The sequence below is a fragment of the Burkholderia sp. Bp8992 genome, from assembly GCF_003853705.1.
Classification (GTDB): Bacteria; Pseudomonadota; Gammaproteobacteria; order Burkholderiales; family Burkholderiaceae; genus Burkholderia.
This window is the reverse complement of record NZ_QTQI01000024.1, coordinates 1-57,671: the sequence shown is the minus strand read 5'-3', so window position 1 is coordinate 57,671 and position 57,671 is coordinate 1. Positions and strand designations below refer to the sequence as shown.

The following is a 57,671-nucleotide window of genomic DNA, read 5'->3' as shown; positions in this document are numbered from 1 at the left end:
CGACGCGAACAGGCTGCGTGGCGCGCCCGGCGTGACCCACAGGCTGTTGTACGAGCTGACGTAGGTGGTGCGATTGAACAGGTTGTTCAGCACGACCGACGCACGCAAGTGCTTGTTGACCTGAAGGTAGCCGTTGAGCTGCACGGTCGCGTAGGCAGGCAGCTCGAAGCCGTCCTGCGTGTTGGCCGTGTTGCCGGCTCGGCGCCCGACATAGATCACGCCGGCACCGGCGCCGGCCTTGTCCGCGAACGGCAGCGTGGTCTCGTACATCAGCAGCGCGCTGCCGCTCAGCCGCGGAACGTCGACGAGGCGTGAGCCGGACGCCAGCACGGAATCGCGCGTGACCTCGGCGTCGACGTACGCGAAGTTGGCGATGCCGCGCAGGCCGTGGCCAAGGTCGCCGCTCCATTCGAATTCGACGCCGCGGCTGCGTACTTCGCCGGCCGCGCGCGAGAAGCCCGCATTCGCCGGATCGGCGGTCAGTACGTTGCGCTTGGTCACGTAGAACGCCGAGACGGTCGTGAGCCAGCGCGCGCCGGCCCATTTCGCGCCGGCTTCGTAGCCGTGGCCCTTCTCGGGATCGAACGCGTTGCCGTTGATGTCGGCGCCGTTGTTCGGCCGGAACGAATACGCGGTGTTCGCATACAGCGACCACGCGGGGCTCATTTCGTACACGACACCGATACGCGGGCTCACCGCGGTCTGCAACTGGCTGGTCGTCACGCCCTTCAGGCGGTTGTCGATCGACTGGTGGAAGCGATCCCAGCGCAGCCCGGCCAGGATTTTCCAGTGCGGCCCGAATGCGAGCGTGTCCTGCGCGTAGACGCCCTGACCGTCGTCGCGTTCGAGCAGGTTGGTCGCGGTGCGCGGCGTCGGCGCGGGCTGGCCGTAGACCGGATCGAAGATGTCGATCGCATAAGGCGCCGCGGCGGTCGGCGTGGAGCGCGTGACGAACTGGTCGTAGTTGAAGCGATACGCATCGACGCCCATCACGAGCGTATGGCCGATGCCGCCCGTGCGAAACGTGCCGGTCGTCTCGAGGCGGCCTTGCAGGTCGTTCGAGTGAAACGCGACTTGCCGGTAGCGGCGCCACAGCGTGCGGCCGTCCGGCTGCAACGCGAACGCCTCGGACGAGCGCCCCGACAGGTCGGTGTTGCGCTGCGCGACGCCGGCGTTGATCGACCAGGCCGAATCGATGCGATGCTCGAGCGTGAACTGGTGGCCCGTGTTGCGCACGTCGTAGTCGCCGTCGCGCGGCTCGCCGAGAAAGCGCGATGCGGGGATCACGCCAAGCTGGCCGTTGACCGCCAGCACGCCGCGATCGAGCGGCGCGCTCTGACGCGCGCTCTCGAACTCGTAGTGGAGCGTCGTGTCCGCGCCGATGTCCCACGTGAACGACGGCGAGAACAGGTAGCGTTTGCTCGACACCGTGTCGCGAAAGCTGCCGTTGTTCTCGTTCATCGCGACGAAGCGGTACGCCAGCGATTTTGTGACGGGGCCGGTCGAATCGAGGGTCTGGCGCAATGCGCCGTAGCTGCCGGCCGACACGCCGATCGTGTTCGCGCGTGCGAATTGCGGCTGCTTCGTCGTATAGCTGATGATCCCGCCTGGGTCGCCGCGGCCGTACAGCGCGGACGCCGGCCCCTTGAGCACTTCCATGCGCTCGAGGTTGACGGTGTCGCGCGGCACGCTCATGCCGCGGTTCCACGAAAAGCCGTTGACCAGGTAGTCGGTGCCGGACGTGTTGCCGTCGCCGGCGAAGCCGCGTACCGCGTAGTTGTCCCACAGCCCGCCGAAGTTGTTCTGGCGCGAGACGCCCGCGACCCAGTCGTAAAGATCGTCGCCGCGCGTCGCGGCCACGGTCTGGATCAGCTTCGTATCGACGCTGCTGACCGCGAACGGAATCTCCATCACGTCGGCCTCGCTGCGCGTCGCGCTCGTCGATTCGCGCGTGCGGAACGGCGCCGTCGCGCGTTGCGCGGACACCTCGATGGTGGGCAGCGCCGTTTCCTGCGCGTCGGCGGCGCCCATGCCGGCCGTGCCGACGACGATGGCCATCGGTGCGGCCGCCCAGTTCCTCCTGCTCATACCCCTCCTTTTTTGTGTGATTCGCGTTCGGGCACGGCGGGCGGCCTGGCGCCGGCATCTGTGTTCCAAACAGTACATTTGCGCGGCAATTTAATGCAAATGAGAGGCATTTGCAATCGTAATTTTGAGATTCGGAGGGCGAAGCGAAACGGTGAGACGCAAGGCCACGATCGATCTGGTGTGTAAATTTTGCGAAATTCCGAATTGTGGGAAATTAATTGTGACGTGGGGGAGATCGGATAGCGTATTCGCCTCGGTATGGCGGAAAAAGTGCGCGAAATATCGGGTGATTGCCGACCTCGGTAGATCTCGAAAATGAAATGGGTTGTTTGACAAATCCCGTAATTCGGGATTAAAGTAAAAATACTTCAGCCAAATCCGTCGAGCATCCGCATGAACATCCCACAGTTGGACAGCGTGACCGAAGCAAGCAGCGGGGCGAGCGTCGTGCTCACCACGGCGCGAGACGCCGGCGTCGACGTCTGTTTCGCCAATCCCGGCACGACCGAGATGCCGTTCGTCGGTGCGCTCGACACCGTGGCGGGCATGCGCTCGATCCTCGGGCTGTTCGAGGGCGTGTGCACGGGCGCCGCCGATGGCTATGGCCGCATGGCCGGCAAGCCCGCGATGACGCTGCTGCACCTCGGGCCCGGCCACGCCAACGGCATCGCCAATCTGCACAATGCGCGCCGCGCCCGCACGCCGATCCTGAACATCGTCGGCGATCACACGCGCGAGCATCTGAAGTACGACGCACCGCTGACGTCCGACATCGAATCGCTCGCCCGCCCGGTGTCGGTGTGGTATCGCAGCGTGGCGCGTGACACGGACCTTGCAACCGATACGGCCGACGCGATTTCTGCTGCGATGGGCACGCAGCGCGGCGTCGCGACGCTCGTGCTGCCGGTCGATCTCCAGTCGGTCAAGGTGCGCGATGCGGTGTCGCCCGCCGTCGTTCGTCCTGCCGCGATGACGTTCGACCGCGCGCAGGTCGAGCGGGTCGCGGATCTGCTGCTCAGCGGCCATCGCGCGGTGCTGCTGATGGGCGGCCGTGCACTGTCGGCGCGCGGGCAGCGCTCGGCGGCGCGCATCGCGGCGGCCACCGATACGACCTGCTTCAGCGAAACCTTTCCGGCGCGCGCCGAGCGTGGCGGCGGCCTGCCGGACATCGACCGCCTGCCTTATTTCCCCGAGCCGGCGCTCGCGGCGCTGGCCGGCCGGCGCGTGGTGCTGGCCGGCGCGCTCGCGCCCGTCACGTACTTCGGCTACGAAGGCATTCCGGGCGAACTCGCGCGGCCTGAAGACATCATGACGCTCGCCGCACCGGGCGACGCGGCCGACGATGCGCTCGAAGCGCTGGCGGATCGCATCGGCGCGCCGGAGCACGCCGACGGCGTGCCAGTCGAGTGCTGGTCGATCGAGGACGGGCCGCTCGCGCCGCAGGCCGTCGGCCGCGTGCTCGCGAATGCGCTGCCCGACGACGCGATCGTGTCGATCGAAGGCGGCACGTGCGGCTACCCGTTCGTGACCGCCTCGGCGCGCGCGCGTCGCCACACCATTCTCACGAACACGGGCGGTGCGATCGGCCAGGGTTTGCCGGTCGCGCTCGGCGCCGCCGTCGCGTGCCCGGAACGCCGCGTGTTCGCGCTGCAGTCCGACGGCAGTGCGCAGTACACGATCCAGGCGTTGTGGACGATGGCGCGCGAGCGCTTGCCGATCGTGATGCTGATCGCATCGAACCGGCGCTACGGGATCCTGCAGACCGAGCTCGCGCGCAGCGGCCTGCCGGCCGACACGCCGCACGCCAGCCGCCTGACGCTGCTGGACGACCCGCCGATCGACTGGCTCGCGCTGTCGCGCGGCTATGGCGTGCCGGCCGAACGCGCGAGCACGACGCAGGCGCTGGCGCAGGCGCTCGAAGGCGCGCTCGCGCGCACCGACGGGCCGACGCTCATCGAAATGCAGTTGTCCTGATCGCGCAACGCGCTCCTTTCTTCAATCCCGACTCTCACCTTTCATCGACATGGATCTGCAACTGCACGGAAAAGCCGCGCTCATCACCGGCGGCAGCATGGGCATCGGCAAGGCGGTCGCGCTCGAACTGGCGCGCGAAGGCGTCAACGTCACGATCGCCGCGCGACGCATGGAACACCTCGAAGTCGCGGCCGCCGAGATTCGCGCGGCGCTCGCGCCGCTGGGCAGCGCGGCCGGCGCAATCCTGCCCGTCACGCTGGACACGACCGACATGGCGTCCGTCGAAGCGGCGATGGCCGCGAGCGTCGAGCGCTTCGGCCGGCTCGACATCCTGCTGAACGGCGCCGCGCACCCGGGCGGGCTCGTACGGGCCGAGCTGGAAAACGCCGACCCGCAGGGGCTGCTGCAGGACATCGATATCAAGGTGGTCGGCTACCTGCGTTGCGCGAAGGCGGCCGCGCCCTACATGCGGCGCAACGGCTTCGGCCGGATCGTCAATATCGGCGGCCTGACCGGCCGCGGCAGCAAGCAACTGTCCGGCATGCGCAACGTGGCGATCGTGCATCTGACCAAGACGCTGTCCGACCAGCTCGGCCCGTTCGGCATCACGGTCAACACGATTCACCCGGGCGTCGTCGAGACGCCGCACATCCACGAGCTCTACGAGAAGGAAGCGCAGAAGCAGGGGCTCACGGCCGCGGAGGTCGAGGCCAACTACGTGAAGGTCACGCCGATCCGCCGCGTGCTGCAGCCGGAAGAGATGGGGTGGATCGTCGCGTTTCTCGCGTCGCCGAAATCCGGCTCGATCACCGGCGAATCGATCGGCTGCGACGGCGGGCTCACGCGCGGCATTTTTCTCTGACACAAGGAGCACTTCATGACCGCAACCGTACTGGTCGCCACGGCCGGGCAAGGCATCCTGCGCTCGAACGACGACGGCAAGACCTGGCATCGCCTCGGGCTCGCCGAACCGATCGAGTTCGACGGCATCGTGCGCGCGCTCGCGGTGGACCCCGCGACGCCGTCGCGCGTCTATGCCGGCGCCGATTCGGGGCTGTGCATCAGCGAGGATGGCGGCGCGCACTGGTTCCGGCCCGAGAACCTGCTGAACGGGCAGACGGTCTGGTCCATCGCGATCGATCCCGCGAACCCGGCGGTGCTCTATGCGGGCACCGGCGCACCGTCGCGCGCCGCGCTTTACAAGTCGAGCGACGCGGGCGTGACCTGGGCGAGAACGGCGCCCGAGTTTCCGGAGTTCTGCTCGGGCGTCAATCGTCCGCGGCTGCTGACGATCTGCGTGGACCCGGAAGACGGTCGCAACGTCTGGTACGGCGTGGAGGAGGGCGGCGCGTGGCGCAGCCGGGATGCCGGTGCGAGCTGGACGCGCGTGGACGGCCCGGGCAGCGCGATCCGCAACAGCGACATTCACGCGATCGCCGTGCTGCCCGCCACGCCGGGCCGGCCGAAGACCACGGTGCTGCTGACGGTCAACGCGGTGTACGTGAGCGAGGACGACGGCCTGACGTGGGACGGCAAGCTGTCGCGCGACCGCTTCGACGGGCTTTACTACACACGGACGGTCGTGCAACTGCCGGAGCCGGAGGGCGACCTGCTGATGGCGATCGGCGACGGCACGCCGGGCACCCGCAGCCGCATCTACCGCTCGGTCGATCGCGGCTACGCGTGGCGCGAGACGGACCTGCACACGCCGCCGAACTCCACGTTCTGGGCGTTCGGCGTCCATGCGGCCGAGCCGGCGCTCGTCTATGCGGGCACCAAGTACGGACACCTGTTCCGATCGCGCGACGGCGGCCGGAACTGGACCAAGGAATGGCGCGATTTCAGCGAGATCACGGCCGTGGCGTGGACCCCGTTCGAAGCGCCGCTCGTGGCCCACGCGCAGTCGACCCACTGAGCGGAGCGAGCGATGACACCGTCCGATATCCAGCAATACGCCGAACGTGCGAACGCGAGCGGCCTGCCGCTGCCGATTCCGTGCGTGCAGCGCACCCACCTGTCGCTGTTCGTGCGCGATCCCGTTCACTCGAGCACCTGGTACGCCGAGGTGCTCGGCATGACGGAAACCGCGCGCGGCGAGCAGTGGGTGTTCATGTCGTTCGGCCAGAAGCACCACGACATCGCGCTGATTCGCGCGGCGTCGGATGCGGAGCTCGGCACGATCGGCCTGCAGCACTACGGCCTCGAAATCGCCGGCGGCCTGACCGAACTGCGCCGCCTGTACGGGATGCTGCTCCGCCGCCACGTGCCGATCGTCAAGATCACCGATCACAAGGTCGGGATCGGCGTGTATTTCACGGACCCCGACGGCAACCGGCTCGAATTCTTCTGCGAAACCGTCACGGACGACGAAGAGGGCAAGCGCGTGCTGCATCGCTACAACGCGCCAAGCGATCCTGTCGAGCTCGAGCCGTTGTTCGACTGAGCCGCTGCCTTTCAGTACGCATCATAGACATTTTATAAAGGAATGCTGATGAACAAGACTGCCAATTTCGAAGGTTTTCATATCCGCAAGTGGTACACGCAGATCGAGGATTCGCTCGCGAACGAATCCGGCCAGCTCGCGGATGGCGAGCCGCTGCGCAAGATCGTGATCGCCGCGGCCGTTCACAACCCGTATGCGGGGCGATTCAGCGAAAACCTCGACGATCTCGTGCGCCCGTCGCCCGCACTCGGCAAGGAGTTTGCGCGACGCATCGAGACGCTCGCCGACGGCCGCGCGATCGAAAGCTACGGCAAGGCCTGCCTGGTCGGCTCGGCCGGCGAATACGAACACGGCAACGCGTTCCTCACGTCGATCTTCGCGGAGCCGATCCGGGCGGCGTTGGGCGGCGGGAAATCGTGGGTGCCGTCGAGCGGCAAGCGCGGCCCGATCAATACGGTGATCGACGTGCCGCTCGCGCACAAGGATGCGCTTTACGTGCGCTCGCACTACGACACGGTGACGTGCCTGTTTCCCGATGCGCCCAACGACGACGAAGTGCTGGTGATCTTCGCGTTCGCGACGCGCGGCCGGCTGCACGCGCGGCTCGGCGGCCTGAAGGCGAGCGAGATCGTCGGTCGCGACGGTCTGGTCTGAGTGCGCATGCCAGCCGGGGAGCACATGATGAACACGGCATCCGCCAGGGATGGATGGGTCGACAACGATGGGCTGCGGCTGCACTTCGTAAGCTGGGGGCGCGACGACGCGCCGACCGTGGTGATGCTGCACGGTCTGCGCAGTTATGCGCAGACCTGGGCGCCCGTCGCCGCTATGCTGGTCGACCGCTACCGGGTCGTCGCGCTCGATCAGCGCGGGCGCGGGCTGAGCGACTGGGATCCTCGCCGGGACTACTACGCGGCCACCTACGTGCGCGATCTCGACGCGCTGGTGCAGGCGCTCGACCTGCGACGATTCGTGCTGGTCGGGCACTCGATGGGCGGCGCCAATGCGTTCGTCTACGCGGCGGCACAGCGGGAACGGCTCGCGGGTCTCGTGATCGAGGACATGGGCCCCGGTGCGTCGGCCGGCTCGCCGGGTTCGGAGCGCATCAAGCGCGAGCTGCAGGACACGCCGGACGCGTTCGCATCGTGGGACGACGCGCGCGCGTTCTGGCGGCGCCAGCGGCCGAACATCGCGGAATCCGCGCTCGATTCGCGTATCGCTCACTCGCTGAAAGAGGATGCGCACGGGCGGATCGTGTGGCGGCACGACGCGGAAGGGATCGCGGCGGCCCGGCTGGCCGCGACGCCGGAGCAACTCGTCCATCTGTGGCCGCTGGTCCTGAACCTGCACGTGCCCACGCTGCTGTTGCGCGGCGGTGACTCGGATTTCCTGTCCGCGGACGTGGCGGCCGAAATGGCGGCCGCCAATGCGGAAATCGAACGGATCGACATTCCCGGCGCGACGCATTACGTGCACGACGATCAGCCGGCTGCGTTCAACCACGCATTGCGCACGTGGCTCGATCGTCTCGACGATCCGGCGTGGCGCACGGGAGGCTGACGCATGAAAGCGAACAATCCGGAGCGGACCTCGGTCGCGATCGTCGGCGCGGGCCCGAACGGCGTGGCGATGGCGAACCTGCTGGGCCTCTATGGCGTCGCGACGGTGATCATCGAGAAGGCGCCGCAGATCGTCGAATTTCCGCGCGCGGTCGGCATCGACGATGAAGCATTGCGGATGTTTCAGACCGCAGGCCTCGCCGACGAACTGAGCCGTGACATCATCCAGAACGTGCCGCTGCGCATGTTCAAGGCGAACGGCGAATGCTTTGCCGACATCCGCCCGTCGAGACGCGAATTCGGCTGGTGGCGGCGCAACATCTTCATGCAGCAACTGGCCGAGCGGACGCTGCGCGACGGGCTGGCCCGTTATCCGCACGTGTCGCTGCGGACCAGCGAGGAAGTGGTCGGCGTGGAACAGGACGACGCGCGCGTCACGTTGCAGGTGCGCCGCACCGACGGGCAGCAGTATGCGCTGGAGGCCGACTACGTGGTGGCGGCCGACGGCGGGCGCAGCCCGATGCGCGAGCTGCTGGGCGTCAAGCTGGCCGGCACGACGCATCCGATCAAATGGGTCGTGGTCGACGTGAAGAACGCGGGGCTCGACCAGCCGTGCACGGCGCTGAACTGCGACCCGCGCCGCCCGAACGTCTGCATCTATCTGCCGTTCAATTTCCGGCGCTGGGAGTTTCTCGTGTTCCCGCATGAGGACGAAGAGGCGATCGCGCAACCGGACTCGATCCGCGCGCTGATCGCGCCGTACGTCGACGACGTCGATCGCATCGAGATCGTGCGCGCGCGAACCTATACGCACCATTCGCGCCTCGCCGAACGTTTCCTGGTCGGTCGCGTGGCGCTCGTCGGCGATGCCGCCCACCTGACGCCGCCGTGGGTCGGCCAGGGCCTGAATGCGGGCTTGCGCGACGTGGGCAATCTCGCGTGGAAACTGGCGGGCGTCGTCAACGGCACATTGCATCCCGGCGTGATCGGCAGCTACGAATCGGAGCGGCGCGACCATGCGAAGGCGATGATCGACCTGGCGGACGCGTTCGGCGCGATGCTGATGCCGACCAACCGGCTCGTCGCGTTCCTGCGCGACTGCTTTCTCGGGCTCGCGCGGTATGCGCCGGGCCTGAAGGACTACATCCTGCAGATGCGTTTCAAGCCGATGCCGAGCTATACGCGGGGCATCGTGCTGCCGGGGGCTCCGGGCGATTCAGTCGGCAGGATGATCACGCAGCCCGACGTCGAAACGGCCGACGGCGTGCGCCGCAAGCTCGACGACGTGCTGGGCCCGTGGTTCTCGATCGTCGGCTGGCAATGCGATCCGCAGGCGTGCCTGAGCGACGACGATCGTGCGTACTGGGCGGCGCTGGGCGCGACGTTCGTCCAGGTCAGTCGTTCGCGCAGCGGCATCGGCCGCGCGCGGCGGGTGACCAGCACCCACGGCAGCACGTGCGTCGAGGATGTCGACAACGCGCTGGCGGACTGGTTCGACCGGCACGCCGGCCCGCTCGTGGTGGTGCGCCCGGATCGCTACGTCGCGGCGCAGACGGATGCCGTGGGCATGGCCCGCGTGAGCGCAGCCTTTCAGGCGTTCGCGCCGCGACAACCGGAGGAAGCACATGTTTGTTGAGCAACGCACCTACACGCTGGTGCCGGGCGGCGTCGCCGAATATCTGCGGCTGTACGCGGAATGCGGGCGCGCCGCGCAGGAGCAGGCGCTCGGCACGATGGTCGGTTGTTTTGCGACGGAAATCGGGCCGCTGAACCAGCTCGTCTATCTGTGGGCGTTCGATTCGCTGGACGATCGCGCCCGGCGTCGTGCGGTGCTGATGGCCGATCCCGAGTTCAGGACGTTTCGCGGCAAGGTCCGGCATCTGCTTGTCCGGCAGGACAACCAGATCCTCCGGCAGGAAATCGGCGGCCTGCTGCGTGCGCCGAGCCAGGCCGCGTGATGCGATCGTCGCACCGTCCGGCTCATCGTGCAGTTTCTACCGAGGTATCCGTCTTGATCCCGTTTACGCCCCTGACTTCCCGCATGGCGTCTGATGCGCAACGCGATTACGCGTCGCTCCACCTGTATATCGACGGCCGGTTCCTGCAGGCCGACGGCCGGCGCACGCAGCCCGTTCTCGATCCGGGAACCGGCGACGTGCTCGGCGACTTGCCCCATGCGACACCGGACGATCTCGACGCGGCGGTGCGCGCCGCGCATCGCGCGTTCGCGACGTGGCGCCGCGAGTCGCCGCTCGCCCGTTCGGACATCCTGCGCCGCGCGGCTGCGCTAGTGCGCGAGCGTGCCGAGACCATCGGCCGTCGCATCACGATGGACCAGGGCAAGCCGCTTCGCGAGGCGATCGCCGAGGTCGCGTCGTCCGCCGAGCAGCTCGAATGGCATGCGGAGGAGGGGCGCCGCACCTACGGCCGCGTCATTCCAGCGCGTTCCCCGGACGTCGCGCAGACGGTGCTGCGGGAACCGATCGGCGTGTGCGCGGCGTTCTCGCCGTGGAATTTCCCGTTCAGCCAGGCGATGCACAAGATTGCGGCCGCGCTGGCGTCGGGCTGCACGCTGGTGCTGAAAGGGCCCGAGGAATCGCCGAGCGCGATCGTCGCGCTCGCGCGCATCTTTCACGATGCCGGATTGCCCGCGGGCTGCCTGAACGTCGTCTGGGGCGTGCCGGGCGACGTGTCCACGCAGCTGATCGAGTCGCCGCTCGTGCGCAAGATCTCGTTCACGGGTTCGGTGCCGGTCGGCAAGCAACTGGCCGCGCTGGCCGCGTCGCACATGAAGCGCATGACCATGGAGCTGGGCGGACATGCGCCGGTGCTGGTCTGCGCGGACGCCGAAATCGAACGCGCGGCGACGATGCTGGCAGCGTACAAGTTTCGCAATGCCGGGCAGGTGTGCGTATCGCCGACGCGTTTCTTCGTGCAACGTCCGGTGTTCGACCGGTTCGTCGCCGCGTATCTCGAAGCGGTCGGCAAGATCCGCGTCGGCTACGGGCTGGAAGAGGGGACCACGATGGGGCCGCTCGCGCACGCGCGGCGCGTGTCCGAAATCGACGCGTTCGTCGCCGACGCGAAAGCGAAAGGGGCGGAGATTGCCGCAGGCGGGGCGCGCGTGCCGGCGGCGGGGCCGGGGCACTACTTCGCGCCGACGGTCGTGCTGGGCCCGGCGCGCGAGTCGCGCCTGATGAACGAGGAGCCGTTCGGCCCGATCGTCGGGATCGTGCCGTTCGAAGAACTCGATGATGCGCTGGCCGAGGCCAATCGCTTGCCGTTCGGCCTCGCGTCGTACGCGTTCACCGCTTCGGCGCGCAATGCACACCGGATCGGCCGGGCGCTCGAAGCCGGCATGGTCAACATCAATCACTTCGGGATGGGGCCGGCGGAGATCCCGTTCGGCGGCGTGAAGGACAGCGGCTTCGGCAGTGAGGGCGGAACGGAGACGTTCGACGGCTATCTGGTCACCAAGTTCATCACGCAGATGAACTGACCGTGGGCACGTGGACCGTCGGGCGCGGCGTTGGATGTGACGACGGTCGAATGCTCAGGTGGCGCCGCCGATCTGCGCGGTGGCGTCGATCAGCAGCTTGCCGAGGACGTGTTCGTCGAACAGCGCGAAGTGTTCGGCGCGGAAGATCAGCGACAGGCTGCTGTTGACCTCGCCGCTGCTGGCGGTGCGAATCGGTGCGGCGATGCCGACGAACCCGGCGTCGAGCTCGCCCCGCGAGATCCAGTAGCCCGCGTCGACAATCTGCTGGCAGGCGCGCCAGAACTGTGTCCAGTCGGCCGCGAACTCGCCCAGCTCGGCGTTGTGCCGTTCGTGCAGGCGCTTCAGCCGCGCGCGCGACATCGCAGCCACGATCACTTTCGACGAAGCGCCCTGGAACAGCGGCATGATGCGGCCGCGGCCGAAGCCCAGCTGCAGGTTCTCGGCGCCGGTTTCGTGCATCACGTTGATGATCTGCTCGTCGAACAGCGTCGAGACGAGCGCATCGCCGCCGGTGACCTGAACCAGTTTCTGGATGACGGGCTTCGCGGCGATGAGCGTCGGGTCCGACTGCCGCATGTTGTAGTCGAGATGGATGATGCGCGGGCCCAGCGTATAGCGGCCGTTGGTGCCGACGAGCAGGCCGACGGAAGCCAGTTCCTTCACGTAGCGATAGCACGTGGTGCGCGAAAAGCCCATGTGCTCGGCGATTTCCTCGGCGGTCATCGACGTCGCGGACGAAGAGAAGACGTCGAGGATGGACAGCATTTTGGTGAGGCTCGACATGACGTGATCCGGGATTCAGGCGGCTTGCGGCAATGGAACGGGAAGATCGGCAGCGGTTCGGGCAGCCCGGCTGCGAGACGACTGCGGCAGCGGCGGCGGCTGGGCCGTAGTCTAACTTAAGTCGCGTACGCGGCGGCCGGAACCGCGTCGACAAATGAGCAGGATGCAGGCCGGTGGCGGCATCGTGATGCATGCCGCCCTCCATCGATATGGATTCCTATGTTCGTGAAATGAATCATGGCGGCTCGATGCCGCCGGCGCGCCGGTCGGTTCACAGGCGTATTGACCGGGAAAATTTGCTGAGGAGAAGAAGATGAAAGTGTGGTTCCGGATGGTGGCATTGTGCGGCTGCGGTGCCGTTGCACCGACATTCGCGCAATCGAGCGTGACGCTCTACGGTTCGCTGGACACGGGTGTGACCTATACGAGCGACGTGGCGTCTGCCCCGCATGGCGGGCGCCAGCTCGCGTTGCAGGCCGGCGTGTCGCGCAACGACGTGTGGGGCTTGACGGGCAGGGAGGATCTCGGCGGCGCCAACTATGCGGTGTTCCGGCTCGAAAGCCAGTTCCAGACCTCCGACGGCACGCTGACCGTGCCGGGCTCCGCGTTCAGTTCGCAAGCGTACGTCGGGCTCGGCGGCGACTGGGGGACCGTGACGCTCGGGCGACAGTTCGATTTCGTCGGCGATCTCCTGCCGGCTTTCGCGATCGGCGCGAACACGCCGGCCGGCCTGCTCGCGTGGGGGTTGCCGGCGAATGCGTCGGCAGGCGGTGCGCTCGACAACCGCGTGTGGGGCGTCCAGGTGAACAATGCGGTGAAGTACGTGAGCCCGACATTCGGCGGCGTGGCGTTCGGCGGCATGTGGGGATTCGGCAACGTGCCCGGCACGCTTGCGCACAGCAGCGTGCAAAGCGCGATGCTGTCCTACACGCAAGGCGCGTTCAGCGCCGCGCTCGCCTATTTCGGCCAGCACGACGTGACGTCCGGCGGCAATCTGCGCAACTTCTCGGGCGGGGCCGGCTACAACTTCGGCCAGTTCCGCGTTTTCGGCATGGTGTCGGACGTGCGGATCAGTGCCGCCGCACCGCTGCGGGCAACGACCTACGACGGCGGCTTGACCTATGCGCTCACGCCGTCGTTGCAACTGGGCGGCGGGTTCCAGTACCAGCAGCGCGGCGGCGATATCGGCTCGGCCAATCAGGTCACGTTGAGCGCCGATTATTCACTGTCGAAACGTACCGGCCTTTATGCCGTATTCGCACGCGGGCACGACGGTGCCTACGGCGCCCAGGTCGAGGCGGCCCTCGGCGGGGCGGCGTCCGGCTCGACGCAGACCGCGGTTCGGCTCGGCGTGCGGCATCAGTTCTGACGGTGCGGGAAAACACGGGCTGCCGCGCATGCCGCACGCGAGCCCGTGTTTTTCCGCCGGGTTCAGAAGCGATGCATCATCCCGACGCGCAACGCCAGTTGATTGCGACCCGACGACTGCCCGGCCGTACCGAGCACGTGCGCGTAGTCGAAGTCGGTGCCGGTATTGCCGGTCGCATGCTGATACGCGCCCTGGATGTACGTCGAGGTTCGCTTGCTGAGATCGTAATCGAGCATCATCGACACCTGGTGCCAGCTCGGCGATGCATCGTCCGCCGCCGTCGCGACGTGTGCGCGCGTATACGTATAGGCGGCGCCGAACCAGAAGTCAGGCCGGAAGTAATACTGGCCGTTGACCTCGAAGTTGTCGAATTTCCACGCGTTCTGCGAGCCTGCCGCCGGCTGGTTCGTGAAGTAGAGATTCGATTCGGGGCTGTACACGTCGACGTGCGAATACGCGGCGGACAGCGTCAGCTTGTCGCTGAACTTGTAGGATGCGCCGGCATCGATGTTCTGCTGCGAGCGGCCGCTGAAGACCGTATCGTCGCTCGACAGCGCGCCGCTCGCGGTCGCGCCGCCGTTGTTGGCCTTCAGGTACGCGACGGCGGCGGAGAATGCGCCCATCTGGTACTGCACCGCGGCGCTGTACACGCGGTTCCGCGCAAAGCCGCCCGCCTGGTTCGCGAGCCCGTAGAGCACTTCGCCCTTGAAGCCGCCGTATGCGGGCGACACATACTTGACGCTGTTCTGGATGCGGTAATCCCAGTCGGCATTGTCGTTGTCGTACGGGTGCGCGCCGAAGTCGCCGAGCCAGTTTCCGGTGGCCGTGAAAGGGCTCCACATGTCGAGCGTGGGGTCGTACTGACGGCCGAACGTGAGCGTGCCGAACCGGTCGGAATCGAGCCCGACGTACGCCTGCCGGCCGAACATCCTGGACGTCACGCCGAGCGCACCCGTGCTCGCGTTGAAGCCGTTCTCGAGCTGGAACAGCGCTCTCAGCCCGCCGCCGAGGTCTTCCGTGCCTTTCAGCCCCCAGTTACTGCCGACGGTGTCGCCGCTGACCATCTGGTAGGCCCTGCTGCCGCCCGCGTTGCTCGTGAAATTGACGCCTTCGTCGATCAACCCGTAAAGCGTCACGGTACTCTGCGCGTGGGCCGTCAGGCTGAATCCCATGGCGCCGGCGGCCGATACGGCCGCGATCATCTTCTTCATCGTCGATCTCCAGGTGAGGGCCGGTAGGGCCGTGCGGTGCCGTTTTCGAGGGGCGTGCGGGCGCGCCGGACGCTCGAAACGGTCCGTCAGTAATTAGTAAAACGAAATATTTGAAATGAAAGAAACCGGGCCGCTGTGGTCGAGCGACCCGAATGCGGAGCGTCGCCGGGATCGCGGCCCTGTATTGCCGTGGCGTTACAGCATGCGCCGCAATACGTCGTTTTCTCGGTTCGAGTCGAAGAACCGGTGTTTCAGAGCGGCGAGGATATGCAGGACGACGAGCACAAGCAGCGTGTAGGCCAGCGTCTTGTGCAGCCACTGGAATGCCTCGAACCAGTGGTCGTTCTTCGGCAGCAACTCGGGCACGCGGAAAAAGAAGAACGGCACGCCGTCGCTCTGCGTATACGTGCTGGACATCGAATAACCCATCAGCGGCACGATGATCGCCAGCGCGTACAGCAGGTAGTGCCCGATCTTGGCGAGCTTCCGGTCCAGCTTCGGCAGGCTCGACGGCAGTGGCGGCAACGGCTTCATCGAGCGAATTGCCAGTTGCGTCAGGACCACCAGCAGCGTGAGCACGCCGAACTCCTTGTGGGTCGGGTAGTACCAGTCGAACTTGGCCGGCAGGTTGTCGTCGAGCCGGACCATGGTCCATCCGGTCCAGAGCTGCGCGCCGATCAGGATCGCCCTGACCCAGTGAAGCAGCCGAAGTGCGAGCGGATATTTCTCCACCGAGAATGCAATGGCCTGGTTTTCCATTTGACTTGTCTTCCTTTAAAACGAAACTGCGACAGGCGGGATGCCGATCGTCGACTTCGACGTCCCGCGGCGATCTTCGTCGAACCGAGGCCGGATCGCGGCGCACGAACCTTCGACGAAAAGTCCGTGCGCCCGGCTGTTCCGCGCGGTCAGGTGATCGATCGCGAATCCGCGCAGCACTCCTGCAGCGCCTCGCGCAGCGTCACCGCGATGAAGTCTGCCTCGTCCTGCTGCAGCGTCAACGGCGGCGACATCACGACCTTGTTGGCGATCGCCCGGACCAGCACGCCGCGCTTGCGCGCCGCATCCGCCACGCGCGCCGCGAACCCCTTGCCCGGATCGAGCGGCGTGCGGCTGGCCTTGTCGGTCACGAGATCGAGCGCCAGCATCAGCCCCTTGCCGCGGACATCGCCGACGGTCTCGAAGTCGGCTTTCAGCGGCAGCAGGTGCTCGAGCAGGCGCTGGCCCACCCGTGCCGCATTGCCCGGCAGATCCTCGGCCTCGACGATGTCGAGCACGGCGAGCGACGCGGCGCAGGCGAGCGGATGCCCGCTGTACGTATAGCCGTGCATGACCATGTGCGAGAAGCCCGCGCCATGTTCGATCGCGTCGGCGATCCGCCCGTTGTACAGCGTCGCGCCGAGCGGCACGTAGCCGGCGGAAATGCCCTTGGCGACGCACAGGATATCGGCGGCGACGCCCCAGCCGCGGCTGCCGAGCAAGCTGCCGGTGCGGCCGAAGCCGGTGACTACCTCGTCCGCGATCAGCAGGATGCCGTTGCGGTCGCATACGGCCCGCACGCGGGCCCAGTAATCGGCCGGCGGGACGATCAGGCCGCCGGCGCCCTGCACCGGTTCGGCGACGAACGCGGCAATGGTCTGCGGGCCGTGGAACGCAATCGTTTCCTCGAGCTGCCGGATGCAGTGCTCGACGAGTTGGTGCGGATCGTCGCAGTTCCACGGATTGCGATAGAGCCACGGCGTGTCGAGCAGCACGCAGCCGGGCAGCAGCGGGCCGTGATTGTAATGGTAGACACCGTTGCCGCCGATCGACGTGCCGCCCATGTGCACGCCGTGGTAGCCGTTGCGCAGCGACAGGAATTTCGTGCGCGACGGCTCGCCCGCGGCGACCCAGTACTGGCGCGCCATCTTGAGCGCGGTCTCGACCGCGTCGGAACCGCCGCTGCCGAACATCACCCGCTGCATGTCTTCCTGCGCGAACATCGCGCACAGGCGGTCGGCCAGGTCGTACACGCGCGGATGGGCGACGCCGTCGAAGGTCTGGTAGTAGGACAGCTCGTCCATCTGCCGGGCGATCGCGCTTTTCACTTCCGGCCGGTTGTGGCCGACGTTGACGTTCCACAGGCCGCCGACCCCGTCGAGCATGCGGTGGCCCTCGACGTCGTATACGTAGTTGCCGTCGCCGCGCTCGATGATCACGGTGGGGGTCGTATGGCCGGCGGCCGCCGAGCTCATCGGGTGCCAGAATCGCTTTTGTCGCTGTTGGTAGTCCATGGTAGTTCTCTCACGAAGTGCTTGAACACAGTGCGGCGCGACGTGCGCCGCGGGATTACAGGGCTGCGGTGATGATCTTTTCCTCGAGGTACGAATCGAGCGCGGCCTTCGACAGGTCGCGCCCGATCCCGCTTTGCTTGGTGCCGCCCCACGGCAGGCGCGCGTCGATCGGGCTCCATGCATTGATGGCGACGGCGCCGACGTCGAGCCGCTCGGCGACGCGGTGCGCGGTGCCGACGTCCTGCGTCCAGATCGACGCGGAGAGACCGAACGGCGTGTCGTTGGCGATGCGGACCGCCTCGTCCTCGGTCTCGAACGGCATGACCATGCCGACCGGGCCGAACACCTCGTCACGGGCGATCCGCATGCCCGGGTGGACGCCGCCCAGAATCGTCGGGCGCATGAAGCAGCCGCGCGGCGGCACCTGCTCGTCGCCGGCGAGCAGCACCGCGCCTTCGGCGAGCGCGCCGTCGACGAGCGCGCGGACGCGCGCGAGGTGGCGCGGGTTGATGAGCGCGCCCATCTGCACGCCGGGCTCCGATGGCGGGCCGACGCGCATCGCCCGGGCCGCGTCGGCAAGCCGCTCTTCGAGTGCGGGGGCGATCGAGCGGTGCGCGAGCACGCGCGAGCCGGCCGCGCACGTCTGCCCCTGGTTCGCGAACATGCCGGCCATCAGCGAAGGAATCGCACGGTCGAGATCGGCATCCGCGAACACGATCTGCGCGGCCTTTCCGCCGAGTTCGAGCGTGACGCGCTTGAAGGTCTTCGCTGCGACGCCTGCGATCGCGCGGCCGACTTCGGTGCTGCCCGTGAAGCTGATCTTGTTCACGAGCGGGTGCGCGACCAGCGCGGCGCCGACTTCCGCGCCCACGCCGTGGACGATGTTGACGACCCCCGCCGGTATGCCGGCTTCGCAGACGAGTTCGCCGAGCCGGGCGACGGCCAGCGGCGTGTCCTCCGACGGCTTGATGACCACCGGGCAGCCGGCCGCCAGCGCCGGCGCGAGCTTCCACACCGCGATCATCAACGGCGCGTTCCACGGGATGATCTGACCGGCGACGCCCACCGGCGCACGCCGCGTGTAGCTGAGGGTCGGGCGGCCCATGAAGCCGTCGGTCGGAATCGTGCGGCCCTCGAGCTTGTCGGCCCAGCCGGCGAAGTAGCGCAGCGTGTCGATGCACATCGGCAGGTCCATCATCCGCATCTCGGCAAGCGGGCGCCCTTGTTCGACGGCCAGGCATTCCGCCAGCCCGTCACGGTCGCGCTCGACCAGGTCCGCCAGCCGAAGCAGCCAGCGGGCCCGGGCCGGTCCGCCTGCACGGGCCCACGCGTCGCCGTGCAGCGCGGCGTGCGCGGCACGCACCGCGCGATCGACGTCTTCGGCGGTCGATGCGGGCACGGCGGCCACGTAGTCGCCGGTCGCCGGCGCCAGTTTTTCGAAGGTACGGCCGGCCGCTGCGTCGCAATGCCTGCCGTCGATCAGATTCTGAATTTTCATCATGGTGTTCCGTGTTTCCCAGGGGCGAATCGTCGGGCCGAACGGGTGAGGGCGATGGCAACTACCGCTGCCACCGTCAGGCTTCGACGTCGCATTCACTGTATGTCGATGAAAACGCGCGCCTTGTCCGCTATCGGCAATCGTTGCGGCGCGATCGGAATAGGGAATACCCGTGCCGGCGCGATGCATGGCGCGTCGCGCCGGCAGCGGGAAATGCGCGGGGCGTGAACAACGAGACGACGGTGCGGCGCGGCACCGTCCGGGCAGCGACTACTGGGCGGCGCGCCCGAGTTCGCGATACAGGTCGGGGTCGCTGCGCTTCAAGCGCAGCGCGGCGCGGATGCCGAGCGCGCCGACGGCGACGAGGAAATACGGAAACATCGCGACGAAGGTCGAATCCGATCCGCTCAGCACGGACAGGTTGCGCACGACCAGCACGAGGCACGCGCCGAGCGCGATCACGCTGATGAGCGGCGCGATCAGCCGATGCACGACGCCGGCGTCGCGGTGATCGCGCCCGAAGAACGCGATCACTGACGCCGCCACCAGGATCTGCACCGCGATGATGCCGATCGTGGCCAGTGCGCTCATCCACGAGAACACGACCGCGAACGGATCGAGGCGGAACGCGGCCGACCCGACGATGGCCGCGAGCGCGATCAGCGTCTGCACCTTGCCGGCGACGTCCGGGCAACGATGCACGGGGCACGTATGGCCGAGCTTGCGCCACAGCACGCGTTCACGGCCCATCGCATAGAAATAGCGCGTGATCGTGTTGTGGAACGACAGGATGGCCGCGAACAGGCTCGTGACGAGCAGCACGTTCATCGCGTCCGTCGCGATGCCGCCGAGCAGACGGCCGCTGACGGCAAACCACAGATTGGCCGGATCGTGGGCCGCCTGCGCGGCGATCTGGCCTTCGCCCCAGGCCTCGACGATCGCCCACGACGACAGCGCGTAGAACGCCATGATGAGAATTACGGCCAGGTAGGTCGCGCGCGGAATCGTGCGCTTCGGATCGCGCGCCTCCTCGGAGAAGATCGCCGTCGCCTCGAAGCCCATGTACGAGCCGAGCACGAACACGAGCGCGGTGCCGAGCCCGGGCGCGAACACCAGCGCGGGGCTGAACGGTTTCGCGCTGAAGCCGCCGGCGCTCGCGCCGTGCACGACGATCGCGAGATCGAGCAGCATCACGATCGCGATTTCGCCGATCATCAGCATGCCGAGCAGCCGGCCGCTGAACTCGATGCGCCGCGCGCCGCAGAAGTGGACCGCGACGACGCACGCGAGCGCGAACGCCCACCACGGCACGTCGACGCCGTAGTGCCGCTGGATGCTGTCGTTCAGGAAGAAGCCGAACATGCAGTAGATCGCGATCTGCACCGCGTTGTACGCGACGATTGCGACGAACGCGCCGCCCACGCCGGCGGGGCGTCCGAGCCCGTTCGCGATGTACGCGTAGAACGCGCCCGCATTGGAGATGTGCCGGCTCATCGCCGCATAGCCGATGCTGAAGATCAGGTACATGACGCCCGCCAGCACGAATACGCCGGGCACGCCGGGGCCGTTGCCGAGCGAGAATGCCGCGGGCGTCGCGCCGACCATCGCGGTGAGCGGCGCGGCCGCGGCGACGACGAAGAAGACGATGTGGGAGAGTCCGACGGCGTTCCTGCTGAGCCCCGCTTCGGACCGGGGTGACGATTCGTTCATGAGTGGTCCCGCTGGCCGGCTCGTCCGTCAGGAGTCGACACCGGCATGCCTGATCGATATCCCCGTGCCGCGGCCGATCCTGACGAGCCGGCAATCGATGCCGACCTTCGTCGACGACACGGGTATGCGCTTGGACGGCCGCTCGATGCGGTGCAGCGCGCATGCGAGCAGGGCCGACGACAAAATTTACGGTGCCGAAAAAACGGGCGTTGTCCGTAATCGGCAATCCGCATGCGCGGGGGCGGCAGGGGATTACCCGGATGCGACGCCGCCATGCGTCCGGGGGGGCTCAGCTCAGGCGCGGGGTGTGCGACGGCAACTCGTGGAAATGCTGGTGGTAGTACGCGGAGAAGCGTCCGAAGTGGCAAAAGCCGAATTGCGCTGCCGCGTCGCCGATCCGCATCGTGTCGGGCGTCGTCATCAGGAAGCGGCGCACGGCGTTCAGCCGGATCGAGCGCAGGTAGGCGGTCGGCGTGGTGCCGACCACGTTCTGGAAGCTGTATTGCAGCGTGCGGCGGCTGATTCGGAGGTGGTGACAGAGATCGATGACCGTCGGCACGTCGTCGCATTCCAGCGCGATTTCCTGGCTGCGGCGCACGATGTAGCTCTGCGTCGAGGCCGACGGCAGCGCGCCGGCATCCGGGTCGTCGGACTGCACGAGATCGAGCAGGATGCCGACGACACTGTGCGCGAGCACGCGTTCGTCGAACGCATCGCGCGCGGTGAGCGAGCCGCTGTCGAGCGCCTGGCAAAGCACGCGCTCGAGGCCGTCCAGTGCATTGCCGTAGCGTGCGGGCGAGATCGGGAGCACCGGCTGCTTCAGGATGCGTGCGGGCAGGTTCGCGAGTTCGTCCAGTTCGCGATCGGCCGTGAGCGTGCGGTCGATCGTGAAGGCGAGCACCTCGGTGTCGCACGGCAGATGGGCGACGAACTCCTCGCCGCCGCGCAGGGTCAGCAGGCTCGGGCGCTCGACGGCGCGCCCCTGGACCACGGGCGCGACCGCGCTGGCGATCGGCAGCGCGAAGCAGAGCCGGTCGCGCGGCGCGAGGCCGTGCTGCATCACGCGCTGGTTGATGCGTTCGCGAAAGACGTGGAAACGCTGGCCGGCGACCTGGCGCAGTGTGGTCGTCGCGGTGCCCGGACTGATCTGGTCGTAGTGCTGCGACCAGTTCACGATCGCCTGGGAATGGAGGAACACATCCGAGAAGCACAGTGTTTCAGCGTGCAGGTTCATGGCGTTGCTAATGCATTCCGTCTCAAATTCGATGCCGGCTGAGGCCGGTTCATGCTGTCCGCTGGATGGCTTCCGAAGGCGCCATGCAACGCGGCCAGGGCTGCCGACGATCATATGCAGAAAAAAAACACCGGGTGACGCGTTCGAAAACCCCGTTGGCGCGCGTCGAGCGAGCACGCCGCGAAAGGCGACGGTGCGTAACCGAACCGAAAGAAATCCGGGGGTACCGGGCGATATCGACACACGACCGTCGTTGGCGATCTGTTTTTATAAATCTCATTATAAGGGATTATATTTATTTTTGAGGTGGGGTATACATAGGGTGTCGCGAGATACCTTGCGATGAGGGCATAGTCGTCCGAGCGATCAAGGAATTTCATAATTATCTTACAATTCTGACGAATTTAGATCGACGGAATGGCCTGGTCGGCGCCCGGCGGCTTCTCTCGTGTTAACTGCCAATAAATCCCGAAATACGGGATTTGTATAATTGCCTCGCAACGCCTCGCTTGCTCGTGACGCATGTCCACATACCGGGAGCGGTCCATGTCCGAGTCACCCCCTGCCTTGTTGTATCGTCGGATCGCGCTGCGCGTGATTCCGTTTCTGTTCCTCTGCTACGTCGTCAATTTCATCGACCGCGTCAACATCGGGTTCGCCAAGCTGCAGTTCCTGCAGGACCTCGGCTTGAGCGAAGCCGTATTCGGCTCCGCGACGGCCATCTTCTTCATCAGTTACGCCGCATTCGAGGTGCCGAGCAATCTCGTGCTGGCGCGCATCGGCGCGCGCCGCACGCTGATGCGAATCATGGTGCTGTGGGGCCTTTGCACGGTGGCGCAGATGTTCGTGACCGGCAGCGTGTCACTGTACGTGGTGCGCTTTCTGCTCGGCGCCGCCGAGGCCGGCTTCTTTCCGGGCCTGATCCTGTACCTGTCGTACTGGTTTCCGGATACGGTGCGCGCCCGGGTCAACAGCGTGCTGCTGCTCGCCGTTCCCGTCGCCGGGATGATCGGCGGACCATTGTCCGGCTGGATCATGGCGCACCTGCAGGACGCGATGGGGTTACGCGGATGGCAGTGGCTGTTTCTGATCGAGGGATTGCCGGCCATCGCGCTCGGGCTGGTCGCGCCGCTGATGCTGAGCGACCGGCCGGAACAGGCGGCATGGCTGTCGCCTGCGGACCGGCAGGCGCTCTTGCGCGATCTGGACGCGGAGCGGGCCTCGGCCGTGGTCGGCCATGGCCGGGTCGGCGTGCTCGACATCGTTCGCAACGGTCGCGTGCTCGGGTTTGCGGCGATCTATTTCTGCGTCTACGTCGGGATGGGTACGGTGACGTTCTGGTCGCCCACGGTGCTGAAATCGGCCGGGGTGGCGAGCGTCACCGGAATCGGTTGGTTGTCCGGACTGATTTCCGTATTCACGATGATCGGCAACGTGGCGATCGCATGGAGTTCCGACCAATACGGCGAGCGCCGGTGGCATACCGTGGTCTGCATGCTCGTCACCGCGTGCAGTCTGCTGCTCCTGCGCTTCTCGGTCGGCCATGTGTGGATCACCGTGACCTTGCTGGCGATCGCGCAGCTGTGCGCGTTCACCGTGCCGATCGTTTTCTGGACGATTCCGGCTGCCCAACTGACGGGCCGGGCGGCAGCGGCGGGCATCGCGGTGATCAGCATGCTGGGTTCGCTCGGCGGCGCGTTCAGTTCGTGGCTGGTCGGCGTCCTGTTCGCGCGTACCGGCGCGCCGTATGCCGGGCTCGCGGTGGTTGCGGGGCTGCTGGTGGTCGGCTCGGTGCTGGTGACGCGCCTGGTGCCGCGCACGCTGCCGCCGCGCCGTAGGGCCAGCGAACGGGCAGCGTTGCAAGGCGCTGAATAGCGCGTTGCCGGGACCCGTGCGCGGTCAATCCGGATCGGGATCGGCTTTCAGCCCGCCCTCGATCCAGCGCGCTTCGGACGCGCGAAGATGCGCGCGGATGGCCGTCTGGGCCGCGATCGGGTCGCCGGCCTGCAGCGCGAGCAGCACGTCCTCGTGCTCGCGCACGGCGGCGGTCCAGGTCTGAGGATTTTCCGCGTGGCCGCGCATCGCGGTCGCGATCGGATCGTGGCGGCTGTCGAACAGCTCGCCGACGAAGCGCGTGAGCACCGAATTGCCGGCGGCTTCCGCGATCAGCATGTGGAACTGCCGGTCGGCTTCGACGGGGGACTTGCCGGCCTCCGCTAGCCGCTTCATGCGCTGCACCGTGCGGCGCAGGCGGTCGAGCATCGCGGCCGTCATCCGCGCGGCGGCCAGCGCGGCCACGCTGCCTTCGACGGCCGCGCGGGCCTGCATCAATTCCGACGGACTGTCGCCGAGCGTGACCATCGTGCCGACGTCGTCGGCCGCCGTGTCGCGCACATAGACACCGGAGCCCATCCGGATTTCGATCTGCCCGCCGATTTCGAGCGCGATCAGCGCCTCGCGCAGCGACGGGCGCGATACGCCGAGCGTCAGCGCCAGCTCGCGCTCGGGCGGCAGGCGCTCGCCGATCGCGAATTCGCCCTGACGAATCAACGCGACGATCTGGGCCGCGACCGATTGGTAAAGCCGCTTGGGTTCTGTCGATTTCATCCGATTGATAGGGATCAATGCGCTTTGGGCGCAAGCGCGTGTCGCGGAGTCTATCACGCCCATCACATCGCCCCTTGCGGCGGCGGGTTCGTCCGGATGTCCGGGTTTTCACTATTGGTAAGATCGGATGCGAATAGTTAAATTGGCTTGACCAAAATTGGTTTGATTGCTGTAATTCATCCAAATTGGACTGACCAAGCGAAGCCGAGGTCGATCCGCCCCAAAGGAGACGCAATGGCAATGCCTCGCAATCTGCCTGGTGAGACCGCGCAGGACGAAGCGGACCGGGAGATCCTGCGCCTGGAAGGGATTCGCAAGCGTTTCCCGGGCGTCCTCGCGCTCGACGGGATTCGCCTCGACCTGCGCCGCGGCGAGGTGCATGCGGTGTGCGGCGAAAACGGCGCGGGAAAGTCCACGCTGATGAAGATCATCAGCGGCCAGTACCTGCCCGACGAGGGCGCCGTCCACTATCGCGGCGCGCCGGTGCAGTTTCGTTCGGCTTCCGAAGCGCAGGCGGCGGGCATCGCGATCATTCACCAGGAACTCAATCTCGTCCCGCACCTGAGCGTGGCGGAGAACCTGTTCCTCGCGCGCGAGCCGCGGCGCGGGCCGTTCGTCGATACGAAACGCATGAACGCGGATGCGGCGCGCTGCATCGCGCGAATCGGCCTGAATGTCGCGCCGACGACGAAGGTCGGCGTGCTGTCCATCGCGCAGCAGCAGATGGTCGAGATCGCGAAGGCGCTGTCGCACGACGCGCGCGTGCTGATCATGGACGAGCCCACGTCGTCGCTGACGGAAGCCGAAACGGTGCAGCTGTTTCGCATCATCGAGGAACTGCGCGCCGACGGCGCGGCGATCCTGTACATCTCGCACCGGCTCGACGAAATGGCGCAGATCGTCGATCGCGTGACGGTGCTGCGCGACGGGCGCCACATCTCGACGGACGATTTCGCCGACGTGAGCATCGACGACATCGTCGCGCGCATGGTCGGTCGGACGCTCGACGACGCGTACCCGTCGCGGCAATCGGTGCCGACGGACGACGTGCTGCTCGACGTGCGGGAACTGCGCCGCGACGGCGTGTTCGGGCCGGTGTCGTTCGCGCTGCGCCGCGGCGAGATCCTCGGTTTCGCAGGATTGATGGGCGCCGGCCGCACCGAGATCGCACGCGCGATCTTCGGCGCGGATCGCCCCGACGGCGGCACGATCGCGCTGCACGGCCGCCCCGTGACGATCCGCTCGCCGCGCGAGGCGATCCGGCACGGCATCGCGTATCTGTCGGAAGACCGCAAGAAGGAGGGGCTCGCGCTGCCGATGCCCGTCGCGGCGAACCTCACGCTCGCGAACGTGCGCGGCATCGCATCGCGCTTCGGATTCCTGCGCTTCGACGACGAACTCGACGTGGCGCGCCGCTACGTGCAGGACCTCGCGATCCGCACGCCGTCCGTGCACCAGCGCGTGCGCAACCTGTCCGGCGGCAACCAGCAGAAGGTCGTCATCGGCAAATGGCTCTATCGCGGCTCGAAGATCCTGTTCTTCGACGAGCCGACGCGCGGCATCGACGTCGGCGCGAAATTCGCGATCTACGGGCTGATGGACCGGCTCGCTGCCGACGGCGTCGGCGTGGTGCTGATCAGTTCGGAGCTGCCGGAACTGCTCGGCATGACCGACCGGATCGCCGTTTTTCACGAAGGTCGCTTGACCGCATTTCTCGACACCCAACACACCAGTCAGGAGGAGATCATGCATTACGCGTCGGGGCGTTCCCATGCTTGAAATGACATCCGATCGCAGCCAGGCCGACGAGCGGGCGGCGCGACAGCGCCGGCGCGACCTGATCCAGAAGTTCGCGGCGCTGGGCAGTCTCGTCGTGCTCGTGTTCGCGTTCTCGATATCGAGCGCGGCGTTCTTCTCGGTCGACAACCTGATGACCGTCGGCCTGCAGGTCACGTCGATCGCCTATCTGGGCGTGGCCGCGACCTGCGTGATCATCACCGGCGGCATCGACCTGTCGGTCGGCTCGGTGCTCGCGCTGGCCGGCGTGTGCGCCGCGCTGCTGGTCAAGGCGGGCGTGCCGGTGCCTGCCGCGATGGCGGCCGGCATCCTGGTCGGCGCGCTGTGCGGGCTCGTCAACGGTATCTGCGTGACGCAGATGGGCCTGCCGCCGTTCATCGCGACGCTGGGCATGATGCTCGTCGCGCGCGGCATCGCGCTGCAGATCACGGGCGCCCGGCCGGTATCGGATCTCGGCGACGCGTTCGGCGCGCTCGGCAACGGCGCGCTGCTTCGGATCTCGCGCATCGGCGCGGACGGGTTCCCCGACACGACCTTTCCCGGCATCCCGTATCCGGTCGTGATCATGGTCGTGCTGTTCGTCGTGGTGTCCGTGCTGCTGTCGAGAACGTCGCTCGGCCGCCATATCTACGCGGTCGGGTCGAACGCGGAAGCCGCCCGGCTGTCGGGCGTGAACGTCCAGGGCGTGAAGCTGTTCACCTACGTGCTGTCCGGCGCGCTCGCGGGCGTGACCGGCTGCGTGCTGATGTCGCGGCTCGTCACCGGGCAGCCGAACGAAGGCGTCATGTACGAACTCGACGCGATCGCCAGCTCGGTCATCGGCGGCACGTCGCTGATGGGCGGCGTCGGGACGATTTCGGGCACGGCGATCGGCGCATTCGTGATCGGCGTGCTGCGCAACGGCCTGAACATGAACGGCGTGTCGAGCTTCATCCAGCAGATCATCATCGGCGTCGTGATCCTGGGCACGGTCTGGATCGACCAGTTGCGCAATCGCCGGCCCTGACCGGCATGAAGCAGTCCCTACCAACGAGAAGCGGAGCGAGACATGAACAAATCCATCCTGCTGGCGGCCTCGGCGTGCCTGTTCGCGGCCTGCAGCAGCGGCGCGTATGCGGCGGGCGGCGAGATCGCCGTGATCGTCAAGACGGTCAATTCGAACTACTGGCAGAACGTGCAGAAAGGCGCGAAGGCCGCGCTCGACGGCGCCAAGGGCTACACGATGACGTTCCAGGGGCCGGCGGCCGAGTCGGACATCAGCGGCCAGGTCAACATGGTCGACAACGCAGTCACGCGTCATGTGGCGGGCATCGTGCTCGCGCCGTCCGATCCCGATGCGCTGGTTCCCGCGATCAAGAAGGCGTGGGAAGCGCACATTCCCGTCGTGCTGATCGACTCGGCCATCTCGGATGCCGGCAAGCCGTATTACCAGTCGTTCCTGTCGACCGACAACGAGAAGGCGGGTGAGTTGTGCGCAAAGGCGCTGATCGACCGCGTCGGGCAGTCCGGCAAGATCGCGATCATGTCGTACGTGCCGGGCGCGGGGTCCGAGGTCAGCCGCGTCGGCGGGTTCCGCAAGTACATCGCGAGTCATTCGAAGCTGCAGGTCGTCGGCCCGTACTACTCGCAATCGCAAATGGCGACCGCGCTGAACCAGACGACCGACGTGCTGTCGGCGAACCCGGACCTGAAGGCGATCTTCGGTGCGAACGAGCCGACCGCGGTGGGGATGGGGCGCGCGCTGAAGCAGTCGGGCAAGGCGGGCAAGGTGGTGGCGATCGGTTTCGACGGCAACGAGGACCTGCAGGGTTTCGTGCGCGACGGCACCGTGCAGGCGATCGCCGTCCAGGGCTCGTGGCAGATGGGGAACCAGGGCGTGCGTACGGCGCTTAACGTCATCGAGCGCAAGCCCGCACCGAAGCTGATCGATACCGGCGTCGTGATGGTCGACAAGCAGAACCTCGATTCGGAGGCGGCGAAGAACGTCCTGTACTGAGCGGCCGCGCCTGCCGCCCGCGCGCGGGCGGCGACCGGCGGCCGTGCCTTTTTTCAGCATCCAGCCACGACTCATGAACGCAAACGATACGCGCACATTGCCGCGCAGCGGGCTGACGGTGTCCGCGCTCGGTCTCGGCTGCTCTCAGCTCGGCGGCCTTTATCGCCCGATGGCGGCCGCCGATGCCGCGTCGCTCGTCGACGCCGCGTGGGCCGCCGGCCTGCGCTATTTCGACACCGCGCCCTATTACGGCTACACGTTGTCCGAGCGGCGCGTGGGGGCGGGGCTCGCCTCGCGCGAGCGCCGCGCCTTCACGCTCAGCACGAAGGTCGGGCGGCTGATGCGTGCAGACGCGAGCGTGCGTCCGGGCGACGACGGCTGGGCCGAGCCGCTGCCGTTCCGGCCGTTCTACGATTACAGCTACGACGGCATCATGCGTTCGCACGACGATAGCCAGCAACGGCTCGGGCTCGCGCGGATCGACATGCTGTACGTGCACGACATCGGCGCGATGACGCATGGCGATCGTCACGCCCATTACTGGGAACAGTTGACGCGCGGCGGCGGGTTTCGCGCGCTGGATGCGCTGCGCGCGGGCGGCGAGATCGGTGCGTTCGGTCTCGGTGTGAACGAATGGGAGGTCGCCGCCGATGCGCTGAATGAAGCGGCGCTCGATGCGGTGCTGCTGGCCGGCCGCTATACGCTGCTCGAACAGGCGGCGCTCGAACCGCTGCTCGACGCGTGTACCCGTGAAGGGACGGCTGTCGTGATCGGCGGCGTGTTCAACTCCGGCCTGCTCGCCGGCAACGGCAAGTTCAACTATGCCGACGCAAGCGCCGACGTGATCGACAAGGCGGCACGGCTCGGCGCGCTGTGCAACCGCTTCGACGTGCCGCTGCCGGCCGCTGCGTTGCAGTTCCCGTTCGGCCATCCGGCCGTCGTGTCGTGCGTGATCGGCGCGCGCAGCGTGGCCCAGTTGCAGCAGAACATCGCATGGTTCGAGCGGCCCGCGCCGGCAGGGCTATGGGATGCGCTGCGCGACGAAGGTCTGATCGATGCGCACGCGCCGGTTCCGGGAGCGCGCGCATGACGCCGCGCATCGACGCCCATCAGCACTACTGGCGAATCGCCGCGCGGGCCGGCTGCTGGCCGCCGGCCGAACTCGATGCGATTCACCGGGATTTCGGCCCCGCCGATCTGGCGCCGTTGCTCGACGCCGCGCGCATCGATACCACCGTCATCGTGCAGTCGCTGCCGAGCGAAGCCGACACGCGCTTTCTGCTCGATCTCGCGGCTGAAACGCCGACCGTCGGCGCGGTGGTCGGCTGGGTCGACCTGAAGGCCGACGACGCGCCGGCGCGAATCGCGGCGTTTGCGTCTGCGCCGAAGGCGCGCGGTTTGCGACCGATGCTGCAGGACCTGCCCGACGATGCGTGGATCGACGACGCGCGGCTGGATCGTGCGGTCGCTGCGATGCTCGAGCACGGGCTGCGTTTCGATGCACTGGTGATGCCGCGCCATCTCGATGCGCTGCTTGCGTTCGCGCGACGCCATCCGGATCTGCCGATCGTGATCGACCACGGTGCGAAGCCGTTCATCGAGCGCAGCGAGTGGCAGCCGTGGCTGTCGTCGATGAGCCGGCTCGCGAGCCTGCCGAACCTTCATTGCAAACTGTCCGGCCTCTGGACGGAGGCCGGGCCGACGGCGGGCCCGGATGCCGTGCGAGCGCGCACGCGGCCCTATGTCCACGCGCTGGCCGAGCTGTTCGGGCCGGCGCGCCTGATGTGGGGCAGCGACTGGCCGGTGCTGCGGCTGGCGTCGGCATGCGGCGGCTACGGCGAATGGCTGGCCGCGTGCGAGGACGATTGCGCGCAGTTGCTCGGCTCCGCGGCGCTGGCCGACCTTTTTGGCGGCAACGCGCGCCGCTTCTACCGGATCGACACCGCACGCCACGACGAATGAACCAGAACGAAAGGAACCCGACATGCTCAGCGTGATTTGCGAATCCCCCGGCGTGCTGCGCGTGCAGCATCGCGACCCGCCCGTGCGCGGCAGCGGCGAAGTGCTGTTGCGCGTGCAGCGCGTCGGCATCTGCGGCACTGACCTGCACATCTTCACCGGCAACCAGCCGTACCTCGAATATCCGCGCGTGATGGGCCACGAGCTTTCCGCGGTCGTCGTCGAGGCGGAACCCGAGTCGGGGCTCGGCGCCGGCGACGCGGTGTACGTGATGCCGTACCTGTCGTGCGGACACTGTGTCGCATGCCGTCACGGCAACACGAACTGCTGCGTGAACATCAAGGTGCTCGGCGTGCATCGCGACGGCGCGCTGGCCGAATACCTCAGCGTGCCCGCACGGTTCGTGCACAAGGCCGACGGCATTTCGCTCGACCAGGCCGCGATGCTGGAATTTCTCGCGATCGGCGCGCATGCGGTGCGGCGCGCGGACATCCGCGCCGGGCAGCGGGCGCTGGTCGTCGGCGCCGGGCCGATCGGGATGGCCGCGATGATCTTCGCGAAGCTGCGCGGCGCCGACGTCACGTGTCTCGACACGCGCGCGGATCGCCTGGCGTTCTGCCGGCAGCATCTGGCGGTCGATGCGACAGTGGAGGTGGGCGCGGACGACGCGGCGCGTCTCGCGGCGTTGACGAACGGCGAGTACTTCGATGCGGTGTTCGACGCGACGGGCAACCTCGATGCGATGAATCGCGGCTTCGAGTTCGTCGCGCACGGCGGCAAGTACACGTTGATCTCGATCGTGCGCGGGCACGTCGCGTTTTCGGATCCCGAATTCCACAAGCGGGAAACCACGCTGCTCGCGAGCCGCAATGCCACGGCCGAGGATTTCGCGACGGTGCTCGACGCAATGCGCGCGGGGCGCATTCCGGACCGCGCGCTGAATACGCACCGGATGCGGCTCGACGAGGTGCCGGATGCGCTGCCGCGTTTGCTCGATGCGGGGCAGACCGTCGTGAAGGCGCTCGTCGAATGCTGATCGATCGAATCCGGCACGCGGAGCGCACGCGATGACGCCGCCGATCCTGCAGTTCGGCACGAGCCGCTTCCTGCTGGCGCACGTCGACCTGTTCGTTTCCCAGGCACTGGACGAAGGCCACGCGGTCGGCGGTATCGGCATCGTCCAGACGACGGGAAACCCGGCCAGTCGCGCCCGAATCGACGCGCTGCGCGCATCCGGCCGCTATCCGGTCCGGATCCGCGGGCGCGACGGCGGCATCGTCGTCGACGAAGTCATCGAGTGCCGCGCCGTGCATCGCGCGTGGGATGCCGAGCGCGACTGGGCCGAGATCCGCCGTGCCGCGATCGAGACGGCGCGCGTCATCGTGTCCAACACCGGCGACGCAGGCTATCGCGTCGATCCGCACGACACCGCGGGCCTGCCGGATCAGCCGGGGCAGGTACCGCGCGGCTTTCCGGCGAAGCTGCTCGTGCTGCTCCATGCGCGCTGGCAGGCACGGCCCGACGATGGCGTGTCCATCCTGCCGTGCGAACTGGTGACGAACAACGGCGACACGCTGCGCGAGATCGTGCTGGATCTCGCGTGCCGGTGGCGGCTGCCCGACACGTTCGCCGACTATCTGCGCAACCGGTGCGTGTGGGTCAATTCGCTCGTCGACCGCATCGTGTCCGAGCCGCTTCACCCGGTCGGCGCGATCGCGGAGCCCTACGCGCTATGGGCCGTCGAACGGCGTGCCGGCATGACGCTGCCGTGCCGGCACGCGCAGATCGTCGTCACCGACGATTTGCGCAGCCACGAGCGCCTGAAGCTGTTCTTCCTCAACCTCGGGCACAGCTGGCTCGCCGAGCAGTGGCTCGGGGCGGGGCGCGCCGCATCGGAGACGGTGCTGGACGCGATGAACGATGCGCGGCTGCGCGACGGTCTCGAAGCGGTATGGCGCGAAGAAGTCGCGCCGGTATTCGTGGCACTGGGCTTGCGCGAGACGGCCGAACGCTACGTCGACAGCGTGCGCGAACGCTTTCTCAATCCGTTTCTAGCGCATCGCATCGCCGATATCGCGGTCAACCATCGCGAGAAGGTCGCGCGGCGGATAGAGCCGTTGCTCGCGCTCGCGGATTCGCTGGCGCTGCCGGCCGAACAACCGCGGTTACGGCAACTTGTCGCCCGCTATGACCCGGCGGCCGGTGAACCGGCGGTCGTCGCAACGACAGGAAGAGGTGCATCGTGACGCAACCGGCAATCGTGATTCTTCACGGCGACGACAATGTCGCCGTCGCACTCGACGCGCTGGCGCCCGACGTGCCGATCGACGTGCACGGCGCGCCATTGCGGCTGGCGGCCGCGGTGCCGGCAGGCCACAAGATCGCCACGGCGCCGATCGCGCGCGGCGACGCGATCGTCAAATGCGGCCAGCCGATCGGCATCGCGCTGCGCGACATCGCCGCGGGCGAGCACGTTCACGTGCACAACGTCGGGATGCCCGAGCGGCACGCGCACGACGGCGGGCCGGCCGGCGGCGCGAGCGACGAACGCACGGATCGCAGCGATTCCTTCGACGGATTCGTGCGGCCCGACGGCCGCGTGGGGACCCGCAACTACATCGGCGTGATCGCGAGCGTCAACTGTTCGGCGAGCGTCTGTCATGCCATCGCCGATGCATACCGGCACGGCGCGCTCGATGCGTTTGGTTATGTCGACGGCGTCGTCGCGATCACTCATCAGAGCGGCTGCGGCATGTCGACGACCGGCGACGCGATCGAACTGCTGCGGCGCACGCTCGTCGGCTATGCGCGCAACCCGAATTTCGCCGGCGTGCTGCTCGTCGGCCTCGGTTGCGAGGTCAACCAGGTCGGCACGCTCGCGCAACGGCTCGACGCGGCAGCGCCCGGCACCGTGCGCACGCTGGTGATCCAGGACGAGGGCGGCGTGCGCGACACCGTGGCCAAGGGCGTGTCGATCGTGCGCGAGTTGCTGGAGATGGCCGACGGCGCGCGGCGCAGTGCCGTGCCGGCATCGCGGCTGACGGTCGGCCTGCAATGCGGCGGGTCCGACGGCTACTCGGGCATCACCGCGAATCCGGCGCTCGGCGCGGCCGTCGACCTGCTGGTCCGCAACGGCGGCACGGCGATTCTGTCGGAGACCCCGGAGATCTACGGCGCCGAGCATCTGCTGATCGCGCGGGCGGCCTCGCGCGACGTGGCCGAGCGCCTGCTCGGCAGGTTGCGGTGGTGGGAGCACTACGTCGCCGACAACGGCGGCGAAATGAACAACAACCCGTCTCCGGGCAATATCGCCGGCGGCATCACCACGATTCTGGAGAAGTCGCTCGGCGCGGTATCGAAGGGCGGCCGCTCGACGCTGCGCGCGGTCTACGACTATGCGGAGCCGGTGGGGCAGTCGGGGCTCGTTTTCATGGATACGCCCGGGTACGACCCGGTGTCGGCGACCGGGCAGATCGCCGGCGGCGCGAATCTCGTGTGCTTCACGACGGGCCGCGGCTCGGTGTTCGGCTCGAAGCCGGTGCCGACGATCAAGATCGCGACGACGAGCGGCCTGTTCGAGCGGATGCAATCGGACATGGATTTCGACAGCGGCGGGATCGTCGCCGGTTCGCTCACGGTCGATGAAGCGGGCGCGCGGTTGTTCCGGCTGATGCTCGACGTCGCATCCGGACGAAAATCCCGAAGCGAGGACAACGGTATCGGCGAACGCGAATTCGTGCCGTGGCTGCGCGGCGCGATCATGTGACGCGCAAGGCGGCGTGCGGCCGCGCGCGCAATCGGACAGCGAAGGAGAACCCGCGATGAAAACCCGCATGAGCGAGCCGGCGATCGGCGAAACCGGCCACGACGGCCCGCTGTCGGAACTGGAGAAGGGGTTGCTGGGCGAGGCGCTGAGGCTGCTCGCCGAGACGCGCGCGCGGGCGCTGGAACTCTGCGTCGAGGTCAGCCGGCGGCAGGGCGCCGCCGCGCCGGACGTCCACGACTTCAACCTGCCCACGATCATCGAGCTGCAACGGCGCTTCGGTACGCGGTCTCGCCCGTGGGCGCCGTTGCAGGATCGATCTTCGGTGCCGGTTACGCTGCCGACAGCGTGATCGACACGCCCGTCGCGGTATAGACGGGCGTGGCCTTGAACCCGTCGACCGTCACCGTCGAGAACTTGGCCGATGCTGCCGCGCCGTCGATCAGCGCGATCGTGTCGCCGGCTTTCGGCGTGTAGCCGTTCACGAACTTCACGTGCAGCGTGCCGCCCGCAACGGTGAGCGGGCCGCCCACGCGCAGGCGTCCTCCGCCGTTGCCGTCGATGTCGAGTTCGAGCGTCGTGTTGTCGAGCTGCGTGTAGCGGGCCGCGATCGTCACGGGCGCGCCGGCCGCGATCCGCATGCTGCCGCCCGAGCCGACGTACACGTCGCCTGTACCGAACGCCGTCGTCGATGCCGCCGCCAGCGTGCCGCCGCTCACCTGCGTGCCGCCCGTGTAGGTGTTGTTGCCTGCCAGCGTCAGCGTGCCGGTGCCCTGCAGCGTCAGCTTGCCGGCGCCCGCGACATCGTTGCGCCACAGGTCGGCCGCATTCAGGCCGCCCTGCGATGCATCCATCGACACGATCACGTTGCCGTTGAATGCGCCGTAGCCGTCGGCCGCCGCGAACAGGTTCAGGCGCCCCCAGCCTTCGGCGTCGTCCATGACCGGATAGCCGGACGGCAGTTCGGTCGTCTTCAGCACGACGCGCCGCTGGTCGGCGCTCAGGTACGGGAAGCGCGTCTGCAGCAGGATTTCCGCGCCCTTCGGCACGACCGGCGGCGCGTTGGTCGATTCGATCGCGCCGAAGCCGAACGTCATGCGGCGCAGGAACGCCGCCTTGTTCGTCGCATAGTCGGCGAACCGGTCGGTGGCCGTCGTGCCGGTGTGCGCGAACGCGGCGAACGTCGTGGCGCTCGTGCCCGTCAGTTGCTGCAGCGCCTGATGGGCCTGGGCGTAGGCGGCCTGCGCGTCGCCGGCGTAGGCGGTCAGGTTCGCCGCGCTGACGGCCAGCGCGAGCATGCGGCCGCCGATCACGTCGAGCGGCGAGTGCATGCCGGCGAGGATCCGGTTCTCGCCGAGCTCGAGGCCGCGGCTGACCATTTCCTGGAAGCGTTCCGGCACGAGCCACGCCATCGTCGTCGCATCGCGCACCGCTTCGGCCGTGTGGCCGCTGATGAACCCGCCGTCGGTCGCGGGCGTCGTGCTTTCGGCCGGCACGAGCGTCGGCGCGACGACCACGCTCGTGCTCCAGCGGTACGGGCGCGCGTATTTGTAGAAGCGCTTGGTCGGCTCGGTCGACGCGTTGTTGCCCATTTCGTTGAGCAGGTCGACGACTTTCCCGAAGCTGGCGTTGCCGCTGCTGCTGCCGACGCCGACGTTGTTGCCGGCGTCGTTGTACAGCACGGTCGTGGCGTCGGCGGGCACGCTGGTGATGCTGGTCGTCTGCTGGGCCGCGGTGCGCCAGGCGGCGGTGAGCGGGCCCATGCCGTCGGTCACGCTGTATCCCTTGCCGCGCCGGTCGTCGTAGTACGCGGCATCGGCCTGCTGCGGCGTACGGGCGGTCGTCGCGTTGACCACGTACTGCACGTTGGCCGACAGCACCGCGTCGTTCACGATCGTGCCGCACGAAACGCCGCTGTTCGGCAGTCCGGAGCAGGGCGATGGCGAGACGGCCGGGAACGCGCCGTTGGCCGACGCGGTCACGCCCGCGTCGACGAGCATCGTGGCCGGCTGCCAGAGATCGAGGAAGCGGCTCGTCACGCGCACCGCGGCGTTGGTCGACAGCGTCGCATAGCGCGCGTCGCCGCGCTGGTTGGTCGCGACGTTGTCGACGAACGCGGGCGCGCTCGGGATCGGCGCGCTGTCGACGAAGCCGGGGTCGGCGGGCGGCGCCGGAACGGCCGCGGCGATCGTGCCGGTCGACGCGACATCGTCGCCGCCGCCGCAGGCAGCCAGTACGATCGCACTCGACAATGCCGCGACGTGCAGCGGGAAACGGCTTCGTGACGCAAACATGCAAGACTCCATCCTGAGGGTTGAAGATGGAGGATTGTGGTGAACGATCGTTACGCGGCCGTTACGGAATTGTTTCGCGTCATCGTTGGCGCGCGAAAATTCCCACTATCTGGTTAATTTCCGGTACTGAACATGACGGGCGCCGGTTCGAGGCGCCCGTCGCGCAACCCTGGCTGCGCATCGACTCGCTACGCGCCGGCCGGGCGCGCGTCGAGCCGGAACAGCGAGACGGCCTCGGCAAGCCGGCTTCCCTGTTCTTCGAGCGATTTCGATGCGGCGGCGGCCTGTTCGACGAGCGCCGCGTTCTGCTGGGTGACTTCATCCATTTGCGTGATGGCCAGGTTGACCTGCTCGATGCCGCGGCTCTGCTCGTTCGACGCGGCGGCGATCTCGCCCATGATGTCGGTCACGCGGGAGATCGCGTGCGTGACCTGGTTCATCGTATCGCCTGCGTTGTTCGCGATATGCGAGCCGTCCTGGATTTTCCGGACCGATTGCGAGATCAGTTCGCGAATTTCCTTCGCGGCGTTCGACGAACGCTGCGCGAGACTTCTGACTTCGCTGGCCACCACCGCGAAGCCGCGGCCTTGCTCGCCGGCACGGGCGGCCTCCACGGCCGCGTTGAGCGCGAGGATGTTGGTCTGGAATGCGATGCCTTCGATGATCGCGGTGATCTCGCCGATCTTGGTGGAGCTGGTGCTGATGTCCGTCATCGTGTCGACCATCAGCCCGACCGCCGCGCTGCCGCGCTGGGCGACCTCCGATGCGTTGTCGGCCAGCCCGCTCGCCTGCTGCGCATTGTCGGCGTTCAGGCGCACGGTGGACGTCAATTGCTCCATGCTCGACGCCGTTTCCTGCAGCGATGCGGCCTGTTGCTCCGTGCGGGACGACAGATCCTGGTTGCCGGACGCGATCTCGGCGGCCCCCGTCGCGACGTTGCCCGATGCCGTACGCATTTCCGAGATCAGGCGGACCAGGTTGGCCTGCATTTCCCGCATGGAAGCCAGGACGCTGCCGACCGGCGCGGCGCCGGCCGTGGATTCGGTGCCGAGATCGCCGGCGGCGATACGACGCGCGATGTCGCTGAGCGCGGCAGGCTCCGTGCCCAGCGCGCGCAGCAGGTCGCGGGTGATGAACAGACCCGAGATCGCGGCCGCTGCTGCGGCGGCGATGCAGATGGCGATCAGCATCAGTCGTCGCGAGGTATAACGGTCGTCCGATTCCTTCACCAGCTGGTCGGCCATCGTGCGCGAGTACTTTGCATACGCGTCGGTGGCCGCGACAAGCTGCGCCAGCAGCGGCCGGCACTGTTCGTTGATCATCGTGACGGCCTGATCGCGCCGGTTGTTCGCCGCCGCATCGACGATGGCGCGCGCCACGGGGCCGTACTGCGCCTCGACTGCCCCGATTTGCCGAACCAGCTCGCGAGACTTGTCGGACGCACCGCTTCCCTCGCGGACCGCATTCGTCAGTTCGCCGAGCAGCGCGCCGACTTCGCGGTCGGCCTGCAGTGCCGCTTCCTTCTCGATGTCCGCATCGCGTGAACCGGTCGCCAGGACCTGGTTGCGGGCGGCGATCGCGCGCCGGTCGACCGCGACGCGAACGCGGTCCACCAGGGTCGCGCGGGCGTTGGTGCCGTTGACATAATTCTCGAATGCCGCGTTCGCGTTGCCGAGCGACACGACGCCGAGGAGGGAGACGAGCACGACCATGCACGTAAGAAGTCCGAAAGCCATGATCAGCTTCGTGCGAACCGTTAACCGTCGATCATTCATGGGGATATTCCGTTCGTTGGTATCAAATAGTTTTCCTTATTATCGGAACGGTGAATGAACAATTTAGGGCAGCGGCCAGGGGCAATCGTTTGCGTGCAACCTGTCGGCAAAAATAATCTGGCTGCGATCCGCGTGCGTCATGCCGAGCGGGCGAGCGGCTCCGGTTCCGAGCAGCACACCCGGTTTCTGCCTTCGCGCTTCGCCCGATAAAGCGCCATGTCCGCCTGATGCGACAGCGCGTGCACGGATGCGGGGCGTGCACGATGGCCGGTCGTGCAGCCGATGCTGACGGTGAAGGGCGGCACGGTTTCCGCAAACCCGTCGAGCCGGTTGCGCTCGACTTCGCGGCGGATCGCCTCGGCAACCCGCGCGGCACCGGCTTCGTCCGTATCGGGCAACACCGCGACGAACTCCTCGCCGCCGTAGCGCGCGGCGAGGTCGCCGCGCCGCCGCGTGTGCGCGCGGATGCATTCGGCGAGAAAGCGCAGCGCCGTGTCGCCCTTGGCGTGGCCGTGCAGGTCGTTGTACTGCTTGAAGTGGTCGGCATCGATGAACAGGATCGACAGGCTGCCGTGGCTACCCCGTTGCAGCCGTTCCCATTCGTCGGCCAGCGCGATATCGAGCGCGCGGCGGTTGCGCAGGCCCGTCAGCGGATCGGTCCGCGTGAGGTCCATCAGCAGCGTCTGCTTGCGCTGGTTGTCCCGCAGCGCAAACGCAAGCAGCCAGACCACCGCGCAGAACAGCGTGCTGATCACGGTAGCCGATACGCCGACCGTCCACGACAGGCGTGTAATGCCCGCCAGCACGTCGTGCTCGGCCGGCGCGACGACGGCGATCAGCGGCGTGCCCGGGATCCGCTGGTAGGTATACAGCCGCAGGATCCCGTCGATGCTCGAGCGCGCGGGATAGAAGCCCGATTCGCTGTTCACCATCCTTTCGAATGATTTCGAGCGACGCAGGTGGTTCATCTGGCCGTCGTTCAACGACGGGTTTCTCGCGAGGATCGTGCCGTCCGAGCGCACAATCGCGCTGACGCCGTTCGGGCCGACATCGAGGCGGGACAGGAGGTGCTCGAAATAGGCGAGATCGATGGCGACGACCGCGATCCCGTTGAACGTATGATCCGGCCGCTCGATGCGGCGCGACAGCGCGATGGATTCCTTGCCGCCGCGCGAACGTGCGCGATACGCCCCGGACACGTAGAGGCCGACGTTGTCCGCGTCGCGATGGACCTTGAAGTAGTCGCGATCGCTGAAGTCCCAGCGATGGGTCGTGCCGCAGCATCCGTCGATCAACTGGCCGCGCTCGTCGGTCACGCCCATGCCGGTGAGATACTGGGCCGCGGTGCGCTCGAACAGCAGATCGTGCCGCAACCCGGCGTCCATGCGTTGTACGGCGGGCTTGCCGAGGTCGGCAGCCAGCGCCACCAGCGCGTTGTTCGACGTTTCGACCGTCTTCCCGATCTGGCTCGCGAGCACGGCCGCGACGTTGCGCGACGTCTCGTGCGCATGCTCGACGACTTCGCTCCGGGCGGCCCACAGCGTCGCCGCACTGATCCCGAGCGCGGCGAGCGACATCAGTGTGCCCAACGCGCCGACGGCAAGATGGTTGCGTCCGGCCCAGTCGGCAATTTTCTCGATCGAAGTGAATGCGGCCATGCTCGCGCTCGTGTGGGAAGCCGGCAGACATTGCTCCGGCGCGGGTCAAATCCGAGTTAACGGCATGGTTAGCCAAAAATCGAGGCCGGCGCGGCAACCGGCTGGCGCATGCGACGGCGCCCGCAGGGGCGCAAACGTGTGCGCCCGCATCGAGGGTAATTACCAACGGGATGCCATTCAAGATGAGGCCGCCTCGGCCGATATCTGTACCAAATGGTTAACGTCGCGAGTCCCCTTGCATGAAATTGTCCACGAAACTGATGATGCTCGTCGCCGCCGCGCTGACCGGCATCGTGTTGCTTGCCGCGCTGTCGCTGCATACGTTGCGCGATGCGCTGATCGACAGCCGTCGCGAAGAGATCGTCATCCTGCTGACGAAAGCCGAACATCTGGTCAATTCCTACCGCGCATTGCAGGCGAGCGGTGCGCTGACCCGGGAGCAGGCCCAGCAGCAGGCGAAAGCCGCGTTGTCGGCGCTCAACGCGGATACGCGCAGCTACTACTGGGTCACGACATCCGATGGCGTCAATCTGGTGCATCCGAACGCGAAGTTCATCGGCACGCGGGCCAAGGGAAACCGCACGACCCTCGGCATGACCGATAGCGAGGCATACCGCGCGGGGATGGCACAGGCCCATTTCGCGCTCGTCGACGTACTGATCAAGCGCAGTCCCGAAGCGGACCTGGAGCCGAAACTCCAGGGGGTGGTCGCCATTCCCGACTGGGACTGGTGGATCGGCACGGGCTTTTTCTACGACGACATCAATGCGGCTTTCACGCGGCTCGCGTTGATACTGGGTGCCATTGCGCTTGCCATCTCCGCGGTGCTGGGGGCGATCGCGTGGGGTGTGCTGCGCAGCGTCATGCGCACGCTGGGCGGCGAGCCTGCCCATGCGACGGGCATTGCGGCCCGCATCTCGGCCGGCGAGCTGGACGTCGAGTTCGATGCGGCGAAGGCCGCGCCGGGAAGCTTGCTCGTGGCGCTGAGCGACATGAAGTCGCGGCTGACCGACACGATCGCCGAGATCCAGGCCGCGAGCCATTCGATCGCGGTCGGCACCGGGGAGATCGCGCAAGGCAACCTGGACCTGTCGCAGCGCACGGAGGAGCAAGCGGCGTCGCTGCAGGAAACGGCCGCCAGCATGGAACAGATCACTTCGACGGTCAAACAGAATGCCGAGCATGCGCATCATGCGAATGCGCTCGTGACCCGTGCCAAGGCGGCGACCGAGCTCGGCGGCGGCGCCGTGCAGGAGGTCGTGGAAACGATGCGGCTGATTTCGGACGAGTCGACGCGCATCGCCGACATCACCGTCGTGATCGAAAGCATCGCGTTCCAGACGAACATCCTTGCGCTCAATGCGGCCGTCGAAGCGGCGCGAGCCGGCGAGCAAGGGCGCGGGTTCGCGGTCGTGGCCTCGGAAGTGCGCTCGCTTGCCCAGCGCAGCGCCGCGGCGGCAAAGGATATCAAGGGACTGATCGAGGCGTCGGTCGAGCGGGTGGGCAGCGGCAGTCGGCTCGTCGCGGCTGCGGGGACGCGCATGACAGAGATCGTCCGGTCGATCGACCAGGTTGCCGGGATCATGGGCGAGATCTCGGCGGCCTCTGCCGAGCAAAGCACCGGTATCGAGCAGGTCAGCAAGGCCGTGTCGCAAATGGACGAGGTCGTCCAGCAGAATGCCGCGCTCGTCGAGCAGGCTGCCGCGGCCGCTTCGTCGCTGGATGAACAGGCGGCGCGGCTGAGGGCCGCGGTGTCGGTTTTCCGGCTGGGCACCTGATCCGCGGATTTCGACGAAAGAATCGGGGCGTGCGCGGGCGATGAGCCGCGCAGGCCCGGACCGTTCTCGAGCGGTCGATCGGGCACGTTGAAAAAGCAGGCGTGCCGTGGCGCCCCGGCGCGCCACAAACGGGGCGCCTCCCCGACTACGGCACAGCGCGCAGGCGGCCACGCCCTGCATGGGGGTGCTCTGCCGCCAGGAGCGGAAACCGGCACCGCGCGCCTCCGGCGCGCCGATTGATAACGAAAGAACATCAATTCTTCCAAAAATTGCACTTATCGTTTGGCCGGCATCGAGGGAACATGCCGGAAAACGACAATCGACCAGCCCTCCCGCGTATTCCAGGATTTTCAGGAGACACCCAGATGCACCCCTCGTCCAGCCTTCCGGCCGAACGCTCGAAGGCCGCCGCGATCTTTCGCGTCACGGCCGGCAATTTTCTCGAGCAGTTCGACTTCTTTCTGTTCGGCTTCTACGCCACGCAGATCGCCAACGTCTTCTTCCCCGCGCAAAGCGAGTTCGCATCGTTGATGATGACGTTCGCCGTGTTCGGCGCCGGCTTCCTGATGCGGCCGCTCGGCGCGATCGTGCTGGGCGCGTACATCGACGAGGTCGGCCGCCGCAAGGGCCTGATCGTCACGCTGTCGATCATGGCGAGCGGCACCATCCTGATCGCGTTCGTGCCGGGCTACGCGACGATCGGCCTGCTCGCACCCGTGCTCGTGCTGATCGGCCGGCTGCTGCAGGGCTTCTCCGCGGGCGCGGAACTGGGCGGCGTGTCGGTCTATCTGGCCGAGCTGGCGACGCCCGGCCGCAAGGGCTTCTTCACGAGCTGGCAGTCGGCCAGCCAGCAGGTGGCGATCGTCATCGCGGCGGCCCTCGGCTTCGCGCTCAATCAGTGGCTGAGCGCCTCGCAGATCGCCGCCTGGGGATGGCGTGTGCCGTTCTTCGTCGGCTGCATGATCGTGCCGTTCATTTTCATGCTGCGTCGCAACCTCGAGGAAACCCAGGAGTTCAAGGCGCGCAAGCATCGTCCGGGCATGAAGGAAGTGTTCGGTACGCTGGTCCAGAACTGGGGCGTCGTGATCGCGGGCATGATGCTGGTCGCGATGACCACCACGAGCTTTTATCTGATCACGGTCTACGCGCCGACCTTCGGCAAGTCGGTGCTGCATCTGAGCACCGCCGACAGCCTGCTCGTGACGCTCTGCGTCGGCGTGTCGAACTTCGTGTGGCTGCCGATCGGCGGCGCATTGTCCGACCGGATCGGCCGCCGGCCGCTGCTGGTCGGCATGACGGTGCTCACCGTCCTGACCGCCTACCCGGCGCTCTCGTTCCTCGCTCACGCGCCGTCGTTCGCGAACATGTTGATCGTCCTCCTGTGGCTCTCGTTCATGTACGGGATCTACAACGGTGCGATGGTCGTCGCGCTGACGGAAGTGATGCCGGTACAGGTGCGTGTCGCGGGCTTCTCGCTCGCCTACAGCCTCGCGACGGCCGTGTTCGGCGGCTTCACGCCGGCCATCTCGACCGGGCTCATCCACATGACGGGCGACAAGGCCGCACCGGGCTACTGGATGAGTTTCGCCGCGGTGTGCGCGCTGCTCGCGACGTTTGCCCTCTATCGTCGCCACGCAACGACGCTGACGCCGGCGCATTGATGCCAGGCCCATCCGGAACGTTCACTCCCACCCACGCATCCGCATGACCACGACCATGAGAAATCTGCTCCTGAAATGCTGCGCGACCGCGCTCGTCGCCACTGCGGCGGTGGCGGCCAACGTACAGGCCGCCGAACTGCACGTGATGAGCTCGGGCGGCTTCACCGCCGCCTACAAGGTGCTCGGCCCCCGGTTCACGTCGACGACGGGCAATTCGCTCGCGACCGCGCTCGGCCCTTCGATGGGCAAGTCGCCCGAGGCGATTCCGAACCGCCTCGCGCGCGGCGAGCCCGCCGACGCCGTCATCATGGTCGGCTACGCGCTGGACGACCTGATCAAGCAAGGCAAGGTCATCCCCGGCTCGCGCGTCGAGCTGGCCGATTCGCGCATCGGCATGGTCGTGCGCGACGGCGCGGCCAAGCCCGACATCAGCACCGCCGAAGGCCTCAAGCAGGTGCTGCTGCACGCGAAGTCGATCGCCTACTCGGATAGCGCGAGCGGTGTCTATATCGAGCGCGAGCTGTTCAAGAAGCTCGGCATCGAGGATCAGGTGAAGTCGAAGGCGAAGATGATTCCGCGGATTCCGGTGGCGTCGGTCGTCGCGAACGGCGACTACGAAATCGGCTTCCAGCAGGTCAGCGAGCTGCTGCCCGTCAAGGGGGCGACCTTCGTCGGCAAGATTCCCGAGCCGCTGCAGTCGGTCACGCGCTTCGCCGCTGGCATCCCCGTCGGCGCGCAGCATCCGCAGGAAGCGAAGGCGCTGCTCGACTATCTCGCGTCGCCCGACGTGCAGGCCGACGTGAAATCGACCGGACTGGATTCCGTTTCCGCTCATTGAGCGTCGATCGGCGGGAAGGCTTGCGTCAGACAGCCTTCCCGTCACCGTCGGCATCGCCGGCGGAACCGTCTGCATCGGCCCCGTCCGCGGATACCGGCCCGGCTGCGGCGAGCTTCTGCGCAAGACGCGCACGATCGCACGCACCTTCCCACAACGAAACGAAGATCACCGCGCAGGCATTGCTGATCACGCTCGTCAGCGCGCGTGCCTCGGACAGGAAGCGGTCGATGCCGACCAGCAGCGCCACGCCGGCGACGGGCAGGTCGGGCATGACGACGAGCGTGGCGACCAGCGCAACCAGTCCGCTGCCGGACACGCCGGCCGCGCCCTTCGACGTGAGCAGCATGATCGCGAGCATCACCGCGATCTGCGACGCGGAGAGCGGCACGTCGCACGCCTGCGCGATGAACAGCGCCGCGAGCGTCAGGTAGATCGCCGTACCGTCCAGATTGAAGGAGTAGCCTGCCGGCAGCACGAGCCCCACGACGCCCTTGTCGCAACCGAGCGCCTCCAGCTTGACGATCAGGCGCGGCAGAACGGGCTCCGTGGAGGACGTCGCCAGGACGATCAGCAACTCCTCGCGCATGTAGCGCAAGAGCCGCCACAGCGCGAAGCCGTGCAGCCGCGCGAGCGGTGCGAGCACCAGCGCGACGAACAGCGCGCATGCCACGTAGAAGGACAACATCAGCTTCGCAAGCGAGCCGACCGAGCCGATCCCGAAGCGGCCCACCGTGAAAGCCATCGCGCCGAATGCGCCGAGCGGCGCGAGCCGCATGATCATCGCGAGCACGCGAAAGACGACCTGGCCGATACCGTCGATCAGCGCAAGAACGGGCCGGCCGGCTCGCGGATGTGCGTTCAGCGAGAAGCCGAACAGCAGCGACAGCAGCAGCACCGGCAGCACCTCGCCTTTCTCGAACGCGCCGAGCATCGTATCGGGGATCACGCTCAGCGCGAAGGTCACGAGCCCGGGCGGCTGCGCATGCTTCACATACCGGGCGATGATGCTCGAATCGAGATGGTGCACGTCGATGTGCATGCCGGCGCCGGGTTGCAGCACGAACGCAGTGACGAGTCCGATCGCGAGCGCGACGGCGGTCAGCAGGTAGAAGAGTGCCAGCGCCCGGACGATCGTCCGGCCGATTGCCTGCCCGCTCGCCAGCGACGTGATGCCCGATACGATCGTGCAAAAGACGATGGGCGCGATGGTCATCCGCACGAGCCCGACGAACGCATCGCTCAGGGGCTTGAGCATGGCGCCTGCCGCCGGCCACGCGTGACCGACGGTCACGCCGAGCATCATCGCGAGCAGGACCTGCACGTAAAGCGATCTAAGCAGCCTGGCCAACCTCACTGTCCCGTCTTCCTTCGCGTCTTCTTTGTCGTTGTCATACCGGTGCGCTACCGCCGCGCTTCGCGTCGATGACCATCCGGTGAAAGGCTTCGGCCGCCGGCGTGAGCGGCCGTCCGCGTCGTTTCACGATCCCCACGCGTCGTTTGACGACCGGTTCGACGAGCGGCACGCTCGTGAGAATCGGATGGTCGTGCCCGGGCATCGCCATCGAGGGCACGGCGGCGACGCCGAGCCCCGCCTCGATCAATCCGAGCAGCGTCGTGACGTGGCGCGCCTCGCAGACGCTCGGCCCGCGCGGCGCCACGGCGGCCAGCGCCTGGTCGAGCAACAGACGGTTACCGGACGTCTTGTCCACCGACACGTAGTCGTGCTCGTAAAGTTCGCTCCAGGTCACGCGCTTCTTGCGCGCGAGCGGGTGGTCGCGGCGGCAGGCGGCAACGAACCGCTCCTGCAGCAACACCTTGAACTCGATCTCGGCTTCCTGGCTGCCCATGAAGCTCACGCCGAAATCGGCCTCGCCGCTGATCACGGCGCCCAGCACCTCGTTCGCGCTCGCGTCCAGCAGTTTGACCCGGATGCGGGGAAAGCGCTGATGATAGCTCGCGATGACGGTGGGCAGAAAGTAGTAGGCCACCGACGGAACGCACGCGATGGTCACATGGCCCAGTCGGCTCGACGAAACGTCGCGAATGCCGAGCAGGGCTGCGTCGAGATCGTCGAGCAACTGCTCGGCACTCTGCGCGAACACGCGGCCGACGGTGGTGAGCGTGACGCTGCGTGTGGTGCGCTCGAAGAGGCGCACGCCGAGCGCGTCCTCGAGCTTGTCGATCCGGCGACTCAAGGCAGGCTGGGAGAGGCTGACCGCCTCCGCGGCCTTGCGGAAACTCCCCATTTCCACTACCGCGCGAAACGCCTGCAAGTCGGTTAAATCGAAGTTGATTGCCACGGGCCGGTCTCCGCCTGTCAGATGCGGCGTATTGTGCATGATTCTGCCGGCGTTACCGTGCTGCGATGAAGCTGGGCCGTGCCGTGCCGCTCAAGCAGGTGAAGCCGAACGCTGCGCCGCGCCGCCCTTGCGATACAGCGACAGCGTTGCAAGCAGCCCGCAGCATGCGGCGAAGCTGAGCCAGTAGCCGGGCGCGGCCTTGTCGCCCGTCACCTCGATCAGGTAGGTCGACACCGCGGGCGTGAAGCCGCCAAAGACCGCGGTCGCGAGGCTGAATGCAAGCGAGAAACCGGCCACGCGGACACTGGCGGGCATGATTTCGGTCAGCGCTGCAACCATGGCGCCGTTGTACATGCCGAAGAAGAAGGAGAGCCACAGCAGCACGGCCAGCATGCGGCCGAAGCTGGGCGCGGACGAAAGCCACGCGAGCGCGGGATACGACGTCACGATGGCCGCGACGGCGATGGCGACGAGAATCGGCTTGCGGCCGATGCGGTCCGACAGCGCACCGCCGACCGGCAGCCAGAAGAAATTCGATACGCCCACGCACAGCGTGACGATCAGGCTGTCCGCCGTGGACAGTTTCAGGACGGCCCTGCCGAACGTCGGCGTGTAGACCGTGATGAGGTAGAACGTCGTCGTGGTCATCGCGACGAGCAGCATGCCGGCCAACACCGTGCGCCAGTTCCGCAGCATCGTCGCGAATACCTCGCGTGCACGCGGATGATGGGTGCGCGCCTTGAATTCGGCCGTTTCCTGCAGCGTCCGGCGAAGCAGGAAAATGACCGGAACGATCGCGCAGCCGATGAAGAACGGGATGCGCCAGCCCCATGCACCGATTTCCTGGCTCGTCAGCAGATGATTCAGCAGATAGCCCAGGGCCGCCGCGATGACGATCGCGACCTGCTGGCTTGCCGACTGCCAGCTCGTATAGAAGCCCCGGTGCCCGGGCGTCGCCATTTCCGCGAGATAGACCGACACGCCGCCCAGCTCGGCACCCGCGGAGAAGCCCTGCAGCAGGCGTCCCAGCAGCACCAGCGCCGGGGCGGCAAGCCCGATCGTCGCGTACCCCGGCACGCACGCGATCAGGATCGTGCCGCTCGCCATGATCGAGAGCGTCACGATCAGGCCTTTGCGTCTTCCCACTTCGTCGATGTACGCGCCGAGCACGATCGCGCCGAGCGGGCGCATCAGGAAACCGGCGCCGAAGACGGCAAACGTCAGCAACAGCGACGCGAACTCGCTCGCCGCCGGAAAGAAGACCCGGGAGATGCTGGTCGCATAGAAGCCGAACAGGAAGAAATCGAACTGCTCGAGAAAATTGCCGCTGGTCACGCGCAGGACCGCGCCGAGCTTCGACGTGCCTGCGGCCGTGCCGTCCGGCGCGGTTGACGGTGAGGGATGCATGGGGTGTCTCCGTTGGATGTATTGTGCGAAGCGGCCCGGAAACCGGACTGCTTCGTGTGGCCCGATTCAGTCCGAGCCGAGTTGCAGGCGGTTGGCCTGGCGCTTTTCGATCGACGACTTGAGCAGTGCCGCGCAGCGAAAGATGCCGTGCGCGAATTTTCCGTACGGCAACGTCGCGAAGAGGGCCATCACGATGCCGAGATGAACGGCGAGCAGTATCGCCATCGCGCTGCTGTCGCGCCACGCGAGCAGTGCCAGCCCCGACGCGCTCACGAGCATCAGCAGCGCAATGAAGCCGCGGTCCATCGGGCGTTGCGCCGGATCGGTCCGCGCGGGGTCGCGCCGCAGGTTGAGCCACAGGAGGCCGGCAGGCCCGATCAGCAGGCCGATTCCGCCGGCGGTGCCGAGCAGCACGGGCAGGCTCAGGAACGCGTACGGCGCGTGCAGGTCCAGCGCATAGTGATAGAAGGTCGCCACGAGCGTGGCGGCAAAGCACAGCATGAAGCCGTAGAACGTGAAGTGGTGAAACCGGCGCCGCGCGAGCGTGAACGCATCGTCCGCCTCGTTGCAGCCGTCGCCGTGGCCGCCGTCGAGATAGGTCAGCGCGAGCGCGTGCTTTGCCGCTTCGGCAACCGCCGGCATGCTTGCCGTGCCCGACGACACGTCGCGCCAGAAGCGCGTCACGCCGACACCGAGCGCCAGAACGGCGAGGCCGAACACCGCGCCGAACATCGCGGCGAGCAGGTTGTGCGGAAAGACCGCATAGAAACGGCCGCCCGACGGGCCGTTCAGCAGCGAGCCGTGCATCGCGACGCCGAGCATCAGGAACAGCGCCAGGCCGATCGCCAGCGCGAGGGCGACGGTCAGGCCGTTGCGCCTGTAGAGCTTGCCCAGCGCGGCGGGCCACGCATACTCGACATACGTATCGAGCCGGACCTGCGCCATCGCCTTCGGCACGTTCACCGCGAATTCGTGCGGGGGCGCATATTGGCATGCGTGATAGCACGCGCCGCAGTTGTGGCACAGGTTGGCCAGGTAGTTGACGTCCGCCTTCGCGAACTCGAGCCGGCGCGTCATCGCAGGAAAGACCGCGCAAAATCCTTCGCAGTAGCGGCATGCATTGCAGATCTGCATCTGGCGCGCGACTTCCGCTTCGTTGTCGGTGACGGGCACGATGCGAATCACGTCGGCACCGCTCGCGCGTTTCGACGGCCGGCCGACGGGCGCGAGCGCCTGGGCGTCGCGAAGGTGTTCTTCAATATTGTGCACGTTGAACTCCGGTCGTTTGCGCGGCCTTCGCCGCCTCGGTGCCCGCGATACGTCCGAACGCGGTGCCGATCGACATTCCGACGCCCGCCGTGTAACCCTTGCCGAGCACGTTGCCGGCCATCATCTCGCCGGCCACGAACAGGTTGCCGCTCGGCCGTCCGCCGAAATGGACCTGCGCGCGTTCGTTGACCTTCAGCCCGAGATACGTAAACGTGATGCCGGGACGCAGCGCGTAGCCGAAGAAGGGCGGCGTATCGATCGGGCGTGCCCAGTGGGTTTTCGCGGGACTGATGCCTTCGGTACGGCAGTCGTCGAGCGTCGTGTGATCGAACGTGCCTGCCCGGCATGCGGCGTTGTACGCGCGCAGCGTGTCGACGAACGCACGTTCGGGCAGGTCCAGCCGGCGCGCGAGTTCCCGCAGCGAATCGGCGCGGGTGCCCGGAAATACCGGCGGCATGAAGCGTCCGACGGCCTTGGCATCGATGATCGAGTAGGCGGTCTGCGCCGGCTGCTGCGCGACGAGGCGGCCCCAGATCGCATAACGCTTCGGCCAGAAGTCTTCGCCCTCGTCGTAGAAGCGCTGCGCATCGCGGTTGACGACGATACCGAGCGATACGCAATCGATCCGCGTGCAGATGCCGCCGTCGTAGAGCGGCGCGCGTGCGTCGATCGCGACGCAATGCGACTGCGACGGATCGCCGATCGCATCCGCGCCGGCGTCGAGCATCGCCTTGAGCAGGACGCCCTGGTTGAACCGCGTGCCGCGGATGAGGAAATTGTCGGCGGGCCACTCGCCACGCTCGTTTTGTCCCCACGCCTCACGCAGCCATTCGCGGTTGGATTCGAAGCCGCCCGCCGCGAGCACGCAGCTGCGCGCCTCGAAGCGCCGGCTTCCGCTACGCGCGGCGACGAAACGTTCGCCGTCGAGCTCGATTGCGTCGACGGGCGTGTCGTAGCGAATCTGCACGCCGAGCGCTTCGGCGCTGCGGTAATACGCGTTCACGAGCGCTTTGCCGCCGCCCATGAAGAATGCGTTGGTTCGCGCCACGTGCAGTGCGCCGGACAACGGCGGCTGAAACCGCACGCCATGTGCGCGCATCCACGGGCGGCAGGTCGCCGACGCGCGGATCGCGAGCCGGGCCAGCGCCTCGTTGGTAATGCCGCCGGTGACCTTCAGCAGGTCCTGCCAGTACTCTTCTTCCGGATAGGCGCCGACCAGCACGTCCTGCGGGCCGTCGTGCATGCAGCGCAGGTTGCGGGTGTGCTGGGAGTTTCCGCCGCGCCATTCGCGCGGCGCCGCTTCGAGCAGCAGCACCGAGGCGCCGGCTTCGCGCGCCATCAATGCGGCGCACAGCGCCGCGTTGCCGCCGCCGATTACGAGAACATCGACCATCTGAGTTGTCTCCTTTGAGACGCACTCTACGGATCGGCCTCGCATGCCGCCATCAGCGGAGCGGCAACACGTCTTCAGTTTTTGTGAAGAGGCGGCTCGCGCAGCGTGGCGCCGGGCCACCCGCCGGCCGCGACGATCTCGCGCGCCACGTCGGCGAGGACGACCCGCGCGGCGAGCCCGGCGGGCGACAACTCGTCGTCGGAGACGCTCGCGATCAGGTTCGGCCTCGTCGCCTGGGCGTCCGCGACCGGGACGCTCGCGAGCGCGGCGTTTTCCAGCCGCGCGAGCGCCGCGCCCGGTTGAATGGTCGCACCGAGGCCGCCGCGCACCGCATCCATCAACATCGCGAGGCCGTCGACTTCGGCGGCAATGTGCGGGGTGAAGCCGGTGCGCGCGAATGCGACATCCAGCAACGCGCGCAAGCCATGCGGGCCGCTCGGCAGGATCAGCGGCACGGCGCCGAGGTCCGCCAGATGGACGTGCGGGCCGGCGGGCATGCCCGGCAGGCCGGGGGCGCCGATCACGAACAGATGCTCGTCGAGCAACGGCATCACGCTCCAGCGCTGCGCGGGTTCTTCACGAAACAGGATCGCGAGGTCGATTTGCCGCGCACTCAGCATCGCGCCGAGATAGCCCGACAGGCTCTCGACCATGCGCAGCCGGACGTCCGGATAGCGCTGTCGCATCGCCTGCATGAACGCGAGACCGAGTACGCCGGTCGTACTGGGCGCCAGCCCGACGCTGACGTGCCCCGACAGGCGCGCCTGACGCGCGGCAAGCGCCGCATCGTCGACGTGGCGCAACGCGAGTTGCGCCTGTCTCCAGAATGCAAGGCCGGCGTCCGTCGGCACGACGCCCGTGGAGGTGCGCTGCAGCAGGCGCGTGGACAACTCGCTCTCGAGCCGGCTGATCTGCTGGCTCAGTGCGGACGTCACCACGCCCAGTTCCAGCGCGGCCTTGCCCATGCTGCCGTGTTCCACGACGCTGACGAAATAGCGCAGTTGCCTCAGTTCCATCGACACCTCGAATTGACTCAGCCGCCGTATTGTCGCAGCCGACGAGGCGCCGGTGGGGCGAATCGCGTCCGCCGAACACGTGGAGCGCCGCCGGAACGACCTTCGGGCCCGAGGGAGCAACCGGCGGCGCCGCTCGACGCGGCCGTGCCGGCTCGGCGAGCGTGCGGGGCGGGAGGTGGCGGCCGGCTACGTGCGTGCCGGCGCGAACGCCCGTTTCATACCGCTTCGCCTACGCTTGGTCGATGTCGTTCGCGAAGGGCTGCATGGCGTCGCGTCTTCCCGTTTTCACTCGGCAAGCAGCCCGCGCGCGGCCAGGTTCGCATACAGCGCGCGCACGCCGAAGGTCCACGGCGCGATCTCCGTGCACAGCCGCACGGTGTTGACGAGTGCGCCGAGCGCGGGTGTGGAGATCGTGACGCGGTCGCCGATGTGATGCGTGAATCCGCCGCCGGGCGCGTCGCGATCCTGGATCGGCGAGAACATCGTGCCGAGGAACAGCATGAAGCCGTCCGGATACTGGTGATGCGCGCCGCAGGTCTGCGCGACGAGGTCGGCCGGGTCGCGGCTGATCTCGCGCATGTGGCTGATGCCGTCGAGGACGAAGCCGTCGTCCGCGCCTTCGACACGCAGCGACACGCTGGCCTGCCGTACGCTGTCCAGCGTGAAGCCGTCGTCGAACAGCCGCACGAACGGGCCGATCGCGCAGGAGCCGTTGTTGTCCTTGCATTTGCCGAGCAGCAGCGCCGAGCGGCCTTCGATGTCGCGCAGGTTCACGTCGTTGCCGAGCGTGGCGCCGACCGGCCTGCCGTCGCTGGCGACCGCGAGCACGATCTCCGGTTCCGGGTTGTTCCACACCGACACGGGCAGCAGGCCGACATCCGCGCCGAAGCCGACCGCGGACATCGGCTGCGCCTTGGAGAACACCTCGGCATCCGGGCCGATGCCGACTTCCATGTATTGCGACCACGCGCCGCGGCGCTCGAGTTCCGCCTTCAGGCGCAGCGCGGCTTCCGAGCCCGGCACGATCTTCGACAGATCGGTGCCGATGGTCGCGGCGATGGTGTCGCGTACCTCCCGCGCTCTGGCTGGATCGCCGCCGGCCTGTTCCTCGATCACGCGCTCGATCAGGCTCACGGCAAAGGTCACGCCGCACGCCTTGATTGCCTGCACGTCGCACGGCGCGAGCAGGCGCGTGGCGCCGGGCGTGCCGTCCAGCGTCGCCTGCAGCAACGGCTCGATGCGGCCGAGCGATTCGCCGGACGCGGTGCGCGCGACGGCGACTGCATCGGGGCGGTCGAACAGGTCGGCGGTGGTCGGCACGGTGCGCGTGATGTCGAACACTTCGCCGCCGCGCACGGCGACGACGCTCGGGCCCGCGTGGGCACCGTCATGCCGCCAGACGCGGCCGATCAGCAGTGCGTGTGCGAGGTCGTGCGGCAGGCAATCGGAAACGGAAGGAGTACGCATGGTCAGCTCGGCAGGAGTCGTGGACGGTGGGATCAGTGCGAATGGCGCGGGTTGCCGCGCTGCTCGATGACCTTCAGGTACAGCGTGGCCGGTTCGAGGCAGCCGCCGGTGGACAACTGGCCCACGAACCGGCGATACAGCTCCTGCCAGGGCGTCTGCGCCTGCGGCACGGTGAAGCTTGCGGTCTCGCGGCGGCGCGCGAGTTCGTCTTCGTCGACGAGCACGTCGACGCTGCGGCGATTCAGGTCCACGCGAATGCGGTCGTTCGTGCGCAGCAGGGCCAGGCCGCCGCCGACCGCCGCCTCCGGCGACACGTTCAGGATCGACGGGCTGGCCGATGTGCCGCTCTGGCGGCCGTCTCCCAGGCAGGGCAGCGATGTCACGCCGCGCTTCACCAGCTCGGCGGGCGGCGCCATGTTGACGACTTCCGAGCTGCCCGGGTAGCCGACCGTGCCGCAGCCGCGGATCACCAGGATGCAGCGTTCGTCGATGTTCAGCGCGGGATCGTTGATGCGGGCGTGGTAGTCCTCGGGGCCGTCGAACACGATCGCGCGCGCCTCGAACGTATTCTCCGCGCCCGGCTCGGCCAGGTAGGTGCGGCGGAACGCGTCGCCGACCACCGACATCTTCATGATGGCGCTGTCGAAGAAGTTGCCCGACAGCACCACGAAGCCGGCGCCGTGCTTGAGCGGCGCGTCGGGCGTACGGATCACGTCGCGGTCGGCGTCCTGCGCGGTGTCGGCGATCTCGCCGATCGCGCGGCCCGACACGGTCGGGCAGTCGCGCCGCAGCAGGCCGGCCGCATCGAGCTGGCGCAGCACGGCGGGCACGCCGCCGGCGCGGTGGAAGCTCTCCCCGAGGTATTCGCCGGCCGGCATGCAGTTGACGAGCAGCGGCACGGCTTCACCGAAGCGCTGCCAGTCGTCCAGGCTCAGTTCGACACCCATGTGGCGCGCAATCGCGATCAGGTGCGGCGGGCAGTTGGTCGACGCGCCGAGCGCGGAGGCCACGACGATCGCATTCTCGAATGCCGCGCGCGTCATGATTTTCGACGGGCGCAGGTCTTCGCGAACGAGCTCGACCGCGCGCTTGCCGGTCGCGTAAGCCATCTGGCCGCGCTCGCGATAGGCCGCGGGAATGCTCGCGCATCCCGGCAGCGACATGCCCAGCGCTTCCGCCAGACTGTTCATCGACAGCGCGGTGCCCATCGTATTGCAATGGCCGATCGACGGCGACGAAGCCGTGGTCAGCTTCATGAAGCCTTCGTAGTCGATCTCGCCGGCCGCGAGCAGGTTGCGGGCATGCCAGATCACCGTGCCCGAGCCGACCCGCTTGCCTTCGTGCCAGCCGTCGAGCATCGGCCCGCCCGACAGCACGATCGCGGGCAGGTCGACGGTAGCGGCCGCCATCAGGCAGGCCGGCGTGGTCTTGTCGCAGCCGGTCGTCAGCACCACGCCGTCGAGCGGAAAGCCGTGCAGCACTTCCACCAGCCCGAGATAGGCCAGGTTGCGGTCGAGCGCAGCCGTGGGCCGGCGGCTTTGCTCGGCCAGCGGATGCACGGGGAACTCCATCGGAATGCCGCCCGCGTCGCGAATGCCCGCCTTGGTGCGTTCCGCCAGTTCGATGTGATGGCGGTTGCACGGCGCGAGGTCGCTGCCCGTTTGCGCGATACCGATGACGGGGCGGCCCGACTGCAGTTCCTCGCGCGTCAGCCCGTAGTTCATGAAGCGCTCGACATAGAGCGCGGTCATGTCTGCGTGCGCGGGATCGTCGAACCATTCCTGGCTGCGCAGACGGCGAGGGGTCTGTGACATGGCGGGCTGTCTCCGAAGGGGCCTTTGTGATCTTGTGCGTGCCGGATAGTTACCGGTAACATCGATTGGATGTTAGCACGGGGTTTTTGCGTTGCGGAAGGGATTTCGTGCGCGCGTGGCGAAGGTGAGGGCGCGGGGGCGGTGCGAAGCCGCACACGTCGCGCCTGGGGACGTGCGCGGCCGTCGCCCCGTCAGGCGCTTTCCCGCGCGATGATCGTGTAGTCGATACGGATGCTGTGCGACTCGGCCGGCGCGCCGCTGTCACGCGCCTGCAGCGCCGCCAGCAACGCTTCGCCCGTGCGTAGCCCGATCCCGTACGCGTCGACCGACACGGTCGTGATGGTCGGGTGGCAGCATGTCGCCACTTCGAAGTTGCCGAAGCCGGCCACGGCGATGTCGGCCGGCACGGCGAGCCCGCGCCGGTGACATTCCATGATCGCGCCGAATGCAGACATGTCGCTCACGCACATCACCGCATCGGTGTCCGGCCATTTTTCCAGCAGGGCGGCCATCGCAGGGCCGCCGTGGCTCATCGTGATCGGCGATTCGCCCAGCCGCACGACGCGCGGTTCGCCCAGCCCCAGCGCCTTGATTTCCGCCTGGTATCCCTTGAGCCGGTCCAGGCCGCGGCGATCCAGTTCGCTGGCGCCGACGAGAAAGCCGATGCGCCGGTAACCGCGCTCGGCCAGGTGGCGCACCATCGCGCGGGCGGCGCGCACGTTCGAGAAGCCGACGGCGGTGTCGATGGGACGCGTGGGCAGGTCCCACATCTCGACCACGGGAATCGCCGAGCGCTCGAGCACCTTGCGCGTCGCATCGGTGTGTTGCGCACCCGTCAGCGCGATGCAGCGCGGCTGGTGCCGCAGCATCGAGCGTACCAGCCGTTCTTCACGTTCCAGGTCGTAGTCGGTGTCGCCGAGCAGCAGCTGGAGGCCGTGCGGTTCGAGCGCATCGGTCAGGCCGCGCACGGTGTCGGAGAAGTTGGAACTCGACAGCGACGGCACCAGCACCGCGACGAATTCCGACCGCCCCGACGACAGCGCACCGGCGGCAGCGTCGGCCACATAGCCGAGCTGGTCGATGGCCTCGCAGACCCGTGCGCGCGTCTCCGCGGCCACGCTGTGGCCGGCGAGCACGCGCGACACCGTCATCTTCGATACGCCGGCAAGGCGCGCTACGTCGGACATGCGGGGCGGCCCGGCAGGCCGGACGGCGGTGGGACTGGGCATCGGAAGGGCGATCGGGAGAAAGCTGGAAAGGCTACATCATACCGGTGCGGCATACCGTGCAGGCCGGTCGGCGCGCGCCCGTCGCAGCGGCGACCGCACTAGGGAAAGCACTCGTCCGGCGGGACTTGTACGTGGCTGTCGCTGCATGCTACCTTCGAATTTGTTACCGGTATCAGCGTGCCGATCGCTCCCGTCGCCTCGTCGGCTTTTTTTTGTCACGAAATGTTATCGGTAACATCGATGCATCAACGGACTCGCCGGTACGAAGAAGACCTACACAATCAGGAGACAGACCGATGCCATCCATTACACAGGCCGCGGCAGCACCTGCCGCGGCCGACTCGTCCGAAGACGCCCTCTATCGCAAGGTCATGCGGCGCATCCTGCCATTGCTGCTGCTGTGCTACGTCGTGGCCTACCTGGACCGCGTCAACGTCGGCTTCGCGAAGCTGCAGATGCTCGACGACCTGCATCTGAGCGACGGCGTGTATGCGCTCGGCGCCAGCATTTTCTTCTGGGGCTACTTCCTGTTCGAGATGCCCAGCAACCTGTTGCTGCATCGCTACGGCGCCCGCTTCTGGATCGCGCGGATCATGATCACGTGGGGCATCGTGTCGTCGTCGATGGCGTTCATCGTGCCGCTCGCGCAGTTCTTCCACGTGCAGACGACCACCATGTTCTACACGCTGCGCTTCCTGCTGGGCCTGTGCGAAGCGGGCTTTTTTCCGGGCGTCATCCTGTACATGAACTACTGGTTCCCGGCGCGCCGCCAGAGCGTGGCGATGTCGGGCTTCCTGGTGGCGATTCCGCTGAGCCTGACGCTGGGTAGCGTGGTGTCCGGCTGGCTGATGCAGCAGACGCACGGCTTGTCGGGCATGAGCGGCTGGCAATGGATGCTGCTGCTCGAAGGGCTGCCGTCGATCGTGGTCGCATTCATCGTGCTGGCCTGCCTCGGCGACGGCCCGCAGTCGGCGAAATGGCTGTCCGCCGACGAAAAGGCGGTGCTGTCGCGCAACCTCGAATCCGAGGCCGCGCACAAGTCGCACAGCATCGGCGCCGCGTTGCGCAGCCCGCGCGTCTGGCTGCTCACCTTCATCCTGCTCACGTTCAATACCGGCTTCTACGGGCTGGCCTTCTGGCTGCCGTCGATCATTCGCGCGTCGGGCGTGCAAAGCCCGGTGCATATCGGTTTGCTGACGGCCATTCCGTACCTGACCGCCATCTTCGCGATGGTGTGGAACGCATCGCACTCGCGCAGGACCGGCGAACGCCGCCTGCACGCGGCGATTCCTGCGCTGATCGGCGGCGTCTGCCTGATCGCGAGCGCGGCCTGTGCGCAGAACGTGGCGCTGTCGATCCTGTTCCTGACCGTCGCGACGTGCGGCATCCTCGCGCTGATGCCGATCTACTGGACCTTTCCGGGGCAGATCCTGTCCGGCACGGCCGCGGCTGCCGGTATCGCGCTGATCAACTCGGTGGGCAACCTGTCGGGCTTCACGGGCTCGATGATCACCGGCATCGCGAAGGAAATGACCGGCAACATCAACAACGGCACTTACGCGCTGGGCGCCTGCCTGCTGGTCAGTTGCGTGCTGATCGCGTCGATTCCGCGCGACATCCTGAGTACCCGACGCGAGCAGTAGGTTTGTCGCGGCTCCTCGGGCGGGGGCCAGCGGCGCATGACCGGTGCGGTCGCGCCTGGGCGGCGGCGAGGCGGCACGCAGCGTTTCGCGTCCGCTGTTTGACGATCATTGCGTGTTCGCGTGGGAACGTGAGGCATCGAGTTCGAAGGGCCGGAGCGCGAGGCCTTGCGGGCATTGGCTCACGGTGCGGGCACGGTCCACATTTAAACGAAATGTGATCACTTCCCGCCGCAAAATTTTGGTTCATCGCGGATTACCGGGGAACGCGGCACGGATTTTGAGGAAGAAGTATTCCTCGTCGCGGTACCCGTAAGCCCGACGCTTGATGACCTTGATGGTGTTGTTGATGCCCTCGACGACACTGGT

46 protein-coding genes (1 of these 46 running past the window's edge) are annotated in these 57,671 nt (G+C 67.3%); 24 read left to right on the top strand and 22 right to left on the bottom strand.

Features of this window, described 5'->3' with window-relative positions; translation table 11 throughout:
* Positions 1 to 2,088, bottom strand: partial view of a TonB-dependent siderophore receptor gene (locus DIE03_RS28835; protein ID WP_124455655.1) — the 5' portion only. Its footprint begins 18 nt before the window's first position; only the first 2,088 of its 2,106 coding nucleotides appear in the window; its start codon is at positions 2,086 to 2,088; the stop codon falls past the left edge of the window.
* Between the two features lie 393 nt (positions 2,089 to 2,481).
* Here DIE03_RS28835 and DIE03_RS28830 point away from each other — a divergent pair, with 393 nt between their 5' ends.
* The 9 genes from DIE03_RS28830 (at position 2,482) to DIE03_RS28790 (ending at position 11,563) form a co-directional block, all read left to right on the top strand.
* Positions 2,482 to 4,062, top strand: a complete 1,581-nt coding sequence (locus DIE03_RS28830; RefSeq protein WP_124455654.1) for an acetolactate synthase large subunit — start codon at positions 2,482 to 2,484, stop codon at positions 4,060 to 4,062.
* Positions 4,063 to 4,111: 49 nt separating this feature from the next.
* On the top strand, positions 4,112 to 4,924 hold the full coding sequence (locus tag DIE03_RS28825; protein ID WP_124455653.1) for an SDR family NAD(P)-dependent oxidoreductase: 813 nt from the start codon (positions 4,112 to 4,114) through the stop codon (positions 4,922 to 4,924).
* A 15-nt stretch (positions 4,925 to 4,939) separates the two neighbouring features.
* Entirely contained in the window at positions 4,940 to 5,977 is a 1,038-nt protein-coding gene (locus DIE03_RS28820) for a sialidase family protein (protein WP_124455652.1), read from the top strand.
* 12 nt (positions 5,978 to 5,989) lie between these two features.
* A complete protein-coding gene (locus DIE03_RS28815; protein WP_124455651.1) occupies positions 5,990 to 6,505 on the top strand; it encodes a VOC family protein in 516 nt (171 codons plus the stop codon).
* Between the two features lie 48 nt (positions 6,506 to 6,553).
* Complete coding sequence (locus DIE03_RS28810; RefSeq protein ID WP_124455650.1) at positions 6,554 to 7,159, top strand: amino acid synthesis family protein; 606 nt, start codon at positions 6,554 to 6,556, stop codon at positions 7,157 to 7,159.
* Between the two features lie 27 nt (positions 7,160 to 7,186).
* On the top strand, positions 7,187 to 8,065 hold the full coding sequence (locus DIE03_RS28805; RefSeq protein ID WP_185658243.1) for an alpha/beta fold hydrolase: 879 nt from the start codon (positions 7,187 to 7,189) through the stop codon (positions 8,063 to 8,065).
* Between the two features lie 3 nt (positions 8,066 to 8,068).
* Positions 8,069 to 9,700 carry a bifunctional 3-(3-hydroxy-phenyl)propionate/3-hydroxycinnamic acid hydroxylase gene (locus DIE03_RS28800; protein WP_124455648.1) on the top strand — a complete coding sequence of 544 codons (1,632 nt, stop codon included), beginning with the start codon at positions 8,069 to 8,071 and terminating at the stop codon, positions 9,698 to 9,700.
* Positions 9,690 to 10,022 (top strand): NIPSNAP family protein, encoded by a 333-nt coding sequence (locus DIE03_RS28795; RefSeq protein ID WP_124455647.1) that lies wholly within the window; start codon positions 9,690 to 9,692, stop codon positions 10,020 to 10,022. Before DIE03_RS28800 ends, DIE03_RS28795 begins: the two co-directional genes overlap by 11 nt.
* 83 nt (positions 10,023 to 10,105) lie before the next feature.
* Entirely contained in the window at positions 10,106 to 11,563 is a 1,458-nt protein-coding gene (locus tag DIE03_RS28790) for an NAD-dependent succinate-semialdehyde dehydrogenase (RefSeq protein ID WP_124455646.1), read from the top strand.
* A gap of 54 nt (positions 11,564 to 11,617) precedes the next feature.
* On the opposite strand, the gene DIE03_RS28785 is transcribed toward DIE03_RS28790, so the two are convergent.
* The gene (locus DIE03_RS28785; RefSeq protein WP_124455645.1) at positions 11,618 to 12,346 is read right to left on the bottom strand and encodes an IclR family transcriptional regulator; all 729 of its coding nucleotides are present in this window, start codon (positions 12,344 to 12,346) and stop codon (positions 11,618 to 11,620) included.
* 313 nt (positions 12,347 to 12,659) lie between these two features.
* Here DIE03_RS28785 and DIE03_RS28780 point away from each other — a divergent pair, with 313 nt between their 5' ends.
* Entirely contained in the window at positions 12,660 to 13,715 is a 1,056-nt protein-coding gene (locus DIE03_RS28780) for a porin (RefSeq protein WP_124455644.1), read from the top strand.
* 62 nt (positions 13,716 to 13,777) lie between these two features.
* Here DIE03_RS28780 and DIE03_RS28775 read toward each other — a convergent pair whose 3' ends face one another.
* From DIE03_RS28775 to DIE03_RS28750, 6 genes are all read right to left on the bottom strand, one after another.
* Positions 13,778 to 14,926: a porin gene (locus tag DIE03_RS28775; protein WP_124455643.1), complete on the bottom strand. Its 1,149-nt coding sequence runs from the start codon at positions 14,924 to 14,926 to the stop codon at positions 13,778 to 13,780.
* A gap of 195 nt (positions 14,927 to 15,121) precedes the next feature.
* Positions 15,122 to 15,685, bottom strand: coding sequence for a cytochrome b (locus tag DIE03_RS28770; protein WP_124455642.1), 564 nt, complete (start codon positions 15,683 to 15,685; stop codon positions 15,122 to 15,124).
* 149 nt (positions 15,686 to 15,834) lie between these two features.
* Positions 15,835 to 17,199, bottom strand: a complete 1,365-nt coding sequence (locus DIE03_RS28765) for an aspartate aminotransferase family protein (RefSeq protein WP_124455641.1) — start codon at positions 17,197 to 17,199, stop codon at positions 15,835 to 15,837.
* A 55-nt stretch (positions 17,200 to 17,254) separates the two neighbouring features.
* On the bottom strand, positions 17,255 to 18,700 hold the full coding sequence (locus tag DIE03_RS28760; protein WP_124455640.1) for an aldehyde dehydrogenase: 1,446 nt from the start codon (positions 18,698 to 18,700) through the stop codon (positions 17,255 to 17,257).
* A gap of 267 nt (positions 18,701 to 18,967) precedes the next feature.
* Complete coding sequence (locus tag DIE03_RS28755) at positions 18,968 to 20,407, bottom strand: APC family permease (RefSeq protein ID WP_124455639.1); 1,440 nt, start codon at positions 20,405 to 20,407, stop codon at positions 18,968 to 18,970.
* Positions 20,408 to 20,696: 289 nt separating this feature from the next.
* Positions 20,697 to 21,641, bottom strand: a complete 945-nt coding sequence (locus tag DIE03_RS28750; protein WP_124455638.1) for a helix-turn-helix domain-containing protein — start codon at positions 21,639 to 21,641, stop codon at positions 20,697 to 20,699.
* 546 nt (positions 21,642 to 22,187) lie between these two features.
* On the opposite strand from DIE03_RS28750, the gene DIE03_RS28745 reads away from it, so the two are divergent.
* On the top strand, positions 22,188 to 23,516 hold the full coding sequence (locus DIE03_RS28745; protein WP_124455637.1) for an MFS transporter: 1,329 nt from the start codon (positions 22,188 to 22,190) through the stop codon (positions 23,514 to 23,516).
* A gap of 24 nt (positions 23,517 to 23,540) precedes the next feature.
* Here DIE03_RS28745 and DIE03_RS28740 read toward each other — a convergent pair whose 3' ends face one another.
* The gene (locus DIE03_RS28740; protein ID WP_124455636.1) at positions 23,541 to 24,248 is read right to left on the bottom strand and encodes a FadR/GntR family transcriptional regulator; all 708 of its coding nucleotides are present in this window, start codon (positions 24,246 to 24,248) and stop codon (positions 23,541 to 23,543) included.
* Positions 24,249 to 24,482: 234 nt separating this feature from the next.
* Between DIE03_RS28740 and DIE03_RS28735 the strand changes: the two genes are divergently transcribed.
* From DIE03_RS28735 to DIE03_RS28695, 9 genes are all read left to right on the top strand, one after another.
* Entirely contained in the window at positions 24,483 to 26,027 is a 1,545-nt protein-coding gene (locus DIE03_RS28735) for a sugar ABC transporter ATP-binding protein (protein WP_124455635.1), read from the top strand.
* On the top strand, positions 26,020 to 27,051 hold the full coding sequence (locus DIE03_RS28730) for an ABC transporter permease (RefSeq protein WP_011549867.1): 1,032 nt from the start codon (positions 26,020 to 26,022) through the stop codon (positions 27,049 to 27,051). Before DIE03_RS28735 ends, DIE03_RS28730 begins: the two co-directional genes overlap by 8 nt.
* A 42-nt stretch (positions 27,052 to 27,093) precedes the next feature.
* On the top strand, positions 27,094 to 28,041 hold the full coding sequence (locus DIE03_RS28725) for an ABC transporter substrate-binding protein (protein WP_124455634.1): 948 nt from the start codon (positions 27,094 to 27,096) through the stop codon (positions 28,039 to 28,041).
* Positions 28,042 to 28,114: 73 nt separating this feature from the next.
* The gene (locus tag DIE03_RS28720; RefSeq protein ID WP_124455633.1) at positions 28,115 to 29,131 is read left to right on the top strand and encodes an aldo/keto reductase; all 1,017 of its coding nucleotides are present in this window, start codon (positions 28,115 to 28,117) and stop codon (positions 29,129 to 29,131) included.
* Positions 29,128 to 30,003, top strand: a complete 876-nt coding sequence (locus DIE03_RS28715) for an amidohydrolase (RefSeq protein ID WP_124455632.1) — start codon at positions 29,128 to 29,130, stop codon at positions 30,001 to 30,003. The genes DIE03_RS28720 and DIE03_RS28715 overlap by 4 nt, the downstream gene beginning before the upstream one ends.
* Positions 30,004 to 30,025: 22 nt before the next feature.
* Positions 30,026 to 31,036 carry a zinc-binding alcohol dehydrogenase family protein gene (locus tag DIE03_RS28710; protein ID WP_124455631.1) on the top strand — a complete coding sequence of 337 codons (1,011 nt, stop codon included), beginning with the start codon at positions 30,026 to 30,028 and terminating at the stop codon, positions 31,034 to 31,036.
* Positions 31,037 to 31,067: 31 nt separating this feature from the next.
* Positions 31,068 to 32,246: a mannitol dehydrogenase family protein gene (locus tag DIE03_RS28705; RefSeq protein WP_124455630.1), complete on the top strand. Its 1,179-nt coding sequence runs from the start codon at positions 31,068 to 31,070 to the stop codon at positions 32,244 to 32,246.
* Positions 32,243 to 33,766 (top strand): UxaA family hydrolase, encoded by a 1,524-nt coding sequence (locus DIE03_RS28700; RefSeq protein ID WP_124455629.1) that lies wholly within the window; start codon positions 32,243 to 32,245, stop codon positions 33,764 to 33,766. The genes DIE03_RS28705 and DIE03_RS28700 overlap by 4 nt, the downstream gene beginning before the upstream one ends.
* A 55-nt stretch (positions 33,767 to 33,821) precedes the next feature.
* Positions 33,822 to 34,115 (top strand): hypothetical protein, encoded by a 294-nt coding sequence (locus tag DIE03_RS28695; RefSeq protein ID WP_124455628.1) that lies wholly within the window; start codon positions 33,822 to 33,824, stop codon positions 34,113 to 34,115.
* Here DIE03_RS28695 and DIE03_RS28690 read toward each other — a convergent pair.
* From DIE03_RS28690 to DIE03_RS28680, 3 genes are all read right to left on the bottom strand, one after another.
* Positions 34,096 to 36,057 carry a phosphatase PAP2 family protein gene (locus DIE03_RS28690; protein ID WP_124455627.1) on the bottom strand — a complete coding sequence of 654 codons (1,962 nt, stop codon included), beginning with the start codon at positions 36,055 to 36,057 and terminating at the stop codon, positions 34,096 to 34,098. The genes DIE03_RS28695 and DIE03_RS28690 overlap by 20 nt on opposite strands.
* A 188-nt stretch (positions 36,058 to 36,245) precedes the next feature.
* The gene (locus DIE03_RS28685) at positions 36,246 to 37,832 is read right to left on the bottom strand and encodes a methyl-accepting chemotaxis protein (RefSeq protein ID WP_124455626.1); all 1,587 of its coding nucleotides are present in this window, start codon (positions 37,830 to 37,832) and stop codon (positions 36,246 to 36,248) included.
* 137 nt (positions 37,833 to 37,969) lie between these two features.
* The gene (locus DIE03_RS28680) at positions 37,970 to 39,490 is read right to left on the bottom strand and encodes a diguanylate cyclase (RefSeq protein WP_124455625.1); all 1,521 of its coding nucleotides are present in this window, start codon (positions 39,488 to 39,490) and stop codon (positions 37,970 to 37,972) included.
* A 239-nt stretch (positions 39,491 to 39,729) separates the two neighbouring features.
* On the opposite strand from DIE03_RS28680, the gene DIE03_RS28675 reads away from it, so the two are divergent.
* The 3 genes from DIE03_RS28675 (at position 39,730) to DIE03_RS28665 (ending at position 43,767) form a co-directional block, all read left to right on the top strand.
* Positions 39,730 to 41,268, top strand: a complete 1,539-nt coding sequence (locus tag DIE03_RS28675) for a methyl-accepting chemotaxis protein (protein WP_124455624.1) — start codon at positions 39,730 to 39,732, stop codon at positions 41,266 to 41,268.
* Between the two features lie 365 nt (positions 41,269 to 41,633).
* Entirely contained in the window at positions 41,634 to 42,929 is a 1,296-nt protein-coding gene (locus tag DIE03_RS28670; RefSeq protein WP_124455623.1) for an MFS transporter, read from the top strand.
* A 55-nt stretch (positions 42,930 to 42,984) separates the two neighbouring features.
* The gene (locus tag DIE03_RS28665; protein WP_124455622.1) at positions 42,985 to 43,767 is read left to right on the top strand and encodes a substrate-binding domain-containing protein; all 783 of its coding nucleotides are present in this window, start codon (positions 42,985 to 42,987) and stop codon (positions 43,765 to 43,767) included.
* 25 nt (positions 43,768 to 43,792) lie between these two features.
* Here DIE03_RS28665 and dctA read toward each other — a convergent pair whose 3' ends face one another.
* From dctA to DIE03_RS28620, 9 genes are all read right to left on the bottom strand, one after another.
* A complete protein-coding gene (gene dctA / locus DIE03_RS28660; RefSeq protein WP_124455621.1) occupies positions 43,793 to 45,121 on the bottom strand; it encodes a C4-dicarboxylate transporter DctA in 1,329 nt (442 codons plus the stop codon).
* Positions 45,122 to 45,155: 34 nt separating this feature from the next.
* Positions 45,156 to 46,067 (bottom strand): LysR family transcriptional regulator, encoded by a 912-nt coding sequence (locus DIE03_RS28655; RefSeq protein WP_124455620.1) that lies wholly within the window; start codon positions 46,065 to 46,067, stop codon positions 45,156 to 45,158.
* A gap of 90 nt (positions 46,068 to 46,157) precedes the next feature.
* Positions 46,158 to 47,474, bottom strand: a complete 1,317-nt coding sequence (locus DIE03_RS28650; RefSeq protein ID WP_124455619.1) for an MFS transporter — start codon at positions 47,472 to 47,474, stop codon at positions 46,158 to 46,160.
* Between the two features lie 66 nt (positions 47,475 to 47,540).
* The gene (gene tcuB / locus DIE03_RS28645; protein ID WP_124455618.1) at positions 47,541 to 48,743 is read right to left on the bottom strand and encodes a tricarballylate utilization 4Fe-4S protein TcuB; all 1,203 of its coding nucleotides are present in this window, start codon (positions 48,741 to 48,743) and stop codon (positions 47,541 to 47,543) included.
* Complete coding sequence (tcuA, locus tag DIE03_RS28640; protein ID WP_124455617.1) at positions 48,730 to 50,136, bottom strand: FAD-dependent tricarballylate dehydrogenase TcuA; 1,407 nt, start codon at positions 50,134 to 50,136, stop codon at positions 48,730 to 48,732. The genes tcuB and tcuA overlap by 14 nt, the downstream gene beginning before the upstream one ends.
* Positions 50,137 to 50,210: 74 nt before the next feature.
* Complete coding sequence (locus DIE03_RS28635) at positions 50,211 to 51,152, bottom strand: LysR substrate-binding domain-containing protein (protein WP_124455616.1); 942 nt, start codon at positions 51,150 to 51,152, stop codon at positions 50,211 to 50,213.
* Positions 51,153 to 51,437: 285 nt separating this feature from the next.
* A complete protein-coding gene (locus tag DIE03_RS28630; protein WP_124455615.1) occupies positions 51,438 to 52,619 on the bottom strand; it encodes a fumarylacetoacetate hydrolase family protein in 1,182 nt (393 codons plus the stop codon).
* Positions 52,620 to 52,651: 32 nt separating this feature from the next.
* The gene (locus DIE03_RS28625; protein ID WP_124455614.1) at positions 52,652 to 54,433 is read right to left on the bottom strand and encodes an IlvD/Edd family dehydratase; all 1,782 of its coding nucleotides are present in this window, start codon (positions 54,431 to 54,433) and stop codon (positions 52,652 to 52,654) included.
* Positions 54,434 to 54,624: 191 nt separating this feature from the next.
* Positions 54,625 to 55,662 (bottom strand): LacI family DNA-binding transcriptional regulator, encoded by a 1,038-nt coding sequence (locus DIE03_RS28620; protein WP_124455613.1) that lies wholly within the window; start codon positions 55,660 to 55,662, stop codon positions 54,625 to 54,627.
* A 296-nt stretch (positions 55,663 to 55,958) separates the two neighbouring features.
* Between DIE03_RS28620 and DIE03_RS28615 the strand changes: the two genes are divergently transcribed.
* On the top strand, positions 55,959 to 57,305 hold the full coding sequence (locus DIE03_RS28615; protein WP_124455612.1) for an MFS transporter: 1,347 nt from the start codon (positions 55,959 to 55,961) through the stop codon (positions 57,303 to 57,305).
* 243 nt (positions 57,306 to 57,548) lie between these two features.
* On the opposite strand, the gene DIE03_RS28610 is transcribed toward DIE03_RS28615, so the two are convergent.
* Positions 57,549 to 57,671, bottom strand: a 123-nt coding sequence (locus tag DIE03_RS28610) for a transposase (protein WP_143329487.1), incomplete at its 5' end; no start/stop codon positions are given.

Excerpts from the sequence above, each read along its gene's own strand:
- DIE03_RS28630 (WP_124455615.1), bottom strand. The coding sequence starts at position 52,619 with ATGCGTACTCCTTCCGTTTCCGATTGCCTGCCGCACGACCTCGCACAC.
- DIE03_RS28615 (WP_124455612.1), top strand. The coding sequence starts at position 55,959 with ATGCCATCCATTACACAGGCCGCGGCAGCACCTGCCGCGGCCGACTCG.
- DIE03_RS28790 (WP_124455646.1), top strand. The coding sequence starts at position 10,106 with ATGGCGTCTGATGCGCAACGCGATTACGCGTCGCTCCACCTGTATATC.
- DIE03_RS28625 (WP_124455614.1), bottom strand. The coding sequence starts at position 54,433 with ATGTCACAGACCCCTCGCCGTCTGCGCAGCCAGGAATGGTTCGACGAT.
- DIE03_RS28690 (WP_124455627.1), bottom strand. The coding sequence starts at position 36,057 with ATGTTTGCGTCACGAAGCCGTTTCCCGCTGCACGTCGCGGCATTGTCG.
- tcuA (WP_124455617.1), bottom strand. The coding sequence starts at position 50,136 with ATGGTCGATGTTCTCGTAATCGGCGGCGGCAACGCGGCGCTGTGCGCC.
- DIE03_RS28635 (WP_124455616.1), bottom strand. The coding sequence starts at position 51,152 with ATGGAACTGAGGCAACTGCGCTATTTCGTCAGCGTCGTGGAACACGGC.
- DIE03_RS28670 (WP_124455623.1), top strand. The coding sequence starts at position 41,634 with ATGCACCCCTCGTCCAGCCTTCCGGCCGAACGCTCGAAGGCCGCCGCG.
- DIE03_RS28675 (WP_124455624.1), top strand. The coding sequence starts at position 39,730 with ATGAAATTGTCCACGAAACTGATGATGCTCGTCGCCGCCGCGCTGACC.
- DIE03_RS28650 (WP_124455619.1), bottom strand. The coding sequence starts at position 47,474 with ATGCATCCCTCACCGTCAACCGCGCCGGACGGCACGGCCGCAGGCACG.
- DIE03_RS28785 (WP_124455645.1), bottom strand. The coding sequence starts at position 12,346 with ATGTCGAGCCTCACCAAAATGCTGTCCATCCTCGACGTCTTCTCTTCG.
- DIE03_RS28805 (WP_185658243.1), top strand. The coding sequence starts at position 7,187 with ATGAACACGGCATCCGCCAGGGATGGATGGGTCGACAACGATGGGCTG.
- DIE03_RS28685 (WP_124455626.1), bottom strand. The coding sequence starts at position 37,832 with ATGAATGATCGACGGTTAACGGTTCGCACGAAGCTGATCATGGCTTTC.
- DIE03_RS28770 (WP_124455642.1), bottom strand. The coding sequence starts at position 15,685 with ATGGAAAACCAGGCCATTGCATTCTCGGTGGAGAAATATCCGCTCGCA.
- DIE03_RS28730 (WP_011549867.1), top strand. The coding sequence starts at position 26,020 with ATGCTTGAAATGACATCCGATCGCAGCCAGGCCGACGAGCGGGCGGCG.
- DIE03_RS28830 (WP_124455654.1), top strand. The coding sequence starts at position 2,482 with ATGAACATCCCACAGTTGGACAGCGTGACCGAAGCAAGCAGCGGGGCG.
- DIE03_RS28815 (WP_124455651.1), top strand. The coding sequence starts at position 5,990 with ATGACACCGTCCGATATCCAGCAATACGCCGAACGTGCGAACGCGAGC.
- DIE03_RS28795 (WP_124455647.1), top strand. The coding sequence starts at position 9,690 with ATGTTTGTTGAGCAACGCACCTACACGCTGGTGCCGGGCGGCGTCGCC.
- DIE03_RS28750 (WP_124455638.1), bottom strand. The coding sequence starts at position 21,641 with ATGAACCTGCACGCTGAAACACTGTGCTTCTCGGATGTGTTCCTCCAT.
- DIE03_RS28765 (WP_124455641.1), bottom strand. The coding sequence starts at position 17,199 with ATGGACTACCAACAGCGACAAAAGCGATTCTGGCACCCGATGAGCTCG.
- DIE03_RS28810 (WP_124455650.1), top strand. The coding sequence starts at position 6,554 with ATGAACAAGACTGCCAATTTCGAAGGTTTTCATATCCGCAAGTGGTAC.
- DIE03_RS28780 (WP_124455644.1), top strand. The coding sequence starts at position 12,660 with ATGAAAGTGTGGTTCCGGATGGTGGCATTGTGCGGCTGCGGTGCCGTT.
- DIE03_RS28740 (WP_124455636.1), bottom strand. The coding sequence starts at position 24,248 with ATGAAATCGACAGAACCCAAGCGGCTTTACCAATCGGTCGCGGCCCAG.
- DIE03_RS28725 (WP_124455634.1), top strand. The coding sequence starts at position 27,094 with ATGAACAAATCCATCCTGCTGGCGGCCTCGGCGTGCCTGTTCGCGGCC.
- DIE03_RS28665 (WP_124455622.1), top strand. The coding sequence starts at position 42,985 with ATGAGAAATCTGCTCCTGAAATGCTGCGCGACCGCGCTCGTCGCCACT.
- DIE03_RS28695 (WP_124455628.1), top strand. The coding sequence starts at position 33,822 with ATGAAAACCCGCATGAGCGAGCCGGCGATCGGCGAAACCGGCCACGAC.
- DIE03_RS28620 (WP_124455613.1), bottom strand. The coding sequence starts at position 55,662 with ATGCCCAGTCCCACCGCCGTCCGGCCTGCCGGGCCGCCCCGCATGTCC.
- DIE03_RS28745 (WP_124455637.1), top strand. The coding sequence starts at position 22,188 with ATGTCCGAGTCACCCCCTGCCTTGTTGTATCGTCGGATCGCGCTGCGC.
- DIE03_RS28775 (WP_124455643.1), bottom strand. The coding sequence starts at position 14,926 with ATGAAGAAGATGATCGCGGCCGTATCGGCCGCCGGCGCCATGGGATTC.
- DIE03_RS28825 (WP_124455653.1), top strand. The coding sequence starts at position 4,112 with ATGGATCTGCAACTGCACGGAAAAGCCGCGCTCATCACCGGCGGCAGC.
- DIE03_RS28710 (WP_124455631.1), top strand. The coding sequence starts at position 30,026 with ATGCTCAGCGTGATTTGCGAATCCCCCGGCGTGCTGCGCGTGCAGCAT.
- DIE03_RS28820 (WP_124455652.1), top strand. The coding sequence starts at position 4,940 with ATGACCGCAACCGTACTGGTCGCCACGGCCGGGCAAGGCATCCTGCGC.
- DIE03_RS28705 (WP_124455630.1), top strand. The coding sequence starts at position 31,068 with ATGACGCCGCCGATCCTGCAGTTCGGCACGAGCCGCTTCCTGCTGGCG.
- DIE03_RS28800 (WP_124455648.1), top strand. The coding sequence starts at position 8,069 with ATGAAAGCGAACAATCCGGAGCGGACCTCGGTCGCGATCGTCGGCGCG.
- DIE03_RS28720 (WP_124455633.1), top strand. The coding sequence starts at position 28,115 with ATGAACGCAAACGATACGCGCACATTGCCGCGCAGCGGGCTGACGGTG.
- DIE03_RS28735 (WP_124455635.1), top strand. The coding sequence starts at position 24,483 with ATGGCAATGCCTCGCAATCTGCCTGGTGAGACCGCGCAGGACGAAGCG.
- DIE03_RS28760 (WP_124455640.1), bottom strand. The coding sequence starts at position 18,700 with ATGATGAAAATTCAGAATCTGATCGACGGCAGGCATTGCGACGCAGCG.
- DIE03_RS28680 (WP_124455625.1), bottom strand. The coding sequence starts at position 39,490 with ATGGCCGCATTCACTTCGATCGAGAAAATTGCCGACTGGGCCGGACGC.
- DIE03_RS28755 (WP_124455639.1), bottom strand. The coding sequence starts at position 20,407 with ATGAACGAATCGTCACCCCGGTCCGAAGCGGGGCTCAGCAGGAACGCC.
- DIE03_RS28715 (WP_124455632.1), top strand. The coding sequence starts at position 29,128 with ATGACGCCGCGCATCGACGCCCATCAGCACTACTGGCGAATCGCCGCG.